This is a genomic window from Curtobacterium sp. NPDC089185, from assembly GCF_040685235.1.
GTDB lineage: Bacteria > Actinomycetota > Actinomycetes > Actinomycetales > Microbacteriaceae > Curtobacterium > Curtobacterium citri.
Window position 1 is genome coordinate 1 of record NZ_JBFBHK010000010.1, and the last position, 56,951, is coordinate 56,951.

Annotated in this window: 51 protein-coding genes (1 of these 51 running past the window's edge); 22 read left to right on the plus strand and 29 right to left on the minus strand. The window is 73.1% G+C overall.

Features of this window, described 5'->3' with window-relative positions:
* Positions 1–207: 207 nt before the first annotated feature.
* On the minus strand, positions 208–1,119 hold the full coding sequence (locus AB0N84_RS11540; protein WP_363546336.1) for a LysM domain-containing protein: 912 nt from the start codon (positions 1,117–1,119) through the stop codon (positions 208–210).
* A gap of 110 nt (positions 1,120–1,229) precedes the next feature.
* On the opposite strand from AB0N84_RS11540, the gene AB0N84_RS11545 reads away from it, so the two are divergent.
* The 3 genes from AB0N84_RS11545 (at position 1,230) to AB0N84_RS11555 (ending at position 4,321) form a co-directional block, all read left to right on the plus strand.
* Positions 1,230–1,802 carry a hypothetical protein gene (locus AB0N84_RS11545; protein WP_363546339.1) on the plus strand — a complete coding sequence of 191 codons (573 nt, stop codon included), beginning with the start codon at positions 1,230–1,232 and terminating at the stop codon, positions 1,800–1,802.
* 220 nt (positions 1,803–2,022) lie between these two features.
* Positions 2,023–3,480 carry a sugar porter family MFS transporter gene (locus tag AB0N84_RS11550; RefSeq protein ID WP_182048057.1) on the plus strand — a complete coding sequence of 486 codons (1,458 nt, stop codon included), beginning with the start codon at positions 2,023–2,025 and terminating at the stop codon, positions 3,478–3,480.
* A 136-nt stretch (positions 3,481–3,616) separates the two neighbouring features.
* The gene (locus AB0N84_RS11555) at positions 3,617–4,321 is read left to right on the plus strand and encodes a DUF4396 domain-containing protein (RefSeq protein ID WP_289459476.1); all 705 of its coding nucleotides are present in this window, start codon (positions 3,617–3,619) and stop codon (positions 4,319–4,321) included.
* Positions 4,322–4,381: 60 nt separating this feature from the next.
* On the opposite strand, the gene AB0N84_RS11560 is transcribed toward AB0N84_RS11555, so the two are convergent.
* The 3 genes from AB0N84_RS11560 to AB0N84_RS11570 all read right to left on the minus strand — a co-directional run bounded on the left by AB0N84_RS11560 (position 4,382) and on the right by AB0N84_RS11570 (position 6,368).
* Positions 4,382–5,356: a zinc-binding dehydrogenase gene (locus AB0N84_RS11560; RefSeq protein ID WP_363546495.1), complete on the minus strand. Its 975-nt coding sequence runs from the start codon at positions 5,354–5,356 to the stop codon at positions 4,382–4,384.
* 27 nt (positions 5,357–5,383) lie between these two features.
* Entirely contained in the window at positions 5,384–5,806 is a 423-nt protein-coding gene (locus AB0N84_RS11565) for an organic hydroperoxide resistance protein (protein ID WP_069713595.1), read from the minus strand.
* 106 nt (positions 5,807–5,912) lie between these two features.
* Complete coding sequence (locus tag AB0N84_RS11570) at positions 5,913–6,368, minus strand: MarR family winged helix-turn-helix transcriptional regulator (protein ID WP_363546344.1); 456 nt, start codon at positions 6,366–6,368, stop codon at positions 5,913–5,915.
* Positions 6,369–6,476: 108 nt separating this feature from the next.
* Here AB0N84_RS11570 and mvk point away from each other — a divergent pair, with 108 nt between their 5' ends.
* The 7 genes from mvk (at position 6,477) to AB0N84_RS11605 (ending at position 12,572) form a co-directional block, all read left to right on the plus strand.
* Positions 6,477–7,466 (plus strand): mevalonate kinase, encoded by a 990-nt coding sequence (mvk, locus tag AB0N84_RS11575; RefSeq protein ID WP_363546347.1) that lies wholly within the window; start codon positions 6,477–6,479, stop codon positions 7,464–7,466.
* Positions 7,466–8,473: a diphosphomevalonate decarboxylase gene (gene mvaD, locus AB0N84_RS11580; protein WP_363546350.1), complete on the plus strand. Its 1,008-nt coding sequence runs from the start codon at positions 7,466–7,468 to the stop codon at positions 8,471–8,473. The genes mvk and mvaD overlap by 1 nt, the downstream gene beginning before the upstream one ends.
* A complete protein-coding gene (locus AB0N84_RS11585; protein WP_069713591.1) occupies positions 8,470–9,549 on the plus strand; it encodes a phosphomevalonate kinase in 1,080 nt (359 codons plus the stop codon). Before mvaD ends, AB0N84_RS11585 begins: the two co-directional genes overlap by 4 nt.
* A complete protein-coding gene (locus AB0N84_RS11590; protein WP_363546353.1) occupies positions 9,546–10,610 on the plus strand; it encodes a hydroxymethylglutaryl-CoA reductase in 1,065 nt (354 codons plus the stop codon). Before AB0N84_RS11585 ends, AB0N84_RS11590 begins: the two co-directional genes overlap by 4 nt.
* The gene (locus AB0N84_RS11595) at positions 10,607–11,767 is read left to right on the plus strand and encodes a hydroxymethylglutaryl-CoA synthase (RefSeq protein ID WP_363546355.1); all 1,161 of its coding nucleotides are present in this window, start codon (positions 10,607–10,609) and stop codon (positions 11,765–11,767) included. The genes AB0N84_RS11590 and AB0N84_RS11595 overlap by 4 nt, the downstream gene beginning before the upstream one ends.
* 120 nt (positions 11,768–11,887) lie before the next feature.
* Positions 11,888–12,271, plus strand: coding sequence for an ATP-dependent DNA ligase (locus tag AB0N84_RS11600; protein WP_289459487.1), 384 nt, complete (start codon positions 11,888–11,890; stop codon positions 12,269–12,271).
* A gap of 133 nt (positions 12,272–12,404) precedes the next feature.
* The gene (locus AB0N84_RS11605; RefSeq protein WP_182047297.1) at positions 12,405–12,572 is read left to right on the plus strand and encodes a hypothetical protein; all 168 of its coding nucleotides are present in this window, start codon (positions 12,405–12,407) and stop codon (positions 12,570–12,572) included.
* A gap of 182 nt (positions 12,573–12,754) precedes the next feature.
* On the opposite strand, the gene AB0N84_RS11610 is transcribed toward AB0N84_RS11605, so the two are convergent.
* From AB0N84_RS11610 to AB0N84_RS11645, 8 genes are all read right to left on the minus strand, one after another.
* The gene (locus AB0N84_RS11610) at positions 12,755–14,536 is read right to left on the minus strand and encodes a sulfite reductase subunit alpha (RefSeq protein WP_363546359.1); all 1,782 of its coding nucleotides are present in this window, start codon (positions 14,534–14,536) and stop codon (positions 12,755–12,757) included.
* The gene (locus tag AB0N84_RS11615) at positions 14,533–20,100 is read right to left on the minus strand and encodes a glutamate synthase-related protein (protein WP_363546362.1); all 5,568 of its coding nucleotides are present in this window, start codon (positions 20,098–20,100) and stop codon (positions 14,533–14,535) included. The genes AB0N84_RS11610 and AB0N84_RS11615 overlap by 4 nt, the downstream gene beginning before the upstream one ends.
* A 549-nt stretch (positions 20,101–20,649) precedes the next feature.
* Entirely contained in the window at positions 20,650–21,972 is a 1,323-nt protein-coding gene (locus AB0N84_RS11620) for a glycosyltransferase (protein ID WP_363546365.1), read from the minus strand.
* Between the two features lie 124 nt (positions 21,973–22,096).
* Positions 22,097–22,396 (minus strand): hypothetical protein, encoded by a 300-nt coding sequence (locus tag AB0N84_RS11625; protein ID WP_182047301.1) that lies wholly within the window; start codon positions 22,394–22,396, stop codon positions 22,097–22,099.
* Complete coding sequence (locus AB0N84_RS11630; protein WP_363546368.1) at positions 22,393–23,841, minus strand: HAMP domain-containing sensor histidine kinase; 1,449 nt, start codon at positions 23,839–23,841, stop codon at positions 22,393–22,395. Before AB0N84_RS11630 ends, AB0N84_RS11625 begins: the two co-directional genes overlap by 4 nt.
* 176 nt (positions 23,842–24,017) lie before the next feature.
* Entirely contained in the window at positions 24,018–24,740 is a 723-nt protein-coding gene (locus tag AB0N84_RS11635) for a response regulator transcription factor (RefSeq protein ID WP_289459493.1), read from the minus strand.
* A 38-nt stretch (positions 24,741–24,778) separates the two neighbouring features.
* Positions 24,779–26,971: a glycosyltransferase family 39 protein gene (locus AB0N84_RS11640; protein WP_289459495.1), complete on the minus strand. Its 2,193-nt coding sequence runs from the start codon at positions 26,969–26,971 to the stop codon at positions 24,779–24,781.
* Positions 26,972–27,035: 64 nt separating this feature from the next.
* Complete coding sequence (locus tag AB0N84_RS11645; protein WP_289459497.1) at positions 27,036–28,898, minus strand: sugar-binding domain-containing protein; 1,863 nt, start codon at positions 28,896–28,898, stop codon at positions 27,036–27,038.
* 52 nt (positions 28,899–28,950) lie between these two features.
* Between AB0N84_RS11645 and AB0N84_RS11650 the strand changes: the two genes are divergently transcribed.
* Positions 28,951–29,976, plus strand: coding sequence for a LacI family DNA-binding transcriptional regulator (locus tag AB0N84_RS11650; protein WP_289459498.1), 1,026 nt, complete (start codon positions 28,951–28,953; stop codon positions 29,974–29,976).
* Here the strand turns inward: AB0N84_RS11650 and AB0N84_RS11655 are convergent.
* The 9 genes from AB0N84_RS11655 to AB0N84_RS11695 form a co-directional block, all read right to left on the minus strand.
* Positions 29,952–30,749, minus strand: a complete 798-nt coding sequence (locus tag AB0N84_RS11655) for an HAD-IB family hydrolase (RefSeq protein ID WP_289459501.1) — start codon at positions 30,747–30,749, stop codon at positions 29,952–29,954. The genes AB0N84_RS11650 and AB0N84_RS11655 overlap by 25 nt on opposite strands.
* 276 nt (positions 30,750–31,025) lie before the next feature.
* Positions 31,026–33,437 carry a glycoside hydrolase family 31 protein gene (locus AB0N84_RS11660; protein WP_289459502.1) on the minus strand — a complete coding sequence of 804 codons (2,412 nt, stop codon included), beginning with the start codon at positions 33,435–33,437 and terminating at the stop codon, positions 31,026–31,028.
* Positions 33,438–33,492: 55 nt separating this feature from the next.
* Entirely contained in the window at positions 33,493–34,389 is an 897-nt protein-coding gene (locus AB0N84_RS11665) for a carbohydrate ABC transporter permease (protein ID WP_289459504.1), read from the minus strand.
* Positions 34,386–35,351: a sugar ABC transporter permease gene (locus AB0N84_RS11670; RefSeq protein WP_363546375.1), complete on the minus strand. Its 966-nt coding sequence runs from the start codon at positions 35,349–35,351 to the stop codon at positions 34,386–34,388. The genes AB0N84_RS11665 and AB0N84_RS11670 overlap by 4 nt, the downstream gene beginning before the upstream one ends.
* Positions 35,352–35,395: 44 nt before the next feature.
* A complete protein-coding gene (locus AB0N84_RS11675) occupies positions 35,396–36,706 on the minus strand; it encodes an extracellular solute-binding protein (RefSeq protein WP_363546378.1) in 1,311 nt (436 codons plus the stop codon).
* Positions 36,707–36,806: 100 nt separating this feature from the next.
* Positions 36,807–37,619, minus strand: coding sequence for a fructosamine kinase family protein (locus AB0N84_RS11680; RefSeq protein WP_289459509.1), 813 nt, complete (start codon positions 37,617–37,619; stop codon positions 36,807–36,809).
* A gap of 33 nt (positions 37,620–37,652) precedes the next feature.
* Positions 37,653–38,345, minus strand: coding sequence for a response regulator transcription factor (locus AB0N84_RS11685; RefSeq protein WP_363546382.1), 693 nt, complete (start codon positions 38,343–38,345; stop codon positions 37,653–37,655).
* Entirely contained in the window at positions 38,333–39,541 is a 1,209-nt protein-coding gene (locus tag AB0N84_RS11690; RefSeq protein ID WP_363546385.1) for a histidine kinase, read from the minus strand. The genes AB0N84_RS11685 and AB0N84_RS11690 overlap by 13 nt, the downstream gene beginning before the upstream one ends.
* A gap of 73 nt (positions 39,542–39,614) precedes the next feature.
* A complete protein-coding gene (locus tag AB0N84_RS11695; protein WP_363546388.1) occupies positions 39,615–40,463 on the minus strand; it encodes a LysR family transcriptional regulator in 849 nt (282 codons plus the stop codon).
* Between the two features lie 71 nt (positions 40,464–40,534).
* On the opposite strand from AB0N84_RS11695, the gene AB0N84_RS11700 reads away from it, so the two are divergent.
* A complete protein-coding gene (locus AB0N84_RS11700; protein ID WP_289459516.1) occupies positions 40,535–41,443 on the plus strand; it encodes a DMT family transporter in 909 nt (302 codons plus the stop codon).
* Between the two features lie 306 nt (positions 41,444–41,749).
* Entirely contained in the window at positions 41,750–42,229 is a 480-nt protein-coding gene (locus AB0N84_RS11705; RefSeq protein WP_363546392.1) for a GNAT family N-acetyltransferase, read from the plus strand.
* Positions 42,230–42,257: 28 nt separating this feature from the next.
* Here the strand turns inward: AB0N84_RS11705 and AB0N84_RS11710 are convergent, their stop codons facing one another.
* Positions 42,258–42,995, minus strand: coding sequence for a GntR family transcriptional regulator (locus AB0N84_RS11710; RefSeq protein WP_363546395.1), 738 nt, complete (start codon positions 42,993–42,995; stop codon positions 42,258–42,260).
* 141 nt (positions 42,996–43,136) lie between these two features.
* Between AB0N84_RS11710 and AB0N84_RS11715 the strand changes: the two genes are divergently transcribed.
* The 6 genes from AB0N84_RS11715 to fdhA all read left to right on the plus strand — a co-directional run bounded on the left by AB0N84_RS11715 (position 43,137) and on the right by fdhA (position 48,286).
* A complete protein-coding gene (locus AB0N84_RS11715; protein ID WP_182047099.1) occupies positions 43,137–44,015 on the plus strand; it encodes a class II fructose-bisphosphate aldolase in 879 nt (292 codons plus the stop codon).
* Entirely contained in the window at positions 44,012–44,800 is a 789-nt protein-coding gene (locus AB0N84_RS11720) for an HAD-IA family hydrolase (protein ID WP_182047100.1), read from the plus strand. The genes AB0N84_RS11715 and AB0N84_RS11720 overlap by 4 nt, the downstream gene beginning before the upstream one ends.
* Positions 44,797–45,426 carry a dihydroxyacetone kinase subunit DhaL gene (gene dhaL / locus AB0N84_RS11725; protein WP_182047101.1) on the plus strand — a complete coding sequence of 210 codons (630 nt, stop codon included), beginning with the start codon at positions 44,797–44,799 and terminating at the stop codon, positions 45,424–45,426. The genes AB0N84_RS11720 and dhaL overlap by 4 nt, the downstream gene beginning before the upstream one ends.
* A gap of 98 nt (positions 45,427–45,524) precedes the next feature.
* Positions 45,525–46,520, plus strand: coding sequence for a dihydroxyacetone kinase subunit DhaK (dhaK, locus tag AB0N84_RS11730; protein ID WP_363546400.1), 996 nt, complete (start codon positions 45,525–45,527; stop codon positions 46,518–46,520).
* A 16-nt stretch (positions 46,521–46,536) separates the two neighbouring features.
* On the plus strand, positions 46,537–46,956 hold the full coding sequence (locus AB0N84_RS11735; RefSeq protein ID WP_259346187.1) for a heme-binding protein: 420 nt from the start codon (positions 46,537–46,539) through the stop codon (positions 46,954–46,956).
* 109 nt (positions 46,957–47,065) lie between these two features.
* Positions 47,066–48,286 carry a formaldehyde dehydrogenase, glutathione-independent gene (gene fdhA / locus AB0N84_RS11740; RefSeq protein ID WP_363546404.1) on the plus strand — a complete coding sequence of 407 codons (1,221 nt, stop codon included), beginning with the start codon at positions 47,066–47,068 and terminating at the stop codon, positions 48,284–48,286.
* 79 nt (positions 48,287–48,365) lie between these two features.
* Here the strand turns inward: fdhA and AB0N84_RS11745 are convergent, their stop codons facing one another.
* Positions 48,366–48,638, minus strand: a complete 273-nt coding sequence (locus AB0N84_RS11745) for a hypothetical protein (protein ID WP_289459523.1) — start codon at positions 48,636–48,638, stop codon at positions 48,366–48,368.
* The gene (locus AB0N84_RS11750; RefSeq protein WP_289459524.1) at positions 48,623–49,102 is read right to left on the minus strand and encodes a hypothetical protein; all 480 of its coding nucleotides are present in this window, start codon (positions 49,100–49,102) and stop codon (positions 48,623–48,625) included. The genes AB0N84_RS11745 and AB0N84_RS11750 overlap by 16 nt, the downstream gene beginning before the upstream one ends.
* Before the next feature lie 261 nt (positions 49,103–49,363).
* Between AB0N84_RS11750 and AB0N84_RS11755 the strand changes: the two genes are divergently transcribed.
* Complete coding sequence (locus AB0N84_RS11755; protein WP_363546408.1) at positions 49,364–50,230, plus strand: UbiA family prenyltransferase; 867 nt, start codon at positions 49,364–49,366, stop codon at positions 50,228–50,230.
* A 27-nt stretch (positions 50,231–50,257) separates the two neighbouring features.
* On the opposite strand, the gene AB0N84_RS11760 is transcribed toward AB0N84_RS11755, so the two are convergent.
* The 3 genes from AB0N84_RS11760 to AB0N84_RS11770 all read right to left on the minus strand — a co-directional run bounded on the left by AB0N84_RS11760 (position 50,258) and on the right by AB0N84_RS11770 (position 53,439).
* Entirely contained in the window at positions 50,258–51,430 is a 1,173-nt protein-coding gene (locus tag AB0N84_RS11760) for an NAD(P)/FAD-dependent oxidoreductase (protein ID WP_363546411.1), read from the minus strand.
* A gap of 157 nt (positions 51,431–51,587) precedes the next feature.
* Positions 51,588–52,799: an acyltransferase gene (locus AB0N84_RS11765; RefSeq protein WP_363546414.1), complete on the minus strand. Its 1,212-nt coding sequence runs from the start codon at positions 52,797–52,799 to the stop codon at positions 51,588–51,590.
* Positions 52,800–52,866: 67 nt separating this feature from the next.
* A complete protein-coding gene (locus tag AB0N84_RS11770; protein WP_363546417.1) occupies positions 52,867–53,439 on the minus strand; it encodes a TetR/AcrR family transcriptional regulator in 573 nt (190 codons plus the stop codon).
* A 95-nt stretch (positions 53,440–53,534) separates the two neighbouring features.
* On the opposite strand from AB0N84_RS11770, the gene AB0N84_RS11775 reads away from it, so the two are divergent.
* Entirely contained in the window at positions 53,535–54,440 is a 906-nt protein-coding gene (locus AB0N84_RS11775; protein WP_363546420.1) for an SDR family oxidoreductase, read from the plus strand.
* A gap of 124 nt (positions 54,441–54,564) precedes the next feature.
* On the opposite strand, the gene AB0N84_RS11780 is transcribed toward AB0N84_RS11775, so the two are convergent.
* Both AB0N84_RS11780 and AB0N84_RS11785 read right to left on the minus strand, forming a co-directional pair.
* Complete coding sequence (locus AB0N84_RS11780) at positions 54,565–55,863, minus strand: NAD(P)/FAD-dependent oxidoreductase (protein ID WP_363546423.1); 1,299 nt, start codon at positions 55,861–55,863, stop codon at positions 54,565–54,567.
* Between the two features lie 134 nt (positions 55,864–55,997).
* Complete coding sequence (locus AB0N84_RS11785; RefSeq protein ID WP_363546426.1) at positions 55,998–56,546, minus strand: dihydrofolate reductase family protein; 549 nt, start codon at positions 56,544–56,546, stop codon at positions 55,998–56,000.
* 77 nt (positions 56,547–56,623) lie between these two features.
* On the opposite strand from AB0N84_RS11785, the gene AB0N84_RS11790 reads away from it, so the two are divergent.
* Positions 56,624–56,951, plus strand: the 5' end (the start) of a protein-coding gene (locus tag AB0N84_RS11790; RefSeq protein ID WP_363546429.1) for an alpha/beta fold hydrolase. The gene runs 521 nt beyond the window's last position; only the first 328 of its 849 coding nucleotides appear in the window; it begins with the start codon at positions 56,624–56,626; its stop codon lies off the right edge, out of view.

Consider the following 56,951-nt stretch of genomic DNA (forward strand, 5'->3'; position numbering starts at 1 on the left):
CGTCAATTTGGGTGCTGTGGGGCGGGGTTTTTCCACGCCCCCCCCGGGGGGGGGGGGGGGGGGGGGGGGGCGCCCCCCGCGCCTCCCGTCCGTCGTCTGGTCGCGCTGGCCGCGGGGCGGCGCCGCCCGAGTCTCGGCTCTGCGGACAGTTTCGCGATCAACGGACCGCGAAACTGTCCGCAGTGCCGAGGCTCGCGCGCCGCGCGCTCAGCGCGCGAGCGGATCGAGATTGAGCGACGTGCCCTCGTACAGGTACTGGTCGTCGCCGAAGACCTGGACGCCCTCGTTGCACCAGACGAGCGCCTTCACGCTGATGCCGAAGCGGGCGGCGACGTCGCCGATCAGGTCGTTGCGCGCGACCGTGTAGGTCCGCGGAGCACCCGAGCCGGTCGTCGCGGTGACCGGTCCGGCGGCGTTCGCGCGGGCGCCCCCGTCCACCGGGTGCACGTTCGTCTGCCGTGCGGGCACCGACCACCGGACCGGTGCGACCGCGAGCACCTTGTCCGCACCGATCTCGATCGGGACGTCTGCCTGGCCGGGCTGCGCGGCCGAGGACACCACGAGGGTGACGAGCCCGGACGGGTCGACGCCGGACCCGTCGAGCGGCACCGACTTCGCCAGGGGCGACGAGGTCGGTCCGCCGAGGACGTCGTCGCCGACGCCGCGGTAGGTCAGGCCGTCGCCGACCTGCCGCTCGCGCTCGAAGAAGCCGACGTCGATCGGCACGGGCAGTGTCGACGTCACGCCGGAGTACTGCGCCGTGAAGGTGTCGTCCCCGTCCGCGACGACGCGGTAGTGGAAGTGGATGCTGCCCTTCGGGGAGGCGACGTCGCCGTCGGTCAGGACGGTGCCCGCCGGGATGGGCGTGAGCACGGGGTCGGGCACGGTGGCCTCGGTGGCGACCGGGGTCGGAGCCCGCGGGGCGGCCGATGCCTCGAGGAGGTCGCCCTCCGATGCCGCGTCGGGTGTGGCAGAGGGGGTCGGCGCAGCGGAGCGGCTCGCCGTCGGCGGGTCCGAGGGCGCCGGGAGCGCCGTGTCGGACCCGCGCAACAGCGAGCACCCGGACAGTGCGACGACGGTGACCAGAGCGGCAGCACCGGTCGCGACGGTTCGGATCATGATTCCCCCTCGGTTGTCGAGCGTAGCGCGGGACGACCCCGGTCTCGACGGCCCGGTCGGCCCGTGTGTCCGGGGACGTACGTGTCGGCCCGAGCGGCTACCGTCGAGGCATGGACCGTCACGACATCCTCGCCGCCGCAGCCGCCGCCCACGCCGCGCGCATCGCCGAGGCGGGCGGTGACGACACGGCCGCCCGTCGTCGTGCGGACGCGGTCGAGGGCCGGCGCCTCGGGACCGACGAGGCCGCCGCCGACGCGGTCCGGGCCGTCGAGCGCCGCCGTGCCGGCGAGGTCGAGCGTGCGGCCGAGCGCACCGAGGGTGCGCTGTCGGACTGGCACCGGATGGGCACGCGGCGCGGTGTGACACCGGACGAGCAGCTCCGGAGCGCCTGGACGGTCACCGGCGTCCCCGAGGCGGGAGCGGCACGGGCACTCGCGAACGTCCTGCTGTCGACCGCCGGCCACGCGGGACGTGTGGCCGACGCCGCGCGACGGAACCCCGCGCTCGGCGGTGCCGCCGGTGCCGCCGCCCGTCGGACGGTCCGTCGGTACACCGACCACGGGGCCGGGATGGCCTCGTTGGGCGACGTGCTCGGCGACGGCCGAGGCGACGGTCGGGGCGACGACCGCGACGGCCGAGGCGACCACCGGGGCGACCACCGGAGCGACGACGCCACCGGCTGACCCGGGGTCCGCACCACCGCGACCGCCGTCTCCCTGGGTCGCAGGCGGCGGGGCCGACGTGCACGCCCGAGACGCACTTGGAGCGCTCCCGCTCTGACCAGGTGTTTCGTGGACCGGTCCAAACGTCAGGTAGTCAGAATGTCCAATTGACAGGACATGGATCCGGGTTACGATCGGCTCACGCGAAGACGCGCGATCACCCGACGAAGGAGTCATCCGAATGGTCGACATCAAGCCGACGCAACCGAGCGTCGCACTACCCCCGGTCGGCGAGGGGCCGCACCGCCGCCGCCTCGGCGTCCTCGCCCTGGTGGCGACCTTCGGCGGCCTGCTCTTCGGCTACGACACCGGCGTGATCAACGGCGCCCTCCGGCCGATGACCGAGGAGCTCGGGCTGACGACGATCACCGAGGGCGTGGTCACGAGTTCCCTGCTCTTCGGTGCCGCCATCGGGGCGATGCTCGGCGGTCGGATCGCCGACGGGTGGGGTCGTCGCCGCACGATCATCCTGCTCGCCGTCACGTTCTTCGTCGGCACGCTGATCTGCGTGTTCGCCCCGTCCTTCGGGGTCATCGTCGTCGGCCGGGTGCTCCTCGGTCTCGCGGTCGGCGGGGCGTCGACCGTGGTGCCGGTGTTCCTGGCCGAACTCGCGCCGTACGAGATCCGCGGGTCGCTCTCCGGCCGCAACGAGCTCATGATCGTCATCGGTCAGCTCGCCGCGTTCGTCGTGAACGCCGTCATCGGCAGCCTCTGGGGCGAGGGCAACGGCGTCTGGCGCGTCATGCTCGCCGTCTGCGCCCTGCCCGCCATCGCGCTCTTCGTCGGGATGCTCCGCGTGCCGGAGTCGCCGCGCTGGCTCGCGTCGAAGGGGCGGTACGGCGAGGCTCGGTCGGTGCTGGCGCAGATCCGCTCCGAGGAGCGCGCGACCGCGGAGCTCGAGGACATCAAGCGGACCAACGACATCGAGGCGAAGGTCCAGCAGGAGAGCGGGTGGCGGGTGCTGCTCGGCAACAAGTGGCTCATCCGCATCGTCCTGATCGGTGCGGGGCTCGGCGTCGCGCAGCAGCTCACCGGCATCAACTCGATCATGTACTACGGCCAGACGGTGCTCATCGAGTCGGGCTTCCAGGAGCAGGCGGCACTCATCGCCAACATCGCGCCCGGTGTCATCGCGGTGATCGGTGGCTTCATCGCCATCGCGAACATGGAGCGCATCAACCGCCGCACGACGCTCATCATCGGGTTCTCGCTGACGACCGTCTGCCACTTCCTCATCGGGATCGCCTCGATGGTGCTCGTGTCCGGCAACCCCGCCCGCCCCTGGGTGATCCTGTTCCTCGTCGTCGCGTTCGTCGGCTCGATGCAGACCTTCCTCAACATCGCGGTGTGGGTCGTCCTGTCCGAGATCTTCCCGACGCAGATCCGCGCGCTCGGCATGGGGATCGCGGTGTTCTGCCTCTGGATCGCGAACGCCTTCCTCGGCCTGTACTTCCCGACCATCGTCGCCGCCACCGGCATCACGGGCACCTTCTTCGGCTTCGCCGCCGTCGGGGTCCTCGCGCTCCTGTTCATCTGGCGGTTCGTGCCCGAGAGCCGTGGGCGCACCCTCGAGGAGGTCGAGGAGGGCGTGACCACCGGCAACATCTTCACGGTCCCCGCGAAGCAGGCGCGCCGCTAGACCGGCCGCACGACGGACGGGAGGCCCGTGGCGGATCCGTCACGGGCCTCCCGTCCGTCGTGCGCACCGGTACCGCTCATCCATCCGTCGCTACGCTCGTCACTTGTCGCGGGACAACGACGGACGGAGGCGCTCGGTGGCGGAACTGCAGGTGGACGACCTGCCGACGGCCCTGACGGTCGTCTGTGCGCTGGTGCTCGTGGTCGCCGTGGGCTGTGCCGTGTTCGTCGCGGTGGACGTGGTGCGGCACCCGCCGCGCATGCGGGTGATGGCGTTGGTCTGGCCGCTCACCATGCTCTTCGGCAGCGTCGTCTGGCTGGTCTTCTACCTGCGCCGGGGGCGCGCGACGGTCGACGGACACGGGCGCTGGGCAGGGACCGCGATCGACACCAGTCACTGCGGCGCGGGGTGTGCGCTCGGCGACCTCGTCGGGGAGTTCGGGCTGGTCGCGGTCCCGGCGCTCGGCACGCTCGTCGGGCTCGGCACGCTCTACCAGGACCGCATCGTCGCCGGGTGGGTCGTCGACTTCGTCATCGCCTTCGCGCTCGGGATCGTGTTCCAGTACTGGTCGATCGCGCCGATGCGCGGACTCGGCCTGCGGGACGGGCTCGTCGCCGCGCTCAAGGCGGACACCCTCAGCATCACCGCGTGGCAGGTCGGCATGTACGGCCTGATGGCGGTGTGGCAGTTCGCGGTCTTCCCGTCGCTGTTCGGCGGCCGGGTCGGGGTGCTGACGCCCGAGTTCTGGGTCGCCATGCAGCTCGCGATGGTGGCCGGCTTCGTGTGCTCCTACCCGGTGAACGCCTGGCTGGTACGGCGGGGGCTCAAGGAAGCCATGTGACGACGGACGGGAGGCGCGGTGCCAGCTGGCACCGCGCCTCCCGTCCGTCGTCTGCTCGCGCTACGGGCGCAGCAGCACCTTGCCGACGCGGCCGGCGGTGTCGCTGGCACGGGCCGCGGCGCGCGCGTCCTCGAAGACGAAGGTCTCCGAGACGGGGAGCGTCAGCGAGCCGTCGAGCACGCGCGTGATGAGCTCGCCGAAGAGCTGGCCCTTGAGCTCGGCGGGCATGGTCTTGCTGACGACCGCGCCCCAGAAGCCCTTCACCGTGAGCTGGCCGAAGATGACCTTGCCCGACGGGATCTCGAGCGTCGGCGACGCCATCGCACCGAAGACGACGAGCGTGCCGTTCTCGCCCATGACCGAGGCGATGTCGCCGGCGGCCTTCCCGCCGACGGACTCGACGCCGGCGACGATCGGGGCGCCGCCGGTGAGCTCGCGGACCTGGTCCTGCCAGCCCTCCGAGTCGGTGGCGACGATGCGGTCGATGCCCTGCTCGCGGAGTTCCTCGACGCCCTCGGCGCGACGGACCAGGCCGATGACGTTGATGCCACGGGCCTTCCCGAGCTGCGCGACCATGCGGCCGACGGCGCCGTTCGCGGCGTTCTGGATGATCCAGTCGCCATCGTGCAGGTCGAGCGAGTGCAGCAGGCTGATGGCGCTGAACGGCATCGACACGAGCTGCGACGCGGCCTCGTCGGGCATCGCGTCCGGCACCGGGACGAGCCCGGCGGCGTCGGCCACGTAGTACTCGGCCCAGACGCCGAACGTGCCGCCGGCGACGCGCTGGCCGACCTGCAGCCGGTCGACGCCCTCGCCGAGCGCCTCGACGACACCGAGTGCCTCGGTGCCGCTGGCGGCGGGCAGCTCCGGCTTGAAGCCGTAGGTGCCGCGGATGGTCCACAGGTCGTGGTTGTGGATGGGGGAGAGGACCGTGCGGACGAGCACCTGCCCGGGGCCCGGCTGCGGGACCGGGCGCTCGGCCACGGTCAGGACGTCGGCGGGCTCGCCGAAGGTCTCGTGGACGACGGCGCGCATGGTGGTGGGGGTGGTGTCGGTCACGGGTCAGTCCTCCGAGACGACGATGGTGACGTCGATGTTGCCGCGCGTGGCGTTCGAGTACGGGCAGACCTGGTGCGCGGCGTCCGCGAGGGCCTGCGCCTGGTCGTGCTCCATGCCGGGGATGACGACCTCGAGCATGACGGCGAGCTGGAAGCCGCCCTGGCCGTTCGGGCCGATCTGCACGCGACCGCCGACGGACGAGTCGGTGACCTTGACCTTCTGCGCACGGGCGACGCCCTGCAGGGCGGAGTGGAAGCACGCGGCGTAGCCGGCGGCGAAGAGCTGCTCGGGGTTCGCGCCGTTGCCGGAGCCGCCCATGTCCTTCGGGATCGCCATGTCGAGGTCGACGCGGCCGTCGCTGGTGGCGACGTGGCCGTTGCGGCCCTCGCCCGTGGAGAGCGCTTCTGCGGTGTAGAGGACGTCCATGTGGGGTCCTTCCTTCCTTCGTGGGGGTCAGTGGGCCGGTGTGGCGGCGGCGCCGAGGCTCGGCTCGGCGGACGCTTTCGCGGCTCGGGGGCCGCGAAACTGTCCGCTAGGGCGAGCCTCGGCGCGCGGGCGCGGGTTCCGCCGCGTGCATCGTGGCGGTCAGCCGTTGCAGGGTCGCGATGAGCTCGAGCGCCGACCGTTCGTCGTGCAGGCCCATGCCGGCCGCGATCGCCGCGGGGACGTGTGCCAGCTCGGGACGGATCGACCGGCCGCGTGCGCCGAGGGTCACGGTGACGACGCGCTCGTCGGCGCTCCGGCGCTCGCGGTGGACGAGGTCTGCCTGCTCCATCCGGCGGAGGAGTGGGGAGAGCGTGCCCGAGTCGAGCTGCAGGTGGTCGCCGAGGCCCGAGACGGTCTGGTCGCCCTCGATCCACAGCGTGACGAGGACGAGGTACTGCGGGTACGTGAGTCCCCAGGGCTCGAGCAGCGCGCGGTACGCCTGCGTGGTCGCCCGGGACGCCGCGTAGAGCGAGAAGCACACCATCTCGTCGGTCACCGGCATGCCGACAGTGTTGCACGCAACCGGGTTGTGCACAACTCAACCATCCGATCAGCGACCTGCCGGGCGCACGCCGGGTCGGTGGCTCCGGATAGGCTGACGCGAGCCACGATGACCAACCACGACACCGACAGCACCGCGATCCCCGGAGCCGGAACCCCCCTCCGCACCGGGACCGCGTCGTCCCACGGCAAGACGATCCTGATCGGCGAGCACGCCGTGGTGTACGGCGTACCCGCGCTCGTGCTCCCCGTGCTCGACGTCCGGGTCACGGCGACCGCGACGCCCGTGGAGCCCGACGCCGGCAGCCGGCTCGAGTCGACCGTGCACACCGGGCCGCTCGACACCGCGCCCGCTGCCGTCCTGCCGACGGTGACGGCCGTCACCGCCACCCTGCGCCACCTCGGGGTACCTGACCAGCACCTGCACGTCCGGGTCGACAGCGCCGTCCCCACCGCGCGGGGGATGGGTTCGAGCGCCGCGGTCGCCGCTGCCGTCACCGCCGCCGTGGCCGACGTCTTCGGGCGCACGCTCGACCCCGAGGAGCACCACGAGCTCGTGCAGGAGTGCGAGCGCGTCGCGCACGGTCGGCCGTCCGGCCTCGACGCCCGCGGGGTCGTGGCGGACGTCCCCGTCTGGTTCGAGGACGGCCTGGTCGAGCCCGTGCCGCTCGGCGCCGCCTTCACGTTCGTCGTCGCCGACACCGGCGTCCCGGGCCACACGCGCGAGGCCGTGACCGCCGTCCGCGAACGACACGACCGCGACCCGCAGGCCGTCGACGCGGTCGTCTCGGCGATCGGCGACCTCGCCCGACGCGCACGGGGGACGCTCGTGGATGGCGATGCCCAGGCCCTCGGTGCCACGATGGACGCCGCGCACGAACTGCTCTCCGAACTCGACGTGTCGAGCACGGACCTCGACCGGCTCGTCGACGCCGCACGCCGTGCGGACGCCCTCGGCGCGAAGCTCACCGGCGGTGGGCGCGGCGGATGCGTCCTCGCGCTCGTCGCGGACGGGGAGCACGCCGACCGCGTGGCCGCCGCACTCCGCGACGCCGGCGCGACGGAGACCTGGACCACCACGATCGGAGCCCGCGCTTGATGACCGCCACCGCCGTCGCGCACCCCAACATCGCGCTCGTGAAGTACTGGGGCAAGGCCGACGCGCAGCTCGCCCTGCCCGCGACCGGCAGCGTGTCGATGGGCCTCGACGTCTTCCCGACGACGACGACCGTGACGCTCGACGGCTCGGCCACCGCGGACTCCCTCGTGCTCAACGGCACCGCGGCACCGGAGGGTGCCCTGGTCCGGGCGCAGCAGTTCCTCGAACTCGTGCGCGACCTCGCCGGTTCGACGACGCACGCCCAGGTCGAGACGGTGAACACCGTGCCCACGGGCGCGGGACTCGCGTCGAGCGCCTCCGGCTTCGCGGCCCTCGCGACGGCCGCCGCCGCCGCGTACGGACTCGACCTGTCCGAACGCGACCTCTCCCGCCTGGCCCGTCGCGGTTCCGGCTCCGCCACGCGGTCGATCCCGGGCGGGGTGTCGGTCTGGCACGCCGGGGACGACCAGGGCTCGTACGCCGAGCGCATCCCCGCACCGCCGATGGCCATGGTCGTCGTGACGATCTCCTCCGGCGAGAAGGCGATCGGCTCGCGCGAGGCGATGCGGCGCACGATCGCGACCTCGCCGTTCTACCCGGCGTGGGTGACGTCGACGACCGAGACCGTCGGGGAGATGCTCGACGCCTGCGCCGCGGGCGACTTCACCCGCATCGGCGAGCTCACGGAGAGCAACGCCCTCCGCATGCACGCCACCATCGAGGGCGCCTTCCCGCCCATCCGCTACCTGAACGCCCGCAGCGTCGCCGTGTTCGACGCGGTCGCCGAACTGCGGGCGTCGGGCACCGAGGCGTACGCCACGGCCGACGCCGGCCCGAACGTGGTCGTGCTCACGAAGCCCGAGGACCGCGGGGCGGTCGCTGCCGCGCTGGGCGGACTCGGCGACGTCATCGAGTCGGGCACCGGACCAGGCGCGCGGGTGGTCCGCTCCGAAGGGACGGAGGCACCCGGAGCGGGTGCCGTCCGACCGGAGGAGACCGCCGAGTGATCGAGTTCCGCGCCCACGGCAAGCTGTTCGTCGCGGGCGAGTACGCCGTCGTCGAGCCCGGGCAGCCGTCCGTGCTCATCGCCCTCGACCGGGCCATCACCGCCCGCGTCGCCGAGGGACACGGCGCGGGCAGCGTGCACTCCGAGGAGTACGGGCACCTCCCGCTCACCTGGACCCGCGACGAGGACGGCCTGGCGCTCGACCGCGAGCACCACCCCTACGACTACGTGATGGCGACGATCGACCTGGTCGAGAAGCTCCGCGCCGAGCGGGGGATCGCCCCGCGTTTCCACGACCTGCGGATCGAGAGCCAGCTCGACGACGCCAGCGGCCGGAAGTTCGGACTCGGGTCGTCGGCCGCCGTGACCGTCGCCACCGTCGGTGCGCTCGACCGCTTCTACGGCATCGGCCTCTCGCAGCGCGACCGCTTCCGGGTCGCCCTGCTCGCCACCATCCGCGTCAACCCGCGGGCGTCCGGCGGCGACCTCGCCGCGAGCACGTTCGGCGGCTGGCTCCGCTACAGCGCGCCGGACCGCGAGCGGCTCGCGGGCGTGCTCGACGACCACTCGGTGACCGACGTCCTGGCCGACGCCGACGCGTGGTCGGGCTTCGACGTCCAGCGCCTGCCGGCACCCGCGGACCTCGAGCTCCTCGTCGGCTGGACCGGCTCCCCGGCGTCGACGACGAAGCTCGTCAGCGTGGTCCGGAAGCACCGCAACGGCGGGTACCAGGCGTTCCTCGACGACAGCCGCGCCTGCGTCGACGACCTGACCACGGGCCTCCAGACCGGCGACGCGGCGACGACGCTCGACGCCCTGCGCCGTGCCCGCACGCTCCTGCAGCGGCTCGGCACCTCGGTCGGCTCGCAGATCGAGACCGAGCGGCTCGCCACCCTGTGCGACGTGGTCGAGTCCGCCGGCGGGGCGGCGAAGCCGTCCGGTGCCGGCGGTGGCGACTGCGGCATCGCGCTCGTCCCGGCGGACACCGACCTCGCCGGCATCCACCGCGCCTGGGAGGCGCACGACATCAGACACCTCAGCGTCGCGGTGCAAGCACCCGAAGGGAGCGTCGAATGACCGACCTGCTGACCCCGATCCCCACGAGGTGGGTGGGGCCGATCCGCGTGAGCGGCAACGCCGTGGAGGGCGAGCACGAGGTGCCCCTCGCCACGTACGAGTCGCCGCTGTGGCCGTCCGTCGGTCGCGGTGCCCGTGTGTCGAGGATGGTCGAGGGCGGCATCGTCGCGACCGTCGTGGACGAGCGCATGACCCGCTCCGTCGTGGTGAAGGCCGACAGCGCCGCCGCCGCGCACATCGCCGCCGGCCGCATCCTGGCGCGGCAGGCCGAGCTCGAGCAGCTCGTCGCCGGGCAGAGCCGCTTCGCGAAGCTCATCGAGGTGCACCCCGAGATCGTCGGCGACCTGCTCTTCCTGCGTTTCGCGTTCACCACGGGTGACGCGTCCGGGCACAACATGGTGACGCAGGCGGCGGACAAGCTGCTGCCGGCGATCCTCGCGTGGGAGCCGGGGCTGCGGTACGTCAGCGTCTCGGGCAACTTCTGCACGGACAAGAAGGCCACCGCGGTGAACGGCATCCGCGGGCGCGGTCGGAACACGATCGCCGAGATCGTCATCCCGGGTGAGATCGTCGAGAAGCGTCTGCGATCCACGCCGGCGAAGATCGCCGAGCTCAACGTGGCGAAGAACCTGGTCGGCTCGACCATCGCCGGGGCCCTGCGCTCCGCGAACGCGCACTACGCGAACATGCTGCTCGGCTTCTACCTGGCCACCGGGCAGGACGCCGCGAACATCGTCGAGGGCTCGCAGGGCATCACCTACGCCGAGGCCCGCGGTGACGACCTGTACTTCTCCACCGCGCTGCCGCACCTCATCGTCGGCACGGTCGGCAACGGCAAGGGCGGCGACCTGCCCGTCGTCGAGGACGCCCTCGTGCGCCTCGGCTGCCGCGAGGACCGTGAGCCCGGTGCCAACGCCCGACGCCTCGCCGCGCTGTGCGCGGCGACGGTGCTCTGCGGCGAGCTGTCCCTGCTCGCCGCGCAGACCAACCCCGGGGAGCTCATGGCGGCGCACGTCGCCATGGAGCGCCGCGGGGCCAAGCCCGCAGGAGGTGCGGCATGAGCGGCATCGGCATCCACGACATCGCGATCGCGACCGGCCACCACGTGCTCGAGCTCGACGACCTGGCCGAGCGCCTCGGCGTCGACCCGGCCAAGTACCACGTCGGCATCGGGCAGGACGCCTTCAGCGTGCCCGCCCCCGACGAGGACATCGTCACCATGGGTGCCGCCGCCGCCAAGGAGGTCATCGACCGCCACGGCGTCGAGGGCATCCGCACGGTGCTCTTCGCGACCGAGTCCGGCGTCGACCAGTCGAAGGCCGCCGGCGTCTACGTGCACGGGTTGCTCGGCCTGCCGCACAACGTCCGCGTGGTCGAGCTGAAGCAGGCCTGCTACGGCGGGACCGCCGCCGTGCAGCTCGCCCTCGGCATCATCGCCCGTGCCCCGCACGAGCGCGTGCTCGTCATCGCCGCGGACGTCGCGCGCTACGACGTCGACACCGCCGCCGAGCCCACGCAGGGCGCCGGCGCCGCCGCGATCCTGGTGTCCGCCGACCCGGACCTCGTCGAGATCGAACCGGCCGCGGGCGTCTTCACCGCCGACGTCGACGACTTCTGGCGGCCGAACGACCGCTCGACCGCACTCGTCGACGGCCGGCTGTCGGTGAGCGCCTACGTCGACGCCTTCGTCGGGGCCTGGGACGACCTGGCCGCGCAGGGCGGCCCGGCGTACGAGGACATCGTGCGGTTCGTGCACCACCAGCCGTTCACGAAGATGGCGCTCAAGGCGCACCGGAAGCTCACGCAGCACGTCGGGGCGCCCTTCGACGAGTCCGAGCTCGCGGTGGGATTCACCTACAACAAGCAGACGGGTAACACCTACACCGCGTCGCTCTGGATCGGCCTCGCGGCGCTCCTCGACCTCGACGACGACCTGGCGGGAGAGCGGATCGCCCTGTTCAGCTACGGATCGGGCAGCGTCGGGGAGCTCATCACCGGGATCGTCCGCCCCGATCACCGCGACCACCGTCGCCAGGGCCGCGTGCGCGCCCTGCTCGACGCCCGCGAGCGGCTGACCGTCGAGGCCTACCGCGAGCTGCACGCCGCCGGTGCGGCGACGAGCGTGGACGTCGAGCGTCCCCGGGTCACCACCGCGCCGTACCGGTTCGCCGGGGTGCGTGGCGGAGCGCGGCAGTACGAGGCGACCGGTCGGGACTGAGCGACCGGCGGCCGCCGACGCGGTCGCGGACGGACGGGAGGCGCGTGGCGGGGTCGCCACGCGCCTCCCGTCCGTCGGTCGGTCGGGTCGCGACAACCGGCCAGGTGTAGAAGGATCCTCATGGGTCAGCTCATCTACGACGGCGAGGTGCTCGACCTCCGGGTCGACGACCGCGCACTCACACACCTGCAGATCGTCATCGTGAACATGCTCCGGCGGGACCACCGCTTCGTGTTCTCCTGGAAGGACGACGTGCTGCACGGCGACGGGCGGAGCTCGATCTGGCTCCACCCGAACGTCAGCCTGCGCTTCACGTTCGGCGGCAGTCGCGTGCCCGCCATCAACCGCAGTTGGCTCGAGGACCTGTACGCCGCCGCGACGTCGGGAGCGGGGCTCGTGCTGACGCCGGAGCCGCCGGACACGAGCACGGCCGACGACTCGGCGTGGTCGCAGGCCGTGGTGCCGGGTGGTGTGCCGTCGTCCACCGCCGGCGACACCGAGTAGCACGCCGCGGCTCCCGGGTCAACGGGTACCCGGGGCCGGGGTCGTCTCCGTAGCCTGCCGGTACCGCGGGTCCGTGCGTCCCCGAGACGGCGACAGGGCGCCGCGACGCAGGGACCGTGGGGGAGGGAACCGCATGTCCGCGACGGAGAGCACGCACGACGACCGTGTCGGGACGGTCGTCGCCGCGGGGGGTCGGCACGAGGTCTGGATCAGGGGCCTCCTCGTCGAGCCGGACGGGTGCACGCTGTACTCGGACTTCTTCGTCGACGACGATGCGGACGCGCCGGCCGTCACCGGGTGACGGTGCGCCCTCCCGCGCCCCGGTCGTCGTTCCCCCTCCGGCGGCCGGGGCGCCCGTTCCTTCCCATCACGCGTGTGGTGCCTGGTGAGATCGGGCGTACCTGACCGTTCGGATCGATCAGGTACGCCCGTTCTGACCGGGTACGCCCGTCCTGACCGGGCAGGCCGGGGCCCGTCCGCGCCTCAGTACACGTCGCGGACGTAGCGCCCGCCGCGCCGCAGGTCCGCCAGGTACGCCTGCGCGTCGTCGTCACCGCGCCCCCGCTGACCCGCGACCACGTCGAGCAGGGCCTGCTCGACGTCCTTCGCCATCCGGGAGGCGTCACCGCACACGTACACGGACGCCCCGTCCTCGAGCCACCGGTACAGCTCCGCGGCCTGCTCCCGCATCCGCGTCTGCACGTAGACCTTCTCGGCCTGGTCCCGCGAGAACGCCAGGTCGAGCCGGTCGAGCACGCCCGACTCGCGGAACGCCGTCAGCTCGTCCTCGTACACGAAGTCGGTCGCCCGGTGCTGGTCGCCGAAGAACAGCCAGTTGCGACCGGTCGCCCCCGAGGCGGCCCGCTCGTGCAGGAACCCGCGGAACGGTGCGACGCCGGTGCCCGGGCCGATCATGACCATCGGCGCCGAGTCGTCCGCGGGGACCCCGAAGGCCGCGTTCGGCTGCAGGTACACGCCGACCTCGCCGTCGGCGCGCACACGGTCGGCCAGGTACGTCGAGGCGACCCCGCCGTGCGTGCGTCGGGCGTCGCCGTAGCGCACGCTCGCGATCGTCAGGTGGACCCGGTCCGGGTGCGCGAGCGGACTCGACGAGATCGAGTACTGCCGCGCCTGCAGGCCGCGGAGGTTGGGCAGCAGCTCGTCGAACGACGGGGCGGCGTCGCCGGCGTCCCGCAGCAGGTCGAGGACGTCGCGGCCCCAGAGCCACCGGTCGAGCTCCTGCTTGTCGCCGTGGGCGACGACGGCCGCGAGCTCCGACGCGGGTGCCCGCTGCACGAGGTCGGCGACGAGGTCCTTCGACGGCGTCCGGATCTCCCGGTCCACGCGCAGGACCTCGGTCAGCGGCCGCCCGTCGAACAGCGCGGAGCCGTCGGCTCCGAGGTGCTCGAGCAGCCGGTCGACGAGCGCCGGGTCGTTGTGCGGCACGACCGCGAGGGCGTCACCGGCGGCGTAGGTGATCCCGGAGTCGCCGAGGTCGAACTCGAGGTGCCGGATCTCCTTCGCGCTGCCGGGTGACGAGAGCAGGCGGTTCTCGACGAGCCGCGCCGGGTACGGGTTGCGCTTGTTCCACTGCGCGCCCGGCCGGGAGGCACGGCTCGCGCCCGTCCCGCCGGTCACGGTCGTGCCGGTGGTCGCGCCCGACCCCGCGGGCGCTCCGGTCGCGCCCGCCTCGGCGGCCAGGCGGTCGAGGACGGCGGCGCTCCACAGCGCGGCCGGGTCCTCGTAGTCGACGTCGCAGTCGACGCGGTCGTGGACCCGTGTCGCGCCGAGCTGCTCGAGACGCAGGTCGAGCAGCTTGCCCGCCTGGCAGAACTCGTCGTAGCTCGTGTCGCCGAGCCCGAGGACCGCGTACCGCAGGCCCTCGAGCCGCGGCACGGTCGTGGCCTGCAGGGCCTCCCAGAACAGGCCGGCGTTGTCGGGCATCTCGCCCTCGCCGTACGTCGAGGTCACGACGAGCACGTGCGACATGCCGGCGAGCTGCTCCGGGGAGACGGCGTCGAGCGGGGTGGCCCGACCGCCGAGCCCGCGTGCCCGGGCGCCGGCGACGAGGTCCTCGGCGAGGAGCTCCGCGTTGCCCGTCTGGGTGCCGAAGAGCACGTCGACGGTCGTCGTCGGGGCGGGGGACGCTGACCGCTTCCCCGCGGCGGCGATGCCCGCGAGGAACCCGGCGAGCCAGGACTCCTGCGCGGCGGAGAACGGTGCGTCGACCGGGATGAGCGACCCGGTGGGCGGCAGGTTCGTCATGCCGTCACCGCCTCGGCCGTCGCGGGCACGGCGCGGCGTGCGATGTCCTCGAGGGCCGCCGTCGCCAGGAGCTCGTCGAACCGGGCGGCACGTCGGCGGCCGTCGTTCTTGGCGTTCTGGTGCATGATCCACCCCGTGGTGCCGGGTGCGTCCGAGCTGCGGTTGTTCCGCTGCGCGAACGCCCGCTTGGCGTCGTCGAGCCGCTTGACGGCGATGAGGGTCGCGAGCTCGTCGTCGGCGAAGGCGTCGAGCGTGCCGCGGAGGTACTTCACGACGCGCTGCTTCACCTGGAAGTCCTCGGTCAGCACGAGGTTCCGCACCGCCTCGCCGAGCCGGGGGTCGCCCGCCGCGGCGCCGGGCACGCGCTCGCGTGCGACGTCCTGGGCGACGCCGAGGACCGTGTACGACGACAGCAGCGAGAACGTGTCCTCGCCCTGGTCGCCCAGCGCCGGGGCACGCCCGTCGAGCACGGTGCGGCGGTCGCGGTAGTCCGTCTTGAACGCGCGGAGCTTGTCCGTGGCGACCGAGGACGCGAGCTCGTCGAGGAGCTCGGAGCGGGTCGCCGCGGCGAGGATCGCGTCGGCGTCCTGGGTGAGCAGGAGCGCGCGCGGCATGCCGACGAACACGTGCTCGCGGGCCGTCTCCCACTCGGCGAGCAGGCGCGCGGCCAGTGCGGAGCCGGTGGCCTCCAGGTGCCACTCGAGCAGCAGCCGGGCGGCCGCCTCGTGGAACGCGCCGCGCTCGGTCTCGGTCACCGGGAACACCAGGAGCGAGTCGGTGCTCGCCCGGTCCACCACCTCGCCCGACGGGTCGTACTGGTACAGGAACCCGCCGGACATCCCGTTGCCGAGGCCCTTGCCGAAGCCGCCGAGGTTGAGCACCGCGCCGCCCGTCATGTACTCGCAGCCGAAGTCACCGAGGCCCTCGACGACCGCGCTCGCGCCGGAGTTGCGCACCGCGAACCGGTCGCCTGCCTCGCCCTCGACGAACGTGCGACCACCGGTCGCGCCGAACAGCGCGAAGTTGCCGACGAGGACGTTCCCGCCCCGCTCGGCGCTGCCGCCGCCGGGGGCACGGACGACGATGCGGCCGCCGGACTGGCTCTTGCCGACCCCGTCGTTCGCGGTGCCGGTGTGCTCGAGGGTGACGCCGTCGTTCGTGAAGACGCCGTAGGACTGTCCGGCGGACCCGCTCGTGCGGATCGTGACCGCGCCGTCGACCAGGCGTCGTCGACCCCGGTCGTCGGTGGCGATCGCCGGGTGTGCGGACAGGTCGACGCCGCGCAGCTCGTGGTTGAGGATCCGCTCGACGTCGATGCCGAGCTGCCCGCCGACCGACTTGTCCGCGTTGCCGAGGTGCACGCCGTCGACGACGAGCGTGTGCTCGTGGCCGTCGACGAGGGCGGCGCGGACCCGCTCGATCAGGGCGTCGTCGGTCCGGTAGTCCTTCTCGAGGTACTCCGGGTCGGTCACGACCTTCTCCGGCACCTGCGCGAGCAGGTTCCGGACGTCGAGCCGACCGACGCTCGACGGGTGGTCGAGCAGCTGGAGCAGGTCGGTGCGACCGCGGGCCTCGCGGAGGGAGTGCAGGCCCAGGCGCGCGAGGATCTGGCGGACGTCGTGCGCGATGTTGAGCAGGTACTGCGCGAGGGCACGGGGGTCGCCCTCGAAGGCCTCGGCGTTCGTGGTGAGGCCCGCCGGGCACTTCACGTTGCAGTTCTTCGCCATGACGCAGCCGAGCATCATGAGCGCGGTGGTGCCGAACTCGAACGAGTCGCCGCCGAGCAGCGCGCTCGTGACGACGTCGGAGCCGGTCTGGTGCGCGCCCGAGCAGCGGAGCGTGACCTTCTGCCGGAGGCCGTTCGCGACGAGGGCCTGGTGCACCTCGGCCACCCCGATCTCAGCGGAGCGGCCCGCGTACTTCAGGCTCGTGACCGCGGCGGCGCCGGTGCCACCGGTGTTGCCCGCGACGTTGATGACGTCGGCCCCGGCCTTCGCGACGCCGACCGCGATCGTGCCGATGCCCTCGGAGGACACGAGCTTCACGACGACCCGGACGCGGGCGGCCTTGCAGTCGTGGATGAGCTGCGCGAGGTCCTCGATCGAGTACGTGTCGTGGTGCGGCGGCGGGGAGATGAGCTCGACGCCCGGCGTGCCCCCGCGGGCCGCGGCGATGTCGACCGTCACCTTCGGCGCGGGCAGCTGGCCGCCCTCGCCGGGCTTGGCGCCCTGGCCGATCTTGATCTCGAGCTCCTCGAGCATCGGGTCGGCGAGGTAGCCCGCCCAGATGCCGAACCGGCCCGACGCGAACTGCTTGATGCGGGAGCCGCGGATCGTGCCGTAGCGGGAGTGGTGCTCGCCGCCCTCGCCGGAGTTCGACATGCCGCCGACCATGTTCGTGCCGTGCGCCACGGCCTCGTGCGCGGTGGCGACCAGGGCGCCGTGGCTCATCGCGCCGGACGCCAGGGTGCGGGTGATCTCGTGCGCGGGCTGGACCGCGTCGAGGTCGAGGCTCGCCGGGGCGCTGACGAGCAGGGTGAGCAGGGCGACGGCGGAGCCGGTGGCGCGGAGCGTCACCTGGTCGTCGTCGACGGCGTCGACGTCGACCTGGCCGGGGTGCAGCAGCGCGAGGCCGTCCGCGAGGGCCCGGTGACGCAGTGCACCGGTGGTCCCCGTCGACGTGAGCTCCAGGCGGAACCGCACCGGGCCTCCCGGCTGGTCGCCGTCGTCCGACGGACGCGAGCCGGACAGGCCGCGCACCGTGATGCTGGCGTTGCCGCTCGTCGAGAAGCGGCCGAGCTCCCGGGCGAAGTCCTCGGCCTCGTCGGTGCCCGTGACGTCGGCGGGCAGCGCGAGGACGTCGCGGAGTGCCGCGGGACGGCGCGAGCGCTCGTCGTGCGTGGTCTGCAGGAACGTGACGTAGCCCGGGGTGATGCGGTGCGCGTCGATCTCGGCGTCGCTCAGCCGGTCGTACCCGGTGTTCCGGTACGCGGTGTCGGTGATGCCGAAGGCGTCGTCGAGCTGCCCGAGGGTGAGCAGCCGCAGGGCCTCGGAGTCACCGGCGCGCTCGAAGGCCGGGCGCTCCTCGGTCATGCCGCCGAAGCCGCGGACGCTCGCGACGCCGAAGGAGTGGCCGGCGCCGTCGGAGCGCTCCTTGAACAGGCCGAGCAGCGGGACCTGCGCCTCGGTCTGCACGGAGCGGGCGCGCTCGTGCCACTCGGTCGCCGCCTGGGCGATGCGGGCGAAGCCGACACCGCCGACCGGGGCCTGCATGTGCGGGAAGACCCGGGCGAACAGGTCGTCGCCGGTGTCGAGGTAGTTCGGCTCGAAGAACTCGCCGCCGATGTAGCTCTCCGCGGTGCACAGGCCGACGCGGCCCATCGTCTTGGCGAGGGCCTTCTCGGCGGCCTTGCGGAACCGCGCGAGCGCGAGGTCCGTCGCGGTGCGCTCGCCGGCGGGCGCGGCGTCGGCGGGGTACTGCTGCTCCGCGCGGAGCCGTGCCGACAGGCTGTACACGGCCGACGCCCCGAAGCCGAGGGCGGTCGCCACGTGGTGCGACGACGGCAGCTGGCCGGACTCGGCGACGATCGACAGCCGCAGGCGCAGTCCGGCCTCGATGAGCCGCTGGTTGACGGCGGCCACGGCGAGGATCACCGGCAGGGGCGCGTGCGTCGAGGACACCGCGCGGTCGGTCAGCACCGCGATGCCGCCGGTGGTGCGGGCGAAGGCCTCGACGGCGTCGCACAGGGCCGTGACCGCCGAGCGGACGGCGTCGGCGTTCGCGTGCTCGTCGTCGGGGACGGGCACGTAGAGCATGGCGAAGCGCTCGAGCGGGACGACGGTCTGGTCGCGCAGGCGCACCATGTCGAGGTGCCCGAGCACGGGGGACTGCACGACGATCTGACGGGTCGGCGTGGTCGCCGCGTCCCCGCCGTGCGCCTCGAGCTTGGCGCCGAGGGCCACACGCATCGACATGCCGTCCGCCTCGCGGATCGAGTCGAGCGGCGGGTTCGTCACCTGGGCGAAGCGCTGCGAGAAGTACTTCGCCATGCCGCCCTCGGTGTCGCTCAGGGCGTTGATCGCGGTGCCGTAGCCCATCGCCGAGATGCGCTCGGAGCCGTTCGCGAGCATCGGGTCGAGCATGAACCGGAAGCTCTCCTGGTTCAGCGAGTACGCCACGTACCGGCCGGCGAGGGACAGGTCGCCGTCGTAGCCGAGGGTGTCCGTGCCCCGCTCGTACGCCGGCGCGGGCAGGGCGTCTAGCTCCACGCGGGCGGCGTCGAGCAGCGCGCCGTACGGCCGGCGTGCGGCCAGGGCCTCGAGTGCCTCGCGGGTGCGCAGGACCGAGCCCGTGCGGTGGTCGACGACGAGCATGCCGCCGGCTTCGATGCGGCCGCGGTGCACGACCTCGTCCGGCGCGAAGGTCACCTGGCCGGACTCCGACGCAACCATGAGGTACTCGGCCGTCTGCGTCGTGCGCAGGGGCCGCAGCCCCAGTCGGTCCAGGCGGGCGCCGACGACGTCGCCGTCGCTGAAGATCACGGCCGCGGGCCCGTCGTTCTTCTCCTCGTAGAGCGAGTGGTACTCGAGCATGTCGCGCACGGCCGGCGTGAGCGTGCGGTCGTTCTCCCACGCGGGCGGCATGAGGGTGACGACGGCCTCGACGATGTCCAGCCCGTCGTCGAACACGCGGCTCTGCAGGGTCTGGTCGAGTCGGCTGGAGTCCGACTGCCCGGGCGGTCGGACGATGCTCCGCGTGCGGGCACGGGCCGAGGCCTCGTCGGACAGGCGGTTCTTGCGGTCCGTGTTGAGCTCGCCGTTGTGCGCCATCAGGCGGAACGGCTGCGCCATCGTCGGGTGCGGCTCGGTGTTCGTCGAGAACCGGGTGTGGAAGTAGAGCGTGCGGACGGAGTGCCGCGGGTCACGGAGGTCGGTGAAGTACCCGATCACCTCGCCGGAGTTGAGCCGGCCCTTGAGGACCTGCGTCCGGGCGCTGAGCGAGAGCGGGTACAGGGCGGCGTGCGGGGCGCGCTCCTCGGTGGCGCGGGTGTACGAGGCGGCCTCGACCGCCAGCAGGGCGCGGTTCGCCGCGGCGTCGACCTCCGTGCGGGTCCAGTGCTCGGGGGCCCGGAACACCCACTGCACGATCGGCAGCTGGTACTGCTCGGCCTCGGGACGCGCGACCGAGTGGTCCACCGGGACGTCGCGGACGAGCAGGAGCACGAGGCCCTCGTGCTCGATCGCCGCCGTCACGACCCGCTCGGCGTCGGCGCGCTCGTCGGCGTCCGACGGCACGAAGCAGTTCGCGACCCCGAAGTGTCCGGCCCGCAGGGTCTCGCCGGTGATCGCGCTGAAGAACTCCACCGACAGGTCGATGCTCACGCCCGCGCCGTCGCCGACGCCCTCGGCGGACTTGCCGCCGCGGTGGGGGATGGCGCAGAGCGCCTCGTCGCCGCGCACGATCACGTCGTGGGAGGCGGTGCCGTCGAGGCGGGTGATGAAGCCGACGCCGCAGTCGCTCGACTCGCGGGCAGGGTCGTGGAGACCGAAGGAGGAGGGGTTCACGGGCGGGTCCAGTGGTGCGGTGCAGGCTGCGGACGGCCAGGGCTGCATCGGTGGAGCGCTCGCCGCGGGCAGACCGGTGGTGGCAGTCGTGGCCCGGTGGGGGTGGTGCGGTGAGCCGATGCTACGGCTTGGTATACCGCGCGTGCAACAGACCGGCCGGACGGGAGGCGCGTGGCGGCCCGGTCACGCGCCTCCCGTCCGGCGGGGGCGTGGCGCTCAGGCCGGCCGGCGGCGTTGTGCATCGACGGTTCCGTCTGCTCACGAACAACCACGAGCACGTTGCGCTGCGGAACCCCGTGGCGCGGGGTGCTTCCGGTTGCGCGGGCGCCGCGCCTGGCGCCGCGGGCGCCGCGCCTGGCGCCGGGCGCTCTTCCGAGGACCGCATCGCCGGGCTGGCGACACGGTGCTCCGCCGGTTCTGTCTGCTCCCGAACAAGCGAAGGCAGCTCGTGCCGCGGAATCGCCTGGTGCGGGGTGCTTTCAGTTGTGCAGAACGCGGGCGTCGGCGGGCGTGACGCCCGTGGGCGTGACGCCCGCCGGCCCGAGCGGCTCAGGCCGCAGGCTCGTCGATCCGCCGGTCCTCCGATTCGTCGACGTGCCGGGGCCCCGACTCGGACGCCGCGGCGGTCGCGCTCGGACCGGCAGCAGCCGGGAGCGGGGCGGGGGTGTCGCCCGGACGCACGAGCACGGGACGCCGACGCGTGCGGAACACCCACGCCTTGAACAGGACGAACCGCACGCCCGTCGCCACGAGGTTCGCCGCGGTGAGCACCAGGACCTCGGCGCCGTGCGACGCCCCCGGCGTGGTCGCGTGGAGCAGGACGAGCGACCCGGAGGTGATCGCCCAGGCGATGCCGAAGACGACCAGACCCTGCACGTGGTGGCGTCCCGCGCCGGCACGACCCCGCACGCCGAACGTGAAGCGACGGTTGAGGGCGGTGTTCCCGATCGCCGTGACGAGCAGCGCGAGGAAGTCCGCGGTCTGCGCACCGACCGCCGGCCGGAACAGGGCGTAGAGCAGGGCGAACGCCACGGTCGACAGGACGCCGATCGCCCCGAAGCGCAGCACCTGCCCGAGGATCCCGACGTGCGGCGTCGTGAACGGGCGGCGGCCGATCGCGTCGTACACCGGGGCGATCGGGATCCGGCCGGTCGCCAGCCCGCGGGAGACGCGCCACATGCCCTTGAGGTCCTCGGTCGCGGTGGACGCGATGTGCACCGAGGAGTCGACGTCGTCCACCCAGTCGACCGGTACCTCGTGGATGCGGAGTCCGGCGTGCTCGGCGAGCACGAGGAGCTCGGTGTCGAAGAACCAGGCGTCGTCCTCGCACAGGGGGAGCAGGTGGTCGGCGGTCTCGCGCGTGACGGCCTTGAAGCCGCACTGCGCGTCGGAGAACGAGACGCCCATCGTGCTGCGGAGGAGCAGGTTGTACGAGCGGGAGATGAACTCGCGCTTGCCGCCACGGACCACCCGCGAGGACCCCGCGAGCCGGGTGCCGATCGCCACGTCGGAGTGCCCGGAGAGCAGGGGTGCGACGAGGGGCTCGAGTGCGGCGAGGTCCGTGGACAGGTCCTCGTCGACGTAGACGAGCACCCGGGCGGGGGAGTCGTTCCACACCGCCTTGAGCGCCCGCCCCCGACCCTTGCGCGCCAGGTGCACGGCGTGGACCTCGGGCAGCATGGCCGCGAGGTCGTCGGCGATCCGGGCGGTGTCGTCGGTGGAGGCGTTGTCGGCGATGGTGATCCGCCACGAGTGCTGCAACGACTCGCTGCAGAAGCGGTGCAGTCGCCGGACGTGGGCGGCGAGCGTGTCCTGTTCGTCGTGGCAGGGCACGACGATGTCGATGTCGAGGGTCTGGTCCGCGTGCGTCATGCCGATCAGGTTCGGCAGCGCCCCGATGCGCCCCGCAGCAGCAGCCTGTGGTGGCCCTAAGAAGCGCGTCGTCCTTCTGCGGTTCGACGCCGAGGCCGATGCCGACGCCGACGCCGACGAGCGGTCAGTCGCCGAGCAGGACCTGGACGACGGCGATGACGGCGAGGGCGGCGATCGGCACCCCCGCGATCCACAGACCGGCACGGAGCTGCGTCCGCCGGATGGTCGGGACCGCGTGCGACGCCTGCGCGAACCGCGTCGCCGCCACGAGTTCGGGTGCGGCCGCCGGCGGTTCGGGCTCGGGCTGGGGGCGGTCGTCCTCGAACGCGGGGACCTCGACCACCAGGTCCTCGGGCCGCGCCCGTTCCGGCAGGTGTCCGTACCGCTGGGCTCCGGCCCCCGGTGCCCCGTCTCGCTGCGTCATCGCGTCCCCCGTCCGTCGGTGACCGCAGCGTACCCGTCAGCCCGTCCGGGGGCCGCCGGCAGGTCCACCGTGAACGCCGTGCGCCCGGGCTCCGACGCCACCCGGACCGTCCCGCCGTGGGCCGCGGCGACCGCGCGGACGATCGCCAGCCCGAGACCGCTCGTCCCGTGCTCCCGCGAGCGCGAGGCGGTCCCCCGGGTGAACCGGTCGAAGAGCGTGGGCAGGACGTCCGCCTCGATCGGCGGTCCGTCGTTCGCCACGACGAGGCGCACGAGCGCTCCGTCGTCGCCCGGCACCTCCTGCAGCGAGACGACGACCGTCGTCCCCGCCGGGGTGTGCGTCCGGGCGTTGGCGAGCAGGTTCGTCACGACCCGGCGCACCTGCACCGTGTCACCGGACACCTCGAGCGGGTGGTCGTCCGCGATCTGCAGGACCCAGCGGTGGTCGGGAGCGGTCGTCCGGGCGTCGACGGTCGCCTCGACGACGAGCGCCGTCAGGTCGACGTCCTCGCGGACCGGTGCCGGACCCGAGGCGAGCGCGGTGGCGTCGAGCCGGGCGAGCAGGAGGAGCTCCTCGACGAGGTCGCCCATCCGGACCGCCGCGGTGCCGATGCGCTCCGCGTTCCGGTGCAGGTCGTCGACGTCGTCCGACGACCGGGAGAGGTCGGCGTAGGCGCGGACCGTGGCGATCGGCGTCCGGAGCTCGTGCGACGCGTCGGCGACGAAGGTGCGCATGCCCCGTTCGGCGTCACGACGGACGGTGAGGGCACGGGTGACGTGTCCGAGCAGCCGGTTCAGGGCGGTGCCGACCTGGCCGACCTCGCGGTTCGCCCGCAGGTCCGCGGGTGCGACGCGGACCGGGATGTCGGGGTCCCCGCGTTCGAGGTCGAGCGCGGTGACGTCGGACGCCACGGCCGCGACCCGTTCGAGCGGCCGGAGCGACCGACGGACCGTGAGCGCGAGCACCCACGTCGCGAGCACGAGCCCGAGCAGGGTGACGCCGCCGACGAGCACGACGAGCCGGACGATCGAGGCCTGCAGGTCACCGAGCGGCAGCGCCGTCACGAACACGTCCCCGCCGCGGGTGACGGCCTGCGCACGGTAGGTCCCGAGCGCGCCGAGCGTGATCGTCGCGGGGTCCGCGTCGGGGGTCACGTCGGCGAGCACGGCACGCTGCGACGCGGTCAGCCGGTGCTGTTCGCCGGCGCTGTCGGTGTACCCGGCGAGGACGGCGTCCCCGTCGCGCAGGATCGCCACGACGGTGTCGGCTGCCTGCCCGGGCGCCCCGATGAAGCGGTTCTCCGGGTCCTGGGATCCGGAGGAGCCGGGCGGTGGCCCCGAGGGCACCCCTCCCGGATCGTCGCCCCCCGGCGTCCGTCCGGCGGCGGTCGCGAGCTCCGCGTCGAGGCGGCCGACCAGGTACCCGCGGTACGCGACCACGGTCACCGCGCCGACGACGACGTTCGTCGCGACGAGCAGCAGCGCGACCGCGGCGACGACCCGCCACCGCAGGGATGGGACACGACCCGGCCTGGGCCCACGCCGCCGGTTCCGGCCCGACGCGTCAGCGGCGGGCCGGCCGTGCCGGTGGGGAGAGGCACGGCTCGCCGCTCCGGGACCGCTCACGGCACCGGCCGCAGCACGTACCCGGCCCCGCGGACGGTCTGCAGCATCGGCTCGCGTCCGACGTCGAGCTTCTTCCGCAGGTAGGACACGTACATGTCGACGAGGTTCGAGGCGGCGCCGAAGTCCATGCCCCAGACGTTGGCCAGCAGCTGGTCGCGGGAGAGCACGCGGTTCTGGTTGCGGGCGAGGTGTCGGAGGAGTTCGTACTCGGTCGGGGTCAGGTCGAGCGGTTCGCCGCCGCGGGTGGCCGTGCGGGCGTCCTCGTCGACGGTCAGGTCACCGACGACGAGTCCGACCGAGCCGCCGTGCAGCGCCACCCGCGCGGTGGTCCGAGCGAGGATCCGCGCCCGGACGAGCAGCTCCTCGATGCCGAACGGCTTCGTCAGGTAGTCGTCCCCGCCGCCCGTGAGCCCGGCGAGCCGGTCCTCGGGAGCGTCCCGCGCGGTGAGGAACAGGACCCGGACGTCGTCGCGGGCATCACGGAGCCGGTCGAGCACCTCGAAGCCGTCGATGTCCGGCAGCATCACGTCGAGCACGACCACGTCGGGCTGGAACTCGCGCGCCGCGAACAGCACGTCCCGCCCGCGGTGCACGGCCCGCACGGCCCACCCGTCGCCCGCGAACGCGAGGGCGACGGCCTCGGCGAGCGCGTGCTCGTCGTCGACGACGAGGACACGGGCGGGCGTGCCGTCGGCGCGCAGGAGCGGTCGGTCCGACATGCCCCGGAGCCTAGCTGCCGCCGTGTCCTCGTCGCCGGTCACTCCGACGCGCCCAGGTCGTAGACGGTCTGGCCGCCGACGGTCGTCGACTCGTAGTTCGCGGCGACCCACTCCTGGATGGCACTCGCGGTGGAGGACCCTCCGCGCATGCCGCCGCCGGAACCGGAGGAGACGTAGTAGCCGACGTCGCCGGCCGCGACCCAGGCCTGGAACTCGGCGAGCGTCGGCGCGGGGTCGCTCGACCAGCCGCCGATGGCCATCACGGCGGTGTCGGTGTCGAGCTCGAGCTGCGCGGCGGACTGCGAGCCGTTCACCGCGGCGGACCACTTCGCGTCCGAGGCGGCGAGCAGCTTCGTCAGCGCGGAGGAGGTGGTCGCGCCGCCCGTGCCGCCGGTCGGGAGGCTCGTCCCCGACCCGTCCGAGGAGGTCGCGCCGTCGGGCACCGCGGGCACCTCGCCGGTCGCGCCCTCCGGTGCGGTGCCGGTCGGCGGCTGGCCGCCGCTGCCCTGACCCTGTTCGGTGCCGTCCTGCTCGGTGCTGTCCTGCTGCGTGCCCTGCGTGCCCTGCGGGCCGCCGCCCGGGAACCCGCCGTCTCCGGAGCCGCCGGCCGACCCGCCGGGGCCGGTCGTGCCTCCCGGCTGGCCGCCGCCACCAGGGAACCCGCCCGTCCCGCCGGAGCCGCTGCCCGCCGGACCGACGCTCGGGATCGACCCGGAGTGCGCGACGGTCGTCGTGGCGAGGGCGTAGGCCGTCGTGCCGGTCAGCCCGAACAGCGTGCCGGCGAGGACACCGATGGTGACGAGCTTCCGGAGAGTGGGGACACTGCCGACGACGATCGCCGCGGCGGACAGCAGACCACCGACGAGCACCACCCAGCGCAGCCACGGCAGCCACGACGCGTTCTCGTTCAGCAGGCACCAGCTCCAGAAGGCCGTCGCGCCGATCATGGCCGCGAGGCCGAGGCGCCCCGTCATGCGCTCGCGGGCGTGCCAGAGGAGGGCGCCACCGGTGCCGACCAGGCCGGCGATCGCCGGGGCGAGCGCCACGGTGTAGTACGGGTGGATCGTGCCGGACATGTACGAGAAGACCAGTCCGGTGACGAGCAGCCAGCCGCCCCAGAGCACCAGGCCGGCGCGGGCGGGGTCGGCGAGGTGCCGCCGGCCGACGACCACCAGGCCGAGCACGAGCGCGACGAGTGCCGCGGGCAGGAGCCACGAGATCTCGAGGCCCATCTCGGACGAGAACAGCCTGTTCAGCCCGGTGGAGCCGCCGAAGGACGAGCCCGCGGTGCCGCCGCCCGTGCCGCCGCCACCGCCGCCGTTGCCCGAGCCGCCGAAGATCCGGCCGAGGCCGTTGTAGCCGAACACCAGGTCGAGGACCGTGTTGTCGGTCGAACCACCGATGTACGGGCGTGACTCCGCGGGCCAGAGCGCCACGGCGAGGACCCACCACCCGGCTGCCACGACGAGCGACACTGCGGCGATGCCGAGGCCGATCGCGCGCCTGCCCCAGGTCGTGCGGGCGGCGAAGAGGTACACGAGGCCGAAGGCCGGCAGGACGAGCAGGCCCTGGAGCATCTTCGTCAGGAACGCGAAGCCGAGGGCGACACCGGCGAGGGCGATCCACCGCCAGCTGCCCTTCGGCAGTGCCCGGACCGTGCAGTACGCGCCCGCGGTCATGAGCAGGACGAGCAGCGCGTCCGGGTTGTCGAACCGGAACATGAGCGCCGCCGCCGGGGTCGCCGCGACGATGAAGCCGGCGAGCAGCGCACCGACGTTCGCGGTCGTGGCTCCGAGGCGGGCGAGCGTCCGTCGGACGGTGCCCCACACGAGCGCGACCGAGGCGACGGCCATCAGCGCCTGGGGGAGCAGCAGGCTGGACGACGAGAACCCGAACAGCCGAGCCGACAGCACCATCACCCAGAGCGACGCCGGGGGCTTGTCGACGGTGATGAAGTTCGACGAGTCGAGCGAGCCGAAGAAGAACGCCTCCCACGACTTCGTGCCGGCCTGCACGGCGGCGGCGTAGAAGGTGTTGGCGTACCCGGAGACGCTGAGGTCCCAGAGGTACACGACGGCGGTGACGACGAGGAGCAGCCAGAACGCCGGGCGGAGCCAACGGGCGTCGGTCCGCTCACCGAGGAAGAGCCGGGGAAGGGCTCGGCGACGCGTTGGCGCTCCCGTGTGCGCTCGGTCGCGACGGTCGGTCACGGGGATCGGGTACGTGGTCATGACGCTGAGCATCGCCGTCCCCGGTCGACCGTTCCGATGGACCGCCTCGGAGCTTCCTAAGACGTCAGCGGCCGGTCACCGCCCGGCGGATCTGCTCGATCGGGACCTTCGGGGTCCGGTCCGCGTGGAGCAGGCCGTTCGTCTCCTGCATCGTGTCCGTCAGCTGCGTCCAGCACGACCCTGCCAGGAACGTGCTCGCCCGCACCCCGTCGTAGAGCGCCGTGATCCGCGCGACCCAGTCGTCCCCGTCGACCGCCGCCGTGTAGCCCCAGCCCTCGGTGCGCCGGCCGGCGGCCTGGTACCGGACGCCGCCGAACTCGGTGAGCATCACCGGCTGGCCGCGGTCGACGGCACCACCGACGAACTGGGGGTGTCCGGACGGGGCGAGGCCCTCGAGCGCGCGGGTGCGTGCCGCGTCGTCGCGGTAGGTGTCCGCGAGCACGGCGCCGTCGCCCTCGTAGTCGTGGATCGTCACGACGTCGGTGTCCTGCTGCTCCCAGCCGTCGTTCCCGATCACCGGCCGGGACGGGTCGAGGGCCCGGGTGAGGTCGACGAGCGCCCGCGCGTAGGCCTGCTGGGCGGGGTCCGAGACGACGTGCTGGATGCCCCACGACTCGTTGAACGGGACCCAGGTGACGATCGACGGGTGCGAGGCGTCCCGCTCGACGGCGGCGGTCCACTCCGCGGTGAGTCGACGCACGGCCGTGGGGGAGAACTCGTACGCCGCGGGGGCCTCGCCCCAGACCATGAGGCCGAGGCGGTCGGCCCAGTAGAGGAACCGCGGGTCCTCGATCTTCTGGTGCATGCGCGCGGCGTTGAAGCCGAGGGCCTTGATGAGCTCGACCTCCTGCCGGTGTGCGAGCGGGTGCGGTGCGGCCAGGTGCGACTCCGGCCAGAAGGCCTGGTCGAGCACGCTGCGCACCGGGTACGGCTGCCGGTTGAGCAGGAACCGGCCACCGCCGACGCCGACGCTGCGCATGCCGAGGTAGCTGGCGACGACGTCGAGCACGGCGCCGGACCCGTCCACCAGGGTGAGGACCGCGTCGACGAGCCGCGGGGTCTCCGGCGACCACGTCAGCTCGTCCTCGGCCTGGCCGTTGCGCTGCCGTGCGACCGGCACGATGACCTCGAGGGTCGGACGGCTGGCGGTGGCGTCCCACTCGGTCGTGCCGAGGTCCTCGTCGCGCTCGTCGAAACGGAGGGCGACCCGGAGCCGGGCACCGGCGGGCACCCGGCCGCGGAAGCGGACCGACAGCGCCGTCGACGCGGGGGAGGCCGGGGTCCACCGGAGTGCGTCGATCGCGGTGGTGGGCACGGCCTCCAGCCAGACCGGCTGCCAGATGCCCGTCGTCCGGCGGTACCAGATCGCGTGTGCCTCCTCGTGCCAGTCCTGCTTGCCGCGGGGCTGCGTGACGTCGTCGGGGTCGTCCTCGGCGCGGACGACCAGCACGTGGCCGGCCCCGTCGGGGGTCTCGGCGAGCAGGGCCGTGACGTCGAACGTGAAGGGAGTGTGCCCGCCCTCGTGCTCGCCGACGAACCGGCCGTCGATCCAGACCCTGGCACGGTGGTCGACCGCGCCGAAGTGCAGCAGGACGCGGGGTCGGTCGGCGCCGTGGCCGGCCCGCACGAGGTCGTCGTGGCCGATCGTCCGGCTGTACCAGACGACCGGGTGGAACCCGGGGTCCCCGATGCCGGACGCCGCCGACTCGGGCGGGAAGGGCACGGTGATGGTGCGCGGCGACGGCACCCCGGCGGCCCACCCGGCATCAGCCCCGGCGTCCTCGTCGTCGTGCCGGAACGACCAGGGCCCGCTGAGGTCGACCCAGTCGCGGCGGACCACCTGCGGCCGGGGGTACCGGCCGTCCTGCCGGCTGGCGAGGGGGACGGCGGCGACGTCGGCGGAGGACGCGGGGGCGACGATGCTCATGCTCCGGCAATTTACAGCGCTGTAAACAGATCGTCAACGCTACGGTGGGCGCGTGGGCCGGGTCACGCTGCAGGACGTCGCGGAGCACGCCGGCGTCTCGATGAAGACCGTGTCGAACGTCGTCCGTGGCTACCGGCACGTCAGCGACGCCATGCGGGCCCGGGTGCAGACGTCGGTCGACGCGCTCGGCTACCGACCGAACGTGACGGGGCGGAGCCTGGCCACCGGCCGCACGAACATGCTCGCGTTCGCGTTCCCCGACCTGCGTCGGCCGTACTTCGCCGAGCTCGCGCACGTCTTCTCGGAGGTGTGCGCGGCGCGGGGCTACCAGCTGCTGCTCGAGGAGACCGCCGGGGCGCCGGGCGGCGAGCTGTCCGCCGTCCGGGGGCGCGAGGCGGGGGTCGTCGACGGGGTCGTCATCCACCCGCAGGTGCTCACGCCCACCGAGATCGACCACGCACGGGGCGACACCGCGGTCGTGTTCCTCGGCGAGGACGTCCGGCCGGACGGCGCGGACCTCGTCGCGATCGACAACGTGCGGGCCGCGGCCGAGGCCGTCGCGCACCTCGCGGCCCTCGGGCGGCGCCGGATCGGGTTCCTCGGCCACGAGGTGGGCGAACAGTCACGCACCTCGGCCTTCCGGACGGAGGGGTACCGCGACGGCCTCTCCGCGGTCGGGCTGCCCGTCGACCCGTCGCTCATGGTCGCGCGTGCGGTCGGTGACGCCCGCGGGGCGGAGGAGGCCTTCGGCCGTGCCCTCGACGACGGACTCCGGATCGACGGGCTGCTCTGCCGCGACGACCTCGCCGCCGTCGGGGCCCTGCGGGCGATGCGCCTGCGGGGGCTCGAGGCGCCGCGCGACGTGGCGGTGGTCGGGTGGGACGCCATCGGGCTGGCCGCCAGCCTGGTGCCGAGCCTGACCTCGGTCGCGCCGGACACGGTCGCGCTCGCCGAGGCCGCGCTCGACCGGCTGCAGGAGCGCATCGAGGGACGCCCGGGCGAGGGACGGGCGGTGACGGTCGGCCACCGGCTGCTGGTGGGGGAGAGCGCGCCCTACCCGGACGGCTCGGTCGACTGATCCCCGCGGACCGTCGTCGGGCCGCCGTGCCGGGACGACGCCTCCGGGGCCTCCCGTCGGACCCGGCGTCGGGCCTCCCGGATGCTCGCGCGCTGCAGTCGCACCGTCGGCCAACCCGCCGCCCGCGCGTGCGCGGCGAGCCCCTGGTCCGGGTTGACGACCACGGGGTTCCCGACGAGGGACAGCAGGGGGATGTCGTGGCGGGAGTCCGAGTACGCCCAGCAGTGCGCGGGGTCCGCGCCGGTCCGGGCCAGGAGCGCACGCGCGGCGACCGCCTTGTGCTCCCCGTGCAGGAACGCCCCGTCGAGGCGGCCCGTGTAGGCGCCGTCCTCCACCTCGAACACGCTGCCCAGGGCGCCGGTCAGCCCGAGGCTGCGTGCGATCACCTCGGCCAGGAACGTCGGTGTCGCCGTGACGAGCCACACCTGGTGGCCCTTCGCGAGGTGCTCGCGGGCGAGGGCAGCGGTCTCGGGCCACACGGACGGCTCGGTGTGGCGGGCCCAGACGTCGTCGGACAGCGCCGCCATGTCGGCGACCGTGATGCCGGTGATCACCTCGAGTCCACGGGTCTGCGCGGCGGCCAGGTGCCGGTCGTTCTCGCCGCGGACCTTGAAGCGGGCGTGCTTCCAGCCGGCGCTGACGATGTCGCGCAGGGTGATGAGGCGGGCGGCGCGGAGTCCGCGCACGAGGTGGAACGCGCTCGCACCGTGGACGAGGGTGTTGTCCACGTCGAAGAACGCGAGGACCGGGGTGTCCGCCTGCTCGTCCGCCACCGGACCAGGGTAGGCGACGGGGCCGCGGGCCGCGACCGGTGGTCGGGCCTGCCGATCGGGGCGGGGTGCCGGCCGGGGCGGCTGCCGGCTCGGTCTGCGACGTTCCGCGTGTCGATCGACGCGCGGCATGTCGCTCGGTGCGCACGCACCCGGTGCGCGTGCATGGTGCGACATCGCACGTGTCGATCGACGCGTGCGATGTCGCACGGCGTGCCGCCGCCGCGGGACCGCAGCACGTGCCGCCGCCGCCGGACCGCAGCCGCGCAGCAGCCGCCGTCACCGCTCCCCGGGGTGCACGCTCCCGAGCAGCTCGACCAGGGCGCTCCGCAGCGACCCGGGCAGCCCGACGGTCTCGAGCTCGGCGATCCGGTCGGCGCGGGGTGCGTCGCGGTCGACGACCTCCCACGCGGTGAGCTTCTCCGCGTTGCCCGCCTGGGCACCCTCGAGGAGCTCCCGTGCGGCGTCGCGGGCGTCCACACCGATCGCGGGCGCCCCCGCGAGGGTCAGGACCGCGCCGGCGTCCGTCGCGACGTCCAGGTCGACCGAGAACCGGTCGGCCGACACCGCGTCGACCTCCTGCCCGGCCGCGGGCGCCCCGAGGAACGTGACGCGCCACCGACGCCGGGCCGGCACGCTGCCGAGGTCGCCCTCGGCCGGGTCGATCCGGAACACGGCGGCGTCGTGGTCCCAGGTGAGCGTGGTCCGGCACACGCCGCCGTCCGGCTCCGTACCGGTGCCGGTCCCGGTCCCGGTGCCGGTGCTGGTGCCGGTCTGCTCCTCCCGGTCCTCCACGAGCGTGAACGTGCCCGGGGCACCCGGGGCGACGAGCACCTCGAGCGCGGCGGGGTTCACCGTCGCGTCCGACTCGTCCGGCGCCGCGAGCGGCAGGATCCCGCCCGCACGCAGCAGCACGGGGATCGTGCCGAGCCCGCGGTGCAGGTCGACGAACCGGTCGCCCGCGTACGTCGTGCCCGTGAAGACGTCCGTCCACGTGCCCGGCGGCAGCCAGGCCCGCGCCCGGCCCCGCAGCGTCACCGGGTCGCGCGGTTCGACGATCGGGGCCACGAGCAGCTCCGACCCGAAGGCGTACTCGTTCGGCACCCGGTACGCCTCGTCGCGGTGCGGCTCGAGGTGGTACACCGGCCGGACGAGTGCGGTGCTCGCGGCCGCTCGGTGGTTCATGGTGTGCAGGTACGGCACGAGCCGGTGGCGGAAGCGCAGGGCCTCGCCCATCGCGGCCCGGGGCTCGGCCGGGAACAGCCACGGCTCCTTGCGGATGAACGGGTTGTTCGCGGAGTGCAGCCGCATGATCGGCGAGAAGACCCCGAACTGCACCCAGCGGGTGGCGAGCTCGTCGTCGCGCACTCCGCGGGTGTGGCCGCCGATGTCGTGGCTCCACCAGGGGTACCCGACGTTCGCGGCGGTCGCGGTGAACTCGGGTTGGAACGCGAGGGAGGCCCACGAGACGACGGCGTCCCCGGAGAACCCGACCGCGTACCGGTGGCTGCCAGGACCCGCGTACCGCGAGAAGGTCATGCCGGCCCCGCCGTCGCGCGCCGAGTCGAGCAGGTGGAAGTGGTTGAGCACCCAGAGCGGGTCGACACCGGGCATGCCGGAGGTGCGGCCCTGCTGCCAGTCGATCCACCAGAAGTCGACGCCCTGCTCCTCGAGCGGCCGGTGCAGGTGCTCGAAGTACGCGCGGAGGAAGACCGGGTCGGTGGGGTCGAACGCGACCGTCTGCTCGGTGTCGGGGTCGATCCCGGTCGCGGCCGCCATCGCCGGGTAGGCGTCCTCGAAGGCCCGCACGCCGTCGGCCGGGTGCAGGTTGAGCGTGGTCCGCATGCCGCGTCGGTGCAGCTCGGCCAGGAACGCGGGCGGGTCGGGGAAGAGCGACGGCTCCCACGAGTACCCGGTCCAGCCGTTGCCGAAGCGCGGCGGCACGGAGTCGACGCGGTGCCAGTCCATGTCGACGACCGCGACCGAGAAGGGCAGGCGTTCCTCGGCAAACCGGTCGAGCAGCGCCGTGTACGACTCGTCCGAGTACGGGTGGTAGCGGCTCCACCAGTTCCCGAGCGCCCACCGGGGCAGGCGCGTCGGTGGTCCCGACACCGCGTGGAACGCGCGGAGGGCCTCGTCGTAGTCGCGGCCGTACGCGAACACCTGCACGTCGCGGCGACCCGGCACGCGGCTACCGACCCACCCGTCGTCCTCGAACAGGAACGAGTCGCTGTCGTCGAGCGCGACGATCCCGTCGCGCGCCAGGACGCCGGACTCGAGCGGCATCCGCCCGTCCACGTCGTCGAGCGTCCTGCCGGTGCCGCCGAGGTCGCGGGGCTCCTGGCCCCAGCGCCACCGGTTCGCGTCCGCTCCCGAGGTCTCGACCACCAGCCCGGTCGCCGAGAACGGCCGGCCGTCGTACCGGAGGGTGGCCCGGTCCGTGGTCACCTCGACCCCGTCGCCCCGCCGCACGACGGTGTACTCGGGCACCGGCAGGCGCCGTCGTACCGCGAAGGTCGAGGCGCGGTCCTCGAAACCGCCGTCGTCGCTCCACTCGATGCGGAAGAGCCCGTCGCACAGCACGGTGATCCGCCAGTGGTCGCCCTGCACGACGGCGTCGCCGTCGGCGACCGGGTCGGAGCCCGGGAAGGGGCGGATGGTGGGCAGGGGGCCGTCGGTGGGGGAGTGCACGTCGGTTCGGTCCTGTCTCGGCCGTTCCGGCCGGTGTCGGTACGGGAGGCTCGGGTCAGCTCTTGACGGCACCCTGCGTCACGCCGCTGATCACCCAGCGCTGCGCGAACAGGTAGACGACGATCGTCGGAGCCATCGCCATGAGGTACGAGGCGAACGCCACGTTGTAGTTCGTGCCGAACTGGCTCTGGAAGATGTTCTGCACGACGGGCAGCGTCTGCAGCCCGGGGTCCGCGGTGATGAGCGACGGCATCATGAAGTCGTTCCACGAGGCGAGGAACGCGAAGATGCCGACGGTTGCGTTCATCGGGCCGAGCAACGGCAGGATGACGCGCCAGAAGATCTGCCACGTCGAGGCACCGTCGATGCGTGCGCTCTCCTCGAGCTCGACCGGGATCGAGCGCAGGAACGCCGAGTAGAGCAGCACGCTGAACGACAGTTGGAACATGGCGTGCAGGATCGCGACGCCGACCGGGCTGTCGAGCGAGATCATCGCGGTGAGCTTGATCTGCGGCAGGGCCACCACCGGGAACGGCAGGAACATCGCCGCGAGCAGGTAGACGAAGGACCAGCGGAAGAAGCGGCGGTGCCAGTTCCGCACGATCGCGTACGAGGCGAGCGAGCTGAGGAGCAGCGTCGCGACGACGGTGAGGGCGGCGACGCCGAGCGAGACCGAGAACGACACCGGGAAGCGGGTGAGCGTCCACGCCTCGGCGAAGCTGGCGGGGTTGAACGGGAACGGCAGGGACAGCGCGTTGCCGTCGACGGCCTGGGCGCTCGTCTTGAACGCCATGGCGACGGTGACGTAGAGCGGGACCAGGACGGTGAGGGACGCGATCGCCAGGACGATCGTCAGCGGGACGTCGACGCGACCGAGCCGGCGTCGGCGGGGCTGGTCGGGCGTGGTGCGTGCGGCGGCGGTCGCGGGGGACCGGGTGTCGATGGCGCTCATGCGAGTCGGAGGTTCCTTCCGCGGGTCACTGCGAGCTGCAGGACCGAGATGAGGACGGTGATGACGAAGAAGACGGTCGCGTTGGCCATCTGGTAGGCGTAGTCGCCGCTCGTGAAGCCCGTGAAGATGGTCATCGCGACGCTGCTCGTCGCCGAGCCCGGTCCGCCGTTCGTCAATCCGACGATCACGTCGTAGGCGCCGAGGTAGCCCTTCACGCCGAGCACCGTGTTGATGACGATGAAGCCGCCGATCAGGGGCAGCGTGATCGACCGGAGCTGCTTCCACGCGCCGGCGCCGTCGAGCGAGCTCGCCTCGTAGACGTCCGTCGGGATGGAGGTCAGCCCCGCCGTGTAGACGAGCAGGGCACCCGGGATCGTCTGCCAGGCCGAGACGATGACGATCGCGAGCCAGGCGAGGTCCGGGTCGCCGAGGATGCTCTGCTCCAGCGGGCCGAAGCCGACCGCGGTCGCCAGGGCCGGCAGGGTGTTCGAGAACAGGAAGTTGAAGACGTAGGCGACGATGATGCCGGAGACGACCATCGGGATGACGAACACGGCGCGGAGCCCGCTCGCGAACCGCACACGCTTCGTCAGCGCGATGGCCAGTGCCAGGGCGATCACCTGCGTGACGATCACCGTCACCACGGCGAAGCCGAGGGTGAAGCCGTACGAGCCGAGGATCGCCGGGTCGGACACGAGCGCCCGGTAGTTCTCGAGCCCGAGGAAGTGCCACTGCCCGAAGCCGAGGTAGTCGGTGAAGCTGTAGAAGACGCCGACGCACGCGGGGGCGACGACGAACGCCGTGAACAGCACGAGGGCGGGCACGAGGAAGAGGTAGTAGACGCCCTCGGTGCGGCGCAGCGAGCCGACGCGTCGGTGCACGCGGGACGCGACGGTCGCGGGTCCGGGGCGGGGTCCACCGGTGTCCGGTGTGCCGGGGGTCAGCGGGGTCTGGACGGTCATGAGCGCTCCTGGGGTCCTGGTCGGCGGTGCCGGGGTCGCGGCGGTCAGACCGTCGCCGAGCGGCCGGCGAGGCGTCGCCAGTCGGTGTCGAGCCGCCGCAGCATCGACTCGAAGTCGCCGCTGCGGATCGCCGTCTGCAGGTAGTTGCCGAGGGGGATGGAGGTGGGGATGAAGGTGCCGGCGCCCTGGTAGAAGTCGCCGCTGTCGACGTACTGCTGCAGGCCGGCCACGCGCTCGTCGGTCTGGGGAGCCGCGTCCTCGGTCGTCGCGAACGCGAGGTTGTCGAGGTTGTAGGCGTTGATGACGTCGGGCTGCATGAGGAACTCGACGAGCTCCCGGGCCTCGTCGAGGTGTGTCGTGGTCGTGGGGATCCAGAGCCCGAGGTCGATGTTGACGCGGGCCTGCCGGTCGTCGGGGTCGTCGGACACGGGGAGCGCGAAGGTCCCGACGGGCAGGTCGGGGTCGACGAGTGCGATCTGGCTGAGCGCCCACGGCCCCTGCAGGTACATCGCGACCTTGCCCCGTCCGAACGCCAGGTTGCCGTCGGCGTAGGAGCGGGTCGCGTGGTCCGGGTTGAAGAACGTCGAGATCGTCTTCGCCCGCTCCATCGGCACGGCGAAGTCGCGCTCGAAGGAGACCTCGGCGTCGGGTCCGACGTCCGTGCCGAGCGCCTTCATCTTGCGGAAGAACGTCCCGGTGTCGACCAGGCTCCCCACGGAGTAGTCGAACAGGCCCTGCCACAGCGTCCAGGTGTCGCGGTCGGTCGCGTACACGGGGGTGACGTCCGTCTTCGAGAGTGCCGTGCAGACGTCGACGAACTCGCTCCAGGTCGTCGGGACCGGGAGGTCCTGCTCGGCGAAGATCCGCTTGTTGTAGATGACGCCGGCGGCGGCGAGCGAGAAGGGCAGGACGCTGGTGCGGTCCTCGAAGGTGGCGTACTGGTTCGTCAGGCCGTCGATGCTCTTCCGGACCCTGCCCGCCGACGGCAGGTCGCCGAGGTCGCGGAGCACGCCGCGCTCGATGTAGCGGGCGAGCTCGAGGTTGTCGTTGAAGCAGCCGACGTCCGCCGGTTCGCCGCGGACGAACTGCGGCGCGATGGCGGTCGTGCTGTCGTGGACGACCCGCAGGCCACGGTGCTCCCGCTCGAACCGCCGGAGGAGGTCGTCGAAGTAGGCGATGACCTCCTGCTTCTGCTCGTAGAAGCGCAGCGTCGTCCCGCCCGCCGCCGCGGTGCCCGAGGACGGCGCCGAACAGCCGGTGAGCGCCAGCGCGCCGAGGCCGATCCCGCCCGCGGCGCCCGTGAGGAACCCGCGGCGGCTGAGCGCCGCACGTGCCGTCGTCCTGCTGGTGACCATCGTTGCTCCCTCTCGCGCTCCGTCGCGCTCGCTCTGTTTTACAGCGCTGTAAACGCAAAGTCAACGAAACGACGAGCAGTGCTCACCCGCACGAGGGCCCTCAGGCGTAGCGGCGTGCGGCGCGCAGTGCGTGCTCGGTGTACGAGCCGCCGAACAGGAACACGTGCAGCAGCAGCGGCGCGAGCTGGTGGAGCTCGACGCGCTCCTGCCAGCCGTCCGCCAACCGCGACTCGGCGTCGTACCCGGCGAGCACCGTCTCGAGCCGGGGGAGCCCGAACAGTGCCAGCAGCGCGAGGTCGGTCTCGGCGTGCCCGCCGTGCGGCGTCGCGTCGATGAGCACGGCGCCGGTCGGCTCCGAGGCGTCCGTCGGCCACAGCACGTTCCCCGCCCAGAGGTCGCCGTGGATCCGCGCCGGTGCGTCACCGACGAGCGCGGGCTGCGGCGAGCCGAGGGTGCCGTCCTCGAGCCGGTCGGCCACGCGGTCGAACACCGCGGCCTCGGCGGCGTCGAAGCCACCGCGGTCGACGATGCGCTGCACGAAGTCCCGGATGCGGTACTCGGCGAAGAAGGCGCCCCAGGTCGCCGGTGCGTCGGCGGCGCTCGTGAACGGCGTCCGCGAGCGGCCCATCCGCAGGCCCCCGCGCGTCGGGAACCCGGGCGACGGCGCACCCCAGTGGGCGGCACCGGCCGCGTGGGTCCGTGCGAGCGACCGTCCGAAGCGCTCGGCCTGGGCCCTCGTCGGGCTGCCGTCCTGGATGCGCTCGAGGTGGAGCACGGTCGGCTCCGGGTGGTCGAGGACGCGGGCGATCCGGGTGCCGCCGGTCTCCTCGGCCTCGGCGAGCCAGGCCAGTCCGGCGGCCTCGGCGGTCGCCTCGTCGGGGTCGCGGAACGTCTTCACGTGGATCTCGGGCACGTGCCCATCCTGCCGACGGCGCTCGTCGGGCGTTCAGGCTCCCCGGCCGGCGGCGTGCACGACCAGGGCGAGCTGCACCCGGTTGTCGACGCCGAACTTCTCGTACACGTGCCCGACGTGCGTCTTCACGGTCGCCAGGGTCACGAACAGGTCGGCGGCGATCTGCGCGTTCGAGGCGCCCGCGGCCACGGCGAGCGCGACCTCGGTCTCCCGTTCGGTCAGGGTCGCCAGGAGCCGCCGTTCGTGTGCGCCGTCGGTCGGGGTCGCACCGGCGCCCGGCCCGGAGCCGTTGCCGGCGGCGACCGCGATCACCCGGTCGAGCACGGACGGCGACAGGATCGACCGTCCGGCGGCCACGGCCCGGACCGCCTCGACGAGCTCCTGCGGTGGTGTGTCCTTGAGCAGGAACCCTCGGGCGCCCCGGTGCAGGGCGCCGAGCACCAGCTCGTCGTCCTGGAACGTGGTCAGCACCAGCACGGCGAGCTCCGGACGCTTCCGGAGTTCCCGCTCGGTCGCGACCAGGCCGTCGCACCGGGGCATGCGGATGTCCATCAGCACGACGTCCGGTGCCGCCGCGGCGATGACGTCCTCGGCCTCCAGCCCGTCGCCGGCGTCGCCCACGACCTCGATGCCGTCGCCCCCGCTCAGGAGCAGTCGGAGACCGGCCCGGACGAGGTGGTCGTCGTCGACCAGGACGACGCGCACGGCCGCGGTCACGCCGTCCACGGGAGCACCGCCTCGACGACGTGCGTGCCGGATGCGTCGCGACCGGCGGAGAAGGACCCGCCGAGGAGCCTCGCCCGCTCGGCCAGCCCGCGCAGGCCGTGCCCCGCCGGAGCCGCGCCGGGCGTCGCCGTGTCCTGCTCGGCACGGTGCGCCGTCGGGTTCGTCACCCGGACCCGGAGCGCCGGCCCGCGCACGACGTCCACCGCGACGGTGACCGGCTGCCCGGCCGCGTGCCGCCGGGCGTTGGTCAGGCCCTCCTGCACGACCCGGTACGCCTGCCGGCCGACGGCGTCCGGTGCGTCGGCGCTCGCTGGGTCCGTCGTCGCCGTGACGTCGGCGCCCGAGTGACGCGCTTCGTCGAGCAGGGCCGGCAGGTCCCGCAGCGTCGGCTGCGGGGGTGCGGTGCCCGTCGTCGCGTCGGCCGGGTCACGCAGCACGCCGAGCACGTCGCGGAGCTCGGTCAGCGCGGAGTGCGCCTCGGCACGGACCACGCCGGCGGCCTCGACGGTCTCCTCGGGGGAGAGCGAGCGACCGCGGTACTCGAGCGCCCCGGCGTGCAGGGCGACGAGGGAGAGCCGGTGCCCGAGCACGTCGTGCATCTCCCGGGCGAGGTGCGCGCGCTCCTGCTCGCGGGCCCGGTCCTCGCGGAGCTGCTGGTCCCGCTCGAGCAGGGCGGCACGTTCGCGCAGCCCGTCCAGCAGGGCCCGCCGCTGCCCGATGGCGATGCCGATCGCGACGAGCAGCGCGGTGCACACGACGGCCGCGATCGCGACCTGCCAGAGCGGGGTCGGCTCCTGGTCGGGGAACAGGTCCTCGCCGGCCGTCGACGCGGCGACGAGCGCAGCGCTGCCGATCGCGATCTCCAGCGGCCGACGACGGGTGACGAGCGACACGAGGGCCAGCGCGGCCGCACCGACCGCGAGCGTCGAGACGGTGCTGGCGGCGACGACGAGCACGCCGACGAGGAGCGGTGCGCGGTGACGGAACGGTACGAGGACGACGGCGACGACCCCGACGGCGAGGTCGACGAGCAGATGGGCGCCGAGGCGGCTGTCGCTGATCGTGTCGACCTCCGTCGTCGACCAGACCGTGGCGAACAGGAACAGCCCGACGAGCACGACGACCACGAGCCGCCACGTCTCGGCCCAGACGCGGCGCGCGACGGGCACGGGCGGGCGGATCACGGTCGTCGTCATGCCCTCGAGCCTAGGAACACCGGGGCCGGCGCGGATCGTCCGAAGGTCGGAGAAGCGGAGGGGGGGTGGGCCGTCAGACCGCGTCGACCAGTGCCTGCGCCAACGGGTGCCACGGACGCGACGCCGGTCCGCTGAGCACCAGCGTCCGCACGTACCGCGGCTCGACGGGCAGCATGACGAGGTCGTCCGGCAGCATCACGCGCCCGAGCGACGGCACGATGGACACCCCCTCGCCGCGCTGGATCATGCCGAACATCGTGCTCATCTCCCGGACCCGGTGCGCCCACCGGAACGGCTGCCCGGCGAGCTCGTGCATCCGCTCGATCTGGTGCTCGCAGCCACCGCCGCCTGCGACCAGGCCGTCCTCGTGCAGGTCGTCCAGGCTCATCGACGCCGTCCCCGCGAGCGGGTGGTCCCGCCGGACGACCGCGCCCATCTCGTCGCGAGCCACGACGACACCGCCGTCGGGGACCGGGGACGGGTCGACGAGCACCGCCGCGTCCACGGTCCCGGCCTCGAGCCACTCGGCCATCTCGTCGTCGTCGCCCTCGTAGACCTGCACGTCGACGTCGGGCAGCGTCACCGCCCACAGCTCGCGGAGCCGCGGCAGCAGGCCCTGGCAGACCGTGGGGACGGCGGCGAGGCGCACCGTGCCGCGCGCCGTGGCGGGCCGCACCACGGCCTCCAGGGCGTCGACGGAGGCGACCACGCTGCGGGCGTGCGCCAGCATGCGGTCGCCGAGCGGGGTGACGACCGCCGCGCCGCCGCGGCGGACGACGGCCCCGCCGACCTCGCGCTCCAGCCCCGCGACGGCGTGCGACACCGCGGACTGACCGACGCCGAGCGCTGCGGCGGCCCCGGTGAACGAGCCGGCGTCCACCGTGGCGACGAACGCACGGAGCTGTGGGACGGAGAGGGTCATGCGTCTCCTTCATGGGGTCATGCGGGTCATTCGTTCGACACATGGGCCGGCGGTGGTCGATGCTAGCGCTCGTGAACGCCCTCCTCTACGTCCTGGTCGCCCTCACCTGGGGTTCGAGCTTCTTCTTCGCGAAGATCGGGCTCGAGGGGCTCGCCCCGCAGCAGGTGGCCACCGTCCGCACGGTCCTCGGAGCCCTCACGCTCGTCGTGGTGCTGCTCGCGACCCGTCGACGGTGGCCGCGCGAGCGGCGGGTCTGGGGACACCTGTTCGTCGTCGCGGTGTTCCTCAACGCCGTGCCGTCCTCGCTGATGGCGTGGGCCGAGCAGACCGTGCCGTCGGGCCTGGCGAGCATCTACAACGCCACGACGCCGATCATGACGCTCCTCGCGCTCGCGGTGCTGGTGCCGTCGGAACGGCTCAGCCGCCGCCAGCTCGGCGGCGTCGTGCTGGGGATCGTGGGTGTCCTCGTGCTCGTCGGTCCGTGGGACCTGGTCGGCGACCCCGCCGTGCTCGCCACCGTCCCCGGCCAGGTCGCACTGCTCGGCATGACCGCGTCCTACGGCATCGGACTGGCGTGGCTCCGGCGCTTCGGCGTCGGCAGCGGGCAGGACCCGACGACGGTCGCGACGGTGCAGCTCACCCTGGCGGCGCTGCTCATGCTGCTGGTCGCGCCGGTCATCGCGACCGGGCCGGTGGACCTGGACTGGAGGATCGTGGCCGCGATGGTGGCGCTCGGAGCGGTGGGCACGGGGCTGGCCTACGCGTGGAACACGCGCCTGGTCGGCGCGTGGGGCGCGGGGCGTGCCTCGACCGTGACCTACCTGACGCCGGTGGTCGGGGTGGCACTCGGGGTCCTCGTGCTCGGGGAGCCGCTGCGGTGGAACGAGCCCGTGGGTGGGCTGGTGGTGCTGCTCGGGATCGCGTTGGCGTCCGGGGTGCTGCGCGGGCGGCGCGGCCTGCGGGCTGCGGCTGCAGCCTGACTTCCCGTTCCGCTCGGGTGGGGCTGCGATCGGGACTGCTGCGTGCGGCCCGCCCGAGCGCGGCCCGCGGCGTGGGCTGGGGCGGGATGGGCTCAGTCTGCCGCGCTGGCCCATCGCTGCCCGTTCTTTCCCAGAGCGGCTGCGGTGGAAGGCGGAATCGGGCGTTCCTGGCGGGAACGGAAGCCGAGGTACGCCTGGATCGACCAGTTGTGCACGAGTTGACCAGGTACGCCCGGAACGGTCAAGTACGCCCGGAACGGCGATGTACGCCCGCACGGACCGGGTACCCAGCACTACGCTCGCCCCGTGCTGACGATCGAGACCGTGCATCCCGACGAGCCCGTCGCCGAGAGCATCCTCCGCCGGTACACCACCGAGGTCGCCTCCCGGTGGTACGGACGGCCCGCGACCGAGGACGAGGTCGACCAGGCCCTCCGCGACGAGCCGTCCGACGACCTGACGGGCACGACCGGTGTGCTCCTGGTCGCACTCGACGACGACGGCGAGCCGGTCGGGTGTGCCGGTGCGCGCTTCCTCGGGGACGTCGCAGAACTGACCAAGGTGTTCACCCGCGGCGAGGCCCGGGGACGGGGCGTCGGCAGGCAGCTGGTCTCGGCCGTGGAGCGGGCGTGCGCGGAACTGGGCATCGAGGTGGTCCGTCTCGACACCCGCGGGGAGCTCGCCGAGGCGTGTGCCCTGTACGAGCGGCTCGGCTACCGGCGGGTCGGACCCTTCAACGACGAGCCGTTCTCCGACCGCTGGTACGCGAAGCAGGTGGACCGGTAGCGCTCGCGGGCGCTGCGGAGTGGTCGGGTCAGGGGCGCGTGTAGTCGAACTGCAGGCGCATCCGGTCGCCGCGGAAGACGATCGTCGAGTACTCGAAGGTCGTGCCGGCGCGGTCCGAGATCACGTCGGTGAGCTGCAGTGCGGGGTCGCCGCGGCGCAGTCCCAGGAGCGTCGCATCCGCGTCGGCGACCGCGACGGCCTCGAGCCCCTCGGCGACGTCGTGCATCGCGAGGTCGAAGGCGTCCTCGAGGACCACGCAGAGCTGCTCGCCGACCACGTCGAGCGTGTCGAGCGTCGGCGCGAGGGTGGCTGGCACGAACGACCGGTGCACGCTCAGCGGCTTGCCGTCGACCGAGCGCAGGCGGACGATCGCGAACACGTCGTCGTCGCGGCCGAGCCCCAGACGGTCGCGCACGCGGGTCGGCGCCGGGCCCCGGTCGATCGACACGAGGTCGGTGCTGATGTCGTACCCGAGGACCTCGAGCTGCTCGCGGATGCCGCGGTACGCGGGGGACACCGCGTTGATCTTCTCCGGCGCGACGAACGTCCCCTTGCCCGGGACCCGTGTGAGCAGGCCGTCGGTGGTGAGCTTGGTGAGCACCCCCCGCACCGTCATCCGGCTGGTGCCGTAGTACCGGTTCAACTCGTTCTCGGACGGGATCCGCTGGCTCGGTGCCCACTCGCCGCCGGTGATCTTCGCGGTGAAGATGTCCTCGAGCTGCTGGTAGATGGGCACGGCGGAATCGCGGTCCACCTCGTCGAGCACGGTCCACCTCGTTCCCTGCGCGGATGCACATCCGGTAGCCGCTCATGATACTTGTCGAGTCCGGTATAGACAGGTACAGTCCGAGCAGTCGTCGACGGAGACGACATCCCACGACGCAACGACGCAAGTGAGGACCCAGGCATGGACGTGTCCACCAGGACGTTGACCAGGACCGCACGGGACGGCGGGTACGCGGTACCGGCCGTGAACGTGTTCGACGAACTGAGCATGCGGGCGGTGGTCGCCGCGGCGGTCCGCACGAGCGCTCCGCTGATCGTGCAGATCTCCGTGAAGACCGTCCGCAGCTCGGGGACCGCCTTCACGACCGACCTCTTCCGAGCGCTCACCCGCGACGTCGCCGTGCCGGTCGCCCTGCACCTCGACCACTGTCCCGACCGGGCGGTGCTCGACGACGTGATCGCCGCCGGGTGGTCGAGCGTCCTGTTCGACGCCTCCGACCGGGGCCTCGACGACGCGGTGCGCGAGACCGGCGAGGTCACGGCGGCCGCCCATGCCGCCGGTGTCGACGTGGAGTCGGAGATCGAGAACATCCTCGGTGTCGAGGACGGGGTCGGCAGCGACGAGTCGCGGCACGCGTACCCGGTCGAGCAGCTCGCCGAGGTCGCCGAGCAGACCGGTGCCGACCTCCTGGCGCCCCAGTTGGGGACGAGCCACGGACTGTACAAGGCGGACCCGGTCCTGCTCCCCGAGCGCGCGGCCGAGCTCGCGCGACTGACCGACCGCCCGATCGTCCTGCACGGCGGCACGGGTCTCGGCGAGCAGGACTTCCGGGCGTTCATCGACGCCGGCGTCTCGAAGGTGAACATCTCGACGGCGGTGAAGCACGCGTACATGCGGGCATCGCTCGCCCACCTGGAGCACGCCCGTGACACCGACTCGTGGGACCCCCCGAAGCTCGTCGCCGCGATCGAGTCCGCCGTCACCGACGTCATCGCGGAGCACGTCGCGTGGTTCGGCGCGGACGGCAAGGCCGACGACAGCACGGCGGGTCGGCCGTGACCCGCGCGCTGGTCTTCGACTGCGACGGGGTCCTGGCCGACACGGAGCGCGACGGGCACCTGCCGGCGTTCAACGCGACCTTCGCGCACTTCGACCTGCCCGTCCGGTGGAGTGAGGAGGACTACGCCGAGGTGCTGCGCATCGGCGGCGGGAAGGAGCGGCTGGCGTCCCTGCTGACGCCGGAGTTCGTCGACCGTGCCGGGCTCCCCGCCGATCCCGACGGACAGCGCGCGCTCGTCGCGGAGTGGCACGCCGAGAAGACCCGGCGGTACACGGCGATGGTGCGCGACGGCGTGATGCCCGCTCGACCGGGCATCGCCCGGATCGTGCACGAGGCCCACGACGCCGGGTGGCTGCTCGCGGTGGCGTCCACCTCGGCCGAGGCATCCGTCCGCGCCGTCCTCGAGCACGCGGTCGGCGACGACGCCGCGACCTGGTTCCGCGTGTTCGCCGGCGACGTCGTACCGCGCAAGAAGCCGGCACCGGACGTCTACGAGCTGACCGTCCGCGAGCTCGGCGTCGACCCGGCCGACGTGGTCGTCGTCGAGGACAGCGCCAACGGGCTCCGTGCAGCGCTGGGCGCCGGCCTGACCACCGTCGTCACCGTCAGCAGCTACACCGCCGGCGAGGACTTCACCGGGGCCGCGCTCGTCGTCGATCGACTCGGCGACCTGCCCGACACCCCCGCCCACGTCATCGCCGATCCGGCCCACGTCGAACCGGACGGCCAGGTCACGCTCGACACCCTCACCCAGCTCCCGAACCCGACCGGAGGACCACGATGACCACCGCCGCCACCACGCACCTCGAACAGACCGTCCGGCTCATCGCCACCACCTGCGTCGAGAACGAGACGTACTTCAGCGACCTCGACGCGGTGGCCGGCGACGGCGACTTCGGGTACTCGCTCGCCCGCGGGTTCGAGAACGTGCTCGAGGGGTTCGACGGCTACGACCGTTCCGATCCCGGCACCTTCCTCCAGCAGGTCGCGATGACGATGAGCAGCAGGATCGGCGGCACGTCGGGGCCGATCTGGGGGACCGCGTTCCTCCGGGCGGCCGGGGTCGTGAAGGGCCGTGAGGACCTGGGGGCCGACGACGTCGTCGCGATGCTCCGAGCCGCGGTCGAGGGGATCAAGAAGCGCGGCGGTGCCGACCTCGGCGACAAGACCCTCCTCGACGCGATCGTGCCGATGACCGACGCCATCGAGGCCGACGCCGCCGCCGGTGCGGACGGCACGGCGATCGCGCGCCGCGCGGCCGAGGTCGCACGACAGGCCGCCGACGCGACCTCGGCGCTCGAGGCGCGCCGTGGTCGGGCCTCGTACACCGGCGAGCGCAGCATCGGCTCGCCCGATCCCGGCGCCGTCGCCGTGGCCGTGCTCGCCGAGCGCGTCGCTGACGACTGGTGACGAGCGACGCCACCGCACGGCCTCCCGCAGGACCCGAGCACCACCACCGCACGACCCTTCGCAGTACCCGACCACCACGATGAAGTGAGGCAACCGCAGTGAAGAAGTTCGTCAACGACCCGAAGCAGTTCGTCCCGGAGATGCTCAAGGGCCTCGCCCTCGCCAACCCGGACACCCTGACCTACGACCCGGAAGCCAACCTGATCGCCCGCGCCGACGCTCCGCGCGACGACAAGGTCTCGATCGTGCAGGGCTCCGGCTCGGGGCACGAGCCCGCGCACGTCATGGTGGTCGGGAAGGGCATGCTCGACGCCGCCTGTCCCGGCGACGTCTTCGCCGCACCGCCCACCGACTACGTCGTCGCCGCCGCTCGCCGGGTGAACAGCCCGAAGGGCGTGCTGCTCCTGGTGAACAACTACACGGGCGACAAGATGGCGTTCGAGATGGCCGAGGAGTTCGCCGACGCCGAGGGCATCAAGGTGAAGACCCTGTTCATCGACGACGACGTCGCCGTGAAGGACTCCACGTACACGATCGGTCGTCGCGGTGTCGCGGGCAACTTCTTCGTCATCAAGGCCGTCGGAGCCGCGTCCGAGGCGGGTGCCGAGCTGGACGAGGTCGTCCGCATCGGCCAGAAGGTGAACTCCGTCACCCGGACGATGGGTGTCGCGCTCACCGCCTGCACCCCGCCGGCGAAGGGTTCCCCCCTGTTCGAGCTCGGCGACGACGAGATCGAGGTCGGGGTCGGCATCCACGGGGAGCCCGGGCGGGCACGGCAGAAGATCGTCTCCGCCGACGAGATCGTCGACATCCTCCTCGACCCGATCGTCTCGGACCTGCCGTTCGCGGACGGCGACCGGGTCGCGCTCATGGTGAACGGCCTCGGCGGGACCCCGATCAGCGAGCTCTACCTGCTCTACGGCATCGCCCACGAGAAGCTCGTGGCCCAGGGGATCACCCCCGTCCGCAGCTACGTCGGCGAGTACTGCACCTCGCTGGACATGGCCGGGGCCTCCATCACCCTCGTCAAGCTCGACGACGAGGTCGAGGAACTGCTCGCGGCACCCGCCGAGATCCCGATCCGCACCTTCTGACGCCGGAGACGACACCGTGGCGAACGAGAAGATCCAGGACAGCATCACCCTCGACGACGCCCGGCGCGTCATCGACGCCGCCGTCGCGAAGGCCGAGGAGATCGGTCAGCCGCAGGACGTCGCCGTCGTGGACGCCGGCGGCAACCTCAAGGCGCACGTGCGCATGGACACCGCGAACATCGGCAGCATCCACATCGCGATCAACAAGGCGTACACGTCGATCGCGTTCCAGACGCAGACGAAGGACCTGAACGACATCACCCGTCCCACCGGTGACCTGTTCGGGTTGAGCGACGCCCACGGCGGTCGGCTCGTCGTCTTCGCCGGGGGCATCCCCCTCGTCCGCGACGGCCGCGTCGTCGGCGCGATCGGCGTCTCGACCGGAACCGTCGAGCAGGATCAGGAAGTCGCCGAGGCCGGAGCCGCTGCCTTCTGAGGGGCGGCCCGTCGGTGGGCGCCCCTGTCCGCCGACGGGCCGACCCCTCGCACACACCCGGCGCCCGCACCCGCGGGTGTCACCGCCGCCGACGATCGAGGAGGATCACATGGCGAGCAACCACGCAGTCGCGTACCAGGGACCGGGGAAGGTCGAGGTCATCGAGACCGACTACCCGACCTTCGAACTCAAGGACGGACCCGGCGTCAACCCGGCGAACGTCGGACGCAAGGTCAACCACGGGGCGATCCTGCGCACCGTGGCGACGAACATCTGCGGCAGCGACCAGCACATGGTCCGCGGGCGCACGACGGCACCGACCGACCTCGTGCTCGGGCACGAGATCACCGGCGAGGTCGTCGAGGTCGGGTCCGACGTCGAGTTCATCAAGGTCGGCGACATCGTCTCCGTGCCGTTCAACATCGCCTGTGGTCGCTGTCGCAACTGCAAGGAGCGCAAGACCGGCATCTGCCTCAACGTCAACCCGGACCGCCCGGGCAGCGCCTACGGCTACGTCGACATGGGCGGCTGGGTCGGCGGCCAGGCCGAGTACGTGCTCGTGCCGTACGCCGACTGGAACCTGCTGAAGTTCCCGGACCGCGACCAAGCGCTCGAGAAGATCCTCGACCTCGCGATGCTGTCGGACATCTTCCCGACCGGCTTCCACGGTGCGGTGACCGCCGGCGTCGAGGTCGGTTCGACGGTCTACGTCGCGGGTGCCGGACCGGTCGGTCTCGCCGCCGCCACCGGTGCGATGCTGCTCGGCGCGAGCGTCGTCATCGTCGGTGACATGAACGCCGACCGGCTCGCGCAGGCCCGGACCTTCGGCTGCGAGACCGTCGACCTGACGAATGGCGACCCGGCCGACCAGATCGACCAGATCCTCGGCGAGCCGCTGGTCGACTGCGGCATCGACGCCGTCGGCTTCGAGGCGAAGGGCCACGGCTCCGGCTCGGGCCACGAGGCCCCGGCGACGGTGCTCAACTCGCTGATGGACGTCACGGCGGCCGGTGGCGCGCTCGGCATCCCCGGGCTCTACGTCACGGGTGACCCGGGCGGCGTCGACGAGGCCGCGCAGAAGGGTGCGCTGTCCCTCAGCCTCGGCACCGGTTGGGCGAAGTCGCTGTCATTCACGACCGGACAGTGCCCGGTGATGAAGTACAACCGGCAGCTCATGATGGCGATCCTGCACGACCGCACGAGCATCGCGAAGAACGTCAACGCGAAGCCCATCGGGCTCGACGAGGCCCCGCGCGGCTACGAGGAGTTCGACAAGGGCGCGGCGACGAAGTACGTCCTGAACCCGAACGGTCTCATCCCCGCGGCCTGACCACCGCAGCACACCGGCCCGCGCCCCGTCGTCTCCGACGCGGCGCGGGCCGTTCCCGTCGTGCTGCTCGATCGTGCGATCAGCGCCCGGAGCCGTCGACCGGTCCGCCGCGGTTCCTCCTCGCTGTGACCACGATGAGCGCGGCGGCGCAGACGACCGGGACCGCCGCGAGTGCGACGCTCGTCCGTGCCAGCCGGAGGGACAGGGGGTCGTCCGCGGGCAACGCCCATCCCGCGACCGCGGCCAGGGAGAGGGCGGCACCGGCCCCCGCCCCGATGAGCACGGCGAGCACCGTGACGAGGTACCCGTCGCGGTGGCCTCTCTCGCGTCCGGTCGTCACTGCGAGTTGCACCAGGTGATGGTCGACGGTGGGATGTTGTGGATGACCGTCCCACGTCCCTTCGCGGCGCACACACCGAGGAACGCACCGGCGACGGCGAGGACCCCGGCGAGGGCGCCGGCAGCAGCAGCCCTGAGCCCCGTGGGTGCGAGGATGCCGGCGATGGTCCCGACGACGCCGGTTCCCCCTCCGATGACCGCGAGCAACCGGTTCGTGTTGCAACTGCTCAGGTAGACGTTCAGCTGAGCCGAGGTGGAGTCGGAGCGCGTCCGACCGGAGCACGCTCGGACGTCGCCTGCCGCGCGGAGGGCCGAGAGCCGTGCGCTGTCGACCGTCGCACCGCGGACGGATCCGCCGGTGGCGGCGAAACCCGTGGCGTAGTCATCGACGAGTCCTGCCTCGACCCCGGAAGCGCGCGCCTCGCCCCCGTCGAAGACGTGCGTCCGCGGGTCGGTCGCGTCGTACAGCGCCTGCACGGTGCGTTCCGCCAGCCGCGGGGGCTCGGCCGGTGTCGCGCAGAGGCCGTTGCCGGCGAGGCGACCAGCGCGGATGCGGCGATCGCGACGGTCGCCGCGCTGGCGAGGATGGTGGTGTGGTGCAGCTCGAGTCGCATCGAGTCGTCCTTCCCGGGTCGGCACCGTGCCGGCTCAGTTCGAAGCTTCCGTCAGCACGTGCTGGAGTGCAACACTGATGTATCCCGAGTTCGGGGCCAATGTCGAACCCGTACGCTCACGGGTGTGAGCGACACCCGACGGCCCTCGACCCTCCGCCTGCTGTTCGCGTCGTCGCACCCCGGCCCGACCGTCACGGTGACCGTCCTCGCCGCCGTGATCGCCGCCGCCGTCGGGCACCCGTGGTGGCTCGTCGCCGTCGTCGCGCTCGCCGTCGTGGCCGGGCAGCTCTCGATCGGCCTGGCGAACGACTGGATCGACGCCGACCGCGACCGCGCCGTCGGCCGGAGCGACAAGCCGGTCGCCCGCGGGCTGGTCGCGGTGTCGACCGTCCGGACCGCGGCGTTCGTCACCGCGGCGGTGGCGGTCCTCGTCAGCCTGTTCCTCGGCCCGGTCGCCGCGCTCGCGCACGTCGTGCTCGTGGCCGCGGGGTGGGCGTACGACGCCGGGCTGAAGCGGACGGTCTGGTCGGTCGCGCCCTTCGTCGTGGCGTTCGGTCTGCTGCCGGTCGTGGCGGTGGCGGCCGGTGGCGGTGCGTGGCCGACGTGGTGGGCGATCGCCACGGGCGCGGTGTTCGGCGTCGCGATCCACTGCACCAACGTGCTGCCCGACCTGCTCGACGACGCGGCCACCGGGGTGCGGGGCTTCCCGCACCGTCTGGGCCTCCGCGGTGCCGGCACGCTCGCGTTCGCGGCGCTCGTGGTGGCCGCGGCCCTGGTGCTCGGCGGTCAGCTGGGCGGCGACGACCCGGCACGGGGAGCCGGGGTGGTGCTCGCGGTCGTCGGGGCCGCCGTGGTGGTCGTGCTCGCCGTGGTCGGCATCCGGCTCGTGTTCGCCGGGCGGCCCACCCGGGCGCTGTTCCGGCTCGTCATCGCGTCCTCGCTCGTGCTCGTCGTCGAGCTCGGCGTGGCGGGCGCCCGACTCGTCGCCTGACCCGGGCGCCGAACGACCCGACCGCCCTCAGGCCCAGCGCATTGCGTAGACGCCCGCCAGGCCCTCCGCCGTCGGGAGCGCCAGCACCGCGCGGAGCAGTGCCTCCCGCCCGGAGGCACCGAGGGCACCCGTCGGCCGACCGAGCGCCATGTTCGCCTCGGCCTGTCGCCCCGCCCGCCGCGCGGCCCGCTGGCGCCGTCGTGCGTAGCCCGGCCACGGCCCGGCGGACCCCGAGGCGACCGCGTCGGCGAGCACCGGCGCGAGGTCGGCGACGTCGAGCCACCCGAGGTTCATGCCCTGCCCGCCGATGGGGCTGATCTCGTGGGCGGCGTCACCGACGAGCACCACGCGGCCGACGCCGACCCGTGTGGCCGCACGGCGCCGGACGCGGAACCCGCTCGTCATCGTGCAGGTCGCGGGGTCGGGGGTCGCGCCCGTCCGCTCCGCGACGATCGCCGCGAGCCGCGCGGCCGTCGCCGGGTCCGGTGCACCCCCGGCCGCCGCCGGCGCGACGTCCTCCGGCACGAGGGCGACGTAGCGCCGTCGACCGTGGGGGAGCGGGAACGACTCGACCACGCCGCCCGGCCCGACGTCGACGAGCGCCGCCGAGCGGGCGTCGGCCGGCTCCGGGTCGGCGAAGTCGCCCATCACGTATCGGTCGCGGTAGTCCCGCCCGGTCGTGCCGACGCCGAGCAGGTCCCGCACGGCGCTCCGGGCGCCGTCGGCGCCGACGACGAACGCGGCCTCGAGGGCGACGGGCTCGCCGCCCGGTCCGGTGCCGTGGGCGCGGACGTACGTCCGCTGCCGGTCCAGGCCGGTCACGCTCGTCCCGGTCCGCAGGACGCCCGGCGCGAGCCGCTCGCGCAGGAGCGTCTCGGTGCGGTGCTGGTCGAGGGTGGCGACGTACGGGTGCGTCGCCGACGCGCGGTCGAACGACAGCGTCCCGAGGGTTCGCCCGCGGCTCCGGGCCACGCCGGTCCGGACGAGCACGGCCTCGGCGAGCACCGCGGTGTCGAGTCCGACCGCTGCGAAGGCGTCGAGCGACGGTGGGTGGATCCCGATCGCGCGCGAGCCGACGGGCGGCGCGTCGCGCCGTTCCCAGACGGCGACGCGGACTCCTCGCGCGGCGAGCAGGGCGGCAGCGAACAGGCCGACGGGGCCACCGCCGACGACGAGGACGTCGACGCGTTCCGTGGTCACGCAGGCGAGCCTACGGAACGGTCACGGCGTCCGGCCCAGGAGACGCACCAGACCGGCCGCCCACCGGACGGGAGGCGCGGGGCGGGGCCGCCACGCGCCTCCCGTCCGGTGTCCGGTCGTGGTCCGGATCTGCGACCCGCCCACGGGACCCGTCGCGTCAGGTCGTGGCGGAGTCGCGTGCCGCGCGGTCGGCGGCGACCAGGCGCCGCGCCTCGCGGAAGCGACGCTGGGCCTTCTCGACCGGCACCTCGACGGCGTAGGCGGCACCGATCGCCACGAGGACCGAGGCGCCGACGAGCCCGACCTTCCCCCAGGGTCCGACCGCGAACGGGTCGAGCAGCGCGATGACGAGGGGGTGCCAGAGGTACGCGGCGTACGAGACCCGACGGCCGAACCACGACACCGGTGTCCACGCGAACGCGACCGAGAGCGGGCTGCGCACCGAGACGAGTCCGGCGATGAGCACGGCGGAGACGACCCCGGTGAGGGGCAGGACGACGCTGAAGGTCCACGCGTGCTGCGCCCAGTCGTCGCCGATCCACAGCATCGTCCCGACGAGCAGGGCGAGCCCGGCCCAGGTCGCGACGTGGCCGGCGAGACCCGCGGCCCACGTCCGGATCCGCTCGTCGTCGAGCAGCAGGGCGAGCAGGCATCCCGTCGCGAGGGGCACGACGCCGAGCACGGGGGAGAAGTAGACGTCGGGCGTTGCACCACTGTTCGGCGTCCGGTAGACCAGCCCGGCGGCCACCGAGCACCCGACGATCACCGCGCCGAGGCCGGCGAGCAGCCAGCGCCGACGCGACCGGACCAGGAACAGCAGCACGAGGACGGGCGGCCAGACCAGGTAGAACTGCTCCTCCATGGACAGGGACCAGGTGTGCGCGAAGACGCCCTGTGTGGTGTCCCAGAACGACCGGAAGAGGTTGCCCGTGTAGGTGAGGGCGATGAACGCGGCCTCGCCGGGCCCGAACGACGCGCCCTTGTAGTCGCCGACCCAGTTCCAGAGGAGCAGGCCGACGGCGACGAGCGCGAGCAGCGCCGGGTACAGGCGGAGCAGGCGCTTCAGCCAGAAGGACCCGAGACGGATGCGGCCGGTCCTCCGGTGCTCGCCGAGCAACAGCGTCGTGATGAGGAAGCCGGACAGGGCGAAGAAGACGGTGACGCCGATGAAGCCGCCCTCGAACTGCGGGACGTGCAGGTGGTAGAGGATCACCATCGCGATGGCGATCGTGCGCAGGCCGTCGAGGGCCGGCGCACGGCGGGTCAGCGGCGGCGGCGGTGTCGTCCGGGCAGCGCCGGACCCGCGTCCGACCGGCGTGCTGCTGTCGGTCGTGCGGACGTGCTCGGGCGCGAGGGTGTTCGTCGCCACGGTTCCTCCCTGCGAGGATCGTTCGTACGGATGACGACCAGCGTGCTCTCTCCGGGTAAGAGGACGCTCAACGACCGGGGTGCACGACCTCGGCGAGGGCGTCCAGGCGCTCGTGCACGATGGTCCCGAAGTCGCGGTCCTCGTCCTCCGCGATCCACCGCGCGAAGGACAGGTGGAACACGGTGACCGCCGTCTCCGCGGCGATCGTGGCGGCCGGCTCGGCGACCCCGTGCGTCCGCAGGGTGGCACCCAGGTGCACCTTCAGGTTCGCGAGCTTGCCGAGCTCCCGCTCGCCGAGCGCGGGGACGGCGTCGATGACCCGCTGCCGCGTCCGCGACCACGCCCGGCGGTCGTCGGGGAAGAAGGCGGCGGCGGCGTCGAGGGCGCGCCGGACCAGCTCGAAGGGCGGCGTGCCGGCGGGGGCGTCCTCGACCGGCGCGCTGAACATGCCGAGGAAGTCGTCCTGCCCGGCGAACAGGACCTCCCGCTTGTCGGCGAAGTGCCGGAAGAAGGTGCGCTCCGTGACGTCGGCGGCCGCGGCGATCTCCGCCACGGTCGTCTCGTCGTAGCCGTGCTCCGTGAAGAGCTGCAGGGCCGTGCCCTGGAGTCGTTCACGGGTACCCGGTTGCCATCGCACCATGGAGGGGAGTCTACTGATGACAGTGGCTGACATCGAGTGCTACGGTGATGTCAGTCCGTGACATCAGGCCGCGGACACCTGTGAAGGGAACGCACATGTACGTGTTCGTCACCGGAGCCTCCGGCTGGATCGGCTCCCACACCGTCGACGAGCTGCTCGCCGCCGGACACGACGTCACCGGTCTCGCCCGGTCCGACGCCTCGGCCGCCGCTCTCGAGGCGAAGGGGGTCACGGTCCTCCGGGGCGACCTCGACGACCTCGACGCCCTCCGCCGCGGGGCCGATGGATCCGACGGGGTCCTGCACCTCGCCAACAAGCACGACTGGTCGGACCAGGCCGCGACGAACGCCGCCGAGCGCGCGGCGGTCGAGACGCTCGGCACCGCCCTGACGGGGACCGACCGCCCCCTCGTCGTCGCCTCGGGCATCGCCGCACTCGCACCCGACCGCCCGGCGGACGAGGGCGACGCGTCGCCGTTCACGGGCGTCGACAGCCCGCGCGGGGGCAGCGAGAACCGTGCCTTCGACTTCGTCGACCAGGGCGTCCGCAGCATCGCGGCGCGCTTCAGCCCCACCACGCACGGCGTGGGGGACCACGGGTTCATCGCGTACCTGGCCGGCGTCGCGCTCGACCGCGGCGTCTCCGGCTACGTCGGCGAGGGCACGAACCACTGGGCGGCCGTGCACGTCACCGACGCCGCGCGCCTCGTCCGGCTCGGGCTCGAGCAGGCGCCGGCCGGCACCCGGCTGCACGCGGTGGCGGAGCAGGGCATCGCGACGCGCGACATCGCGGCCGCGATCGGCGAGGCGTTCGGCGTGCCGGTGGCGAGCATCGACCCGGCGGACGCGGCCGAGCACTTCGGGTTCATCGGCGGTTTCTTCGCGATGGAGATGGCCGGGACCTCCGGGGCCACCCGCGAGCTGCTCGGGTGGGAGCCGACCGGACCGACGCTGCTCGAGGACATCGCCGCCGGGGCGTACGCGCACGTGGCCCGTCGCTGACGGCGTGCCGGCGTGTCGGCCTGTCGGCGGCGCCGAGGCTCGGCCCGGCGGACACTTTCGCGGCCCGATGGTCGCGAAAGTGTCCGTCTGCGCGAGCCTCGGCGCCGCGCCGCGCCGCGCCGCGCTACTCGGCCTTCTGCATCTGCCAGGGCTCGGGTTCGCGGTCGCCGTTCGGGCGCACGGGACGGACGTCGCCGACGATCGGGATCGACCGCTTCCGCATGAACCACATGTAGCGGACGAAGAAGTGGGACAGGGTCGACAGCCGGTTGCCGTTGCCGAGGAGCGACGCGATGTGCACCCCGACCCAGGCGATCCATGCGACCGGCCCCACCATCGTGATGCCGCCGCGCAGCTGGGCGACCGCGGCGTTCGTGCCGATCGTCGCCATCGTGCCCTTGTCGAAGTACCGCAGGTGCTCGGTCGGCTTGCCCTCGAGCAGGCGGACGACCTGCCGTGCGGCGTGCTTGCCGCCCTGGAGCGCCGGCTGCGCGAGCTGGGCGAGGGCGTCGTCCTGCGCGGCGATGTCGCCGGCGGAGAAGATGCGCTCGACGCCCTTGACGCTGAGGTCGTCGTTCACCTGGATGCGTCCGCCGTGCGTCTGAGGCAGGCCCCAGCCCGCGACCTCCTTGTGCGCGGCGACACCGGTCGCCCAGATGACCTGCGAGGCCGGGATGAACTCGCCCGACGCCGTCACGACACCGTCCGGCTTGACCTCGGCGACACCGGTGTTCAACCGGAGGACGACCCCGCGCTTCCGGAGGATCTTCGCGGCGTACCGACGGAGCCGGGGCGCGAACGGCTTGAGCAGCTCGCCGCTGCGGTGCACGAGCGTGATCGAGATGTTGCCCCGCTCGATCTCCGGGTAGGCGCCCACGAGCGCCTGGTCGCGCAGTTCGGCGAGGGCTCCGGCCATCTCGACGCCGGTCGCGCCGCCGCCGACGATCACCACGCGGATCTCGTCCGGTCCCTGCTTCGCCGCGGCCTGCTCGAGCCGCGTGAACAGCTCGTCGCGGATGCGGAGGGCCTGCGAGCGGGAGTACATCGAGTACGCGTACTCGTACGCGCCGGGGGTGCCGAAGTAGCTCGTGTTGACGCCGTTGGCGAGGATCAGCCAGTCGTAGTGCAGGTGCTCGCCGTCGGACATCTCCGCGACGCGGTGCTCGGTGTCGATGCCCGTGAGGAGCCCGTGCCGGAAGTCCGCGTTGGCCTGCTTGGCGCGCAGGCTCCGCAGGAAGTACGTCACGTCGCCGGCGTTCAGGCCGCCGGTCGCGACCTGGTACATGAGCGGCTGGAACATGTTGTAGACGTGCCGGTCGACGAGCGTCACCCGTACCGGCGCGTCGGCGAGCTCACGCATGGCGGCGATGCCCGCGAAGCCACCACCGACGATGACGACGTGCGGGCGGGTGTCCTCGGACATGGTGTCCTCCTGGTGGTGCGGTCGACGGCCACCCAGAAGGGTACGCCGGTCCGGGACCCCGTCGGTCCACCTGCCCGTCCCGCTGCCGATGGAGCGGTCCTCCCGGGTCGGCCTGGAGGCCCGGCTCGCCTCCGTCAGCCGGCGAACGGCGCGTAGGTGCTCAGGACGTTCCCCTTGCTGGTCACCACGCTCTGCACGAGCCGGAGCCGCGTGGGCGGGTCGGTCGGCTCGAAGAGCCGCCGTCCGGCACCGGCGATCGCCGGGTGGGTCATGAGCTGGAGTTCGTCGAGCAGCCCGGCGAAGAGCAGGTGGCGCACCAGGGTGACGCTCCCGGTGACCGCGACGTCGCCGCCGTCGCCGGCGCGGAGCTCGCGCACGAAGTCGTCGACGTCGCCCTGGATGCGGTGCGCGTTCTGCCACGACAGGTCGTCGCCGAGGGTCGTCGACGCGACGTGCTTCTCGATCGGGTTGATCCACCGGCCGAAGGGGTCGTCCTCGTGCCGGGGCCACCACTCGGACCACTCCAGGTAGCTCTGCTTGCCGAGCAGGACCGTCTCGGTGCGCTCCATCCACGCCGTCATGGCGGTCCCGAGCTCGGCGTCGAAGGAGTCGTACTGGTACTTGTACGGGTCCTGCACCACACCGTCGACCGATGCGAACAGCCCCGAGGTCACCTTGCGCATGCTGCGGAGCATAGGGCTGCGGGGCACGCGGCGTCGAGACTGATCCTGCGCCGCGGGCCCACGGGTAGGTTCGCAGCGTGCGCGCACAGGTGAGGACCATCGAGATCGAGGGGCTGCCCGTGCGGCTCCGGACCCTCGCCCCGGCCGGTCGTCTGCGCGACACGCTGGCACCGACGGTCGTGCTCGTGCACGGCATCGGCATGTCGCACCGGTCCTTCGCCCGGACGCAGCGGCACCTCGCGCGCACCCACCGCACGGTCGCCGTCGACCTGCCCGGCTTCGGCGGGCTCCCGCCGGTCGGCCGGACGGTGCCGTTCGAGGAGCTCGGCGACCTCGTGGTCCGGGCCGTCCGCTCGCTCGGAGCCGTCGACCTGGTGCTCGTCGGGCAGTCGATGGGGACCCAGG

Bases quoted from the DNA above. Each gene is read 5' to 3' on its own strand.
- AB0N84_RS11545 (WP_363546339.1), top strand. From the start codon at position 1,230: ATGGACCGTCACGACATCCTCGCCGCCGCAGCCGCCGCCCACGCCGCG.
- AB0N84_RS11645 (WP_289459497.1), bottom strand. From the start codon at position 28,898: ATGAGCATCGTCGCCCCCGCGTCCTCCGCCGACGTCGCCGCCGTCCCC.
- mvk (WP_363546347.1), top strand. From the start codon at position 6,477: ATGACCAACCACGACACCGACAGCACCGCGATCCCCGGAGCCGGAACC.
- AB0N84_RS11610 (WP_363546359.1), bottom strand. From the start codon at position 14,536: ATGACGAACCTGCCGCCCACCGGGTCGCTCATCCCGGTCGACGCACCG.
- AB0N84_RS11600 (WP_289459487.1), top strand. From the start codon at position 11,888: ATGGGTCAGCTCATCTACGACGGCGAGGTGCTCGACCTCCGGGTCGAC.
- AB0N84_RS11635 (WP_289459493.1), bottom strand. From the start codon at position 24,740: ATGTCGGACCGACCGCTCCTGCGCGCCGACGGCACGCCCGCCCGTGTC.
- mvaD (WP_363546350.1), top strand. From the start codon at position 7,466: ATGACCGCCACCGCCGTCGCGCACCCCAACATCGCGCTCGTGAAGTAC.
- AB0N84_RS11565 (WP_069713595.1), bottom strand. From the start codon at position 5,806: ATGGACGTCCTCTACACCGCAGAAGCGCTCTCCACGGGCGAGGGCCGC.
- AB0N84_RS11540 (WP_363546336.1), bottom strand. From the start codon at position 1,119: ATGATCCGAACCGTCGCGACCGGTGCTGCCGCTCTGGTCACCGTCGTC.
- AB0N84_RS11570 (WP_363546344.1), bottom strand. From the start codon at position 6,368: ATGCCGGTGACCGACGAGATGGTGTGCTTCTCGCTCTACGCGGCGTCC.
- AB0N84_RS11775 (WP_363546420.1), top strand. From the start codon at position 53,535: ATGTACGTGTTCGTCACCGGAGCCTCCGGCTGGATCGGCTCCCACACC.
- AB0N84_RS11665 (WP_289459504.1), bottom strand. From the start codon at position 34,389: ATGAGCGCCATCGACACCCGGTCCCCCGCGACCGCCGCCGCACGCACC.
- dhaL (WP_182047101.1), top strand. From the start codon at position 44,797: ATGACCACCGCCGCCACCACGCACCTCGAACAGACCGTCCGGCTCATC.
- AB0N84_RS11640 (WP_289459495.1), bottom strand. From the start codon at position 26,971: ATGACCACGTACCCGATCCCCGTGACCGACCGTCGCGACCGAGCGCAC.
- AB0N84_RS11785 (WP_363546426.1), bottom strand. From the start codon at position 56,546: ATGCGCAAGGTGACCTCGGGGCTGTTCGCATCGGTCGACGGTGTGGTG.
- AB0N84_RS11595 (WP_363546355.1), top strand. From the start codon at position 10,607: ATGAGCGGCATCGGCATCCACGACATCGCGATCGCGACCGGCCACCAC.
- AB0N84_RS11620 (WP_363546365.1), bottom strand. From the start codon at position 21,972: ATGACGCACGCGGACCAGACCCTCGACATCGACATCGTCGTGCCCTGC.
- AB0N84_RS11690 (WP_363546385.1), bottom strand. From the start codon at position 39,541: ATGACGACGACCGTGATCCGCCCGCCCGTGCCCGTCGCGCGCCGCGTC.
- AB0N84_RS11625 (WP_182047301.1), bottom strand. From the start codon at position 22,396: ATGACGCAGCGAGACGGGGCACCGGGGGCCGGAGCCCAGCGGTACGGA.
- AB0N84_RS11560 (WP_363546495.1), bottom strand. From the start codon at position 5,356: ATGCGCGCCGTCGTCCACGAGACCTTCGGCGAGCCCGCCGACGTCCTG.
- AB0N84_RS11675 (WP_363546378.1), bottom strand. From the start codon at position 36,706: ATGGTCACCAGCAGGACGACGGCACGTGCGGCGCTCAGCCGCCGCGGG.
- AB0N84_RS11605 (WP_182047297.1), top strand. From the start codon at position 12,405: ATGTCCGCGACGGAGAGCACGCACGACGACCGTGTCGGGACGGTCGTC.
- AB0N84_RS11550 (WP_182048057.1), top strand. From the start codon at position 2,023: ATGGTCGACATCAAGCCGACGCAACCGAGCGTCGCACTACCCCCGGTC.
- AB0N84_RS11715 (WP_182047099.1), top strand. From the start codon at position 43,137: ATGGACGTGTCCACCAGGACGTTGACCAGGACCGCACGGGACGGCGGG.
- AB0N84_RS11590 (WP_363546353.1), top strand. From the start codon at position 9,546: ATGACCGACCTGCTGACCCCGATCCCCACGAGGTGGGTGGGGCCGATC.
- AB0N84_RS11695 (WP_363546388.1), bottom strand. From the start codon at position 40,463: ATGACCCTCTCCGTCCCACAGCTCCGTGCGTTCGTCGCCACGGTGGAC.
- AB0N84_RS11770 (WP_363546417.1), bottom strand. From the start codon at position 53,439: ATGGTGCGATGGCAACCGGGTACCCGTGAACGACTCCAGGGCACGGCC.
- AB0N84_RS11780 (WP_363546423.1), bottom strand. From the start codon at position 55,863: ATGTCCGAGGACACCCGCCCGCACGTCGTCATCGTCGGTGGTGGCTTC.
- AB0N84_RS11670 (WP_363546375.1), bottom strand. From the start codon at position 35,351: ATGACCGTCCAGACCCCGCTGACCCCCGGCACACCGGACACCGGTGGA.
- fdhA (WP_363546404.1), top strand. From the start codon at position 47,066: ATGGCGAGCAACCACGCAGTCGCGTACCAGGGACCGGGGAAGGTCGAG.